At 38.5% G+C, this 57,671-nt stretch carries 60 protein-coding genes, 1 other RNA gene and 1 pseudogene (1 of these 62 running past the window's edge); 22 read left to right on the plus strand and 40 right to left on the minus strand.

Annotated features, from left to right (window positions below):
• Positions 1–106 precede the first annotated feature (106 nt).
• From CDG56_RS04935 to CDG56_RS05015, 17 genes and pseudogenes are all read right to left on the minus strand, one after another.
• Positions 107–1,024 (minus strand): hypothetical protein, encoded by a 918-nt coding sequence (locus CDG56_RS04935; RefSeq protein ID WP_087547119.1) that lies wholly within the window; start codon positions 1,022–1,024, stop codon positions 107–109.
• A 27-nt stretch (positions 1,025–1,051) separates the two neighbouring features.
• Positions 1,052–2,176 (minus strand): toxic anion resistance protein, encoded by a 1,125-nt coding sequence (locus CDG56_RS04940; protein WP_087547120.1) that lies wholly within the window; start codon positions 2,174–2,176, stop codon positions 1,052–1,054.
• 12 nt (positions 2,177–2,188) lie between these two features.
• Positions 2,189–2,965 carry a tellurium resistance protein gene (locus CDG56_RS04945; RefSeq protein WP_087547121.1) on the minus strand — a complete coding sequence of 259 codons (777 nt, stop codon included), beginning with the start codon at positions 2,963–2,965 and terminating at the stop codon, positions 2,189–2,191.
• Positions 2,966–3,138: 173 nt separating this feature from the next.
• Positions 3,139–3,660 (minus strand): annotated as a pseudogene (locus tag CDG56_RS04950) (putative solute-binding protein); the annotation flags it as partial.
• A gap of 66 nt (positions 3,661–3,726) precedes the next feature.
• Complete coding sequence (locus tag CDG56_RS04955) at positions 3,727–4,149, minus strand: PaaI family thioesterase (protein WP_087547122.1); 423 nt, start codon at positions 4,147–4,149, stop codon at positions 3,727–3,729.
• 62 nt (positions 4,150–4,211) lie between these two features.
• A complete protein-coding gene (locus tag CDG56_RS04960) occupies positions 4,212–5,195 on the minus strand; it encodes a fatty acid desaturase family protein (RefSeq protein WP_087547123.1) in 984 nt (327 codons plus the stop codon).
• Between the two features lie 107 nt (positions 5,196–5,302).
• Entirely contained in the window at positions 5,303–6,100 is a 798-nt protein-coding gene (locus CDG56_RS04965) for a PaaX family transcriptional regulator C-terminal domain-containing protein (RefSeq protein ID WP_087547124.1), read from the minus strand.
• Between the two features lie 105 nt (positions 6,101–6,205).
• A complete protein-coding gene (locus CDG56_RS04970) occupies positions 6,206–7,006 on the minus strand; it encodes an undecaprenyl-diphosphate phosphatase (protein ID WP_087547125.1) in 801 nt (266 codons plus the stop codon).
• 129 nt (positions 7,007–7,135) lie between these two features.
• Positions 7,136–9,025 carry a M48 family metalloprotease gene (locus tag CDG56_RS04975; protein WP_171295104.1) on the minus strand — a complete coding sequence of 630 codons (1,890 nt, stop codon included), beginning with the start codon at positions 9,023–9,025 and terminating at the stop codon, positions 7,136–7,138.
• Between the two features lie 103 nt (positions 9,026–9,128).
• A complete protein-coding gene (gene purF / locus CDG56_RS04980) occupies positions 9,129–10,667 on the minus strand; it encodes an amidophosphoribosyltransferase (protein WP_087536879.1) in 1,539 nt (512 codons plus the stop codon).
• A gap of 40 nt (positions 10,668–10,707) precedes the next feature.
• Positions 10,708–11,301 carry a CvpA family protein gene (locus CDG56_RS04985; RefSeq protein WP_087547127.1) on the minus strand — a complete coding sequence of 198 codons (594 nt, stop codon included), beginning with the start codon at positions 11,299–11,301 and terminating at the stop codon, positions 10,708–10,710.
• 1 nt (position 11,302) lies between these two features.
• Complete coding sequence (locus CDG56_RS04990; RefSeq protein ID WP_087547192.1) at positions 11,303–12,310, minus strand: quinone-dependent dihydroorotate dehydrogenase; 1,008 nt, start codon at positions 12,308–12,310, stop codon at positions 11,303–11,305.
• Between the two features lie 397 nt (positions 12,311–12,707).
• Positions 12,708–13,187 carry a type II secretion system protein GspM gene (gene gspM, locus CDG56_RS04995; protein ID WP_087547128.1) on the minus strand — a complete coding sequence of 160 codons (480 nt, stop codon included), beginning with the start codon at positions 13,185–13,187 and terminating at the stop codon, positions 12,708–12,710.
• Positions 13,187–14,326: a type II secretion system protein GspL gene (gene gspL, locus CDG56_RS05000; RefSeq protein ID WP_087544382.1), complete on the minus strand. Its 1,140-nt coding sequence runs from the start codon at positions 14,324–14,326 to the stop codon at positions 13,187–13,189. Before gspL ends, gspM begins: the two co-directional genes overlap by 1 nt.
• A gap of 38 nt (positions 14,327–14,364) precedes the next feature.
• Positions 14,365–14,820, minus strand: coding sequence for a phosphohistidine phosphatase SixA (gene sixA / locus CDG56_RS05005; RefSeq protein ID WP_087547129.1), 456 nt, complete (start codon positions 14,818–14,820; stop codon positions 14,365–14,367).
• A 57-nt stretch (positions 14,821–14,877) separates the two neighbouring features.
• Positions 14,878–15,951 carry an NAD(P)H-dependent glycerol-3-phosphate dehydrogenase gene (locus tag CDG56_RS05010; protein ID WP_087547130.1) on the minus strand — a complete coding sequence of 358 codons (1,074 nt, stop codon included), beginning with the start codon at positions 15,949–15,951 and terminating at the stop codon, positions 14,878–14,880.
• A 47-nt stretch (positions 15,952–15,998) separates the two neighbouring features.
• Positions 15,999–16,577: a nitroreductase gene (locus CDG56_RS05015; RefSeq protein ID WP_087547131.1), complete on the minus strand. Its 579-nt coding sequence runs from the start codon at positions 16,575–16,577 to the stop codon at positions 15,999–16,001.
• 195 nt (positions 16,578–16,772) lie between these two features.
• On the opposite strand from CDG56_RS05015, the gene CDG56_RS05020 reads away from it, so the two are divergent.
• Positions 16,773–17,156 carry a hypothetical protein gene (locus CDG56_RS05020; protein WP_087547132.1) on the plus strand — a complete coding sequence of 128 codons (384 nt, stop codon included), beginning with the start codon at positions 16,773–16,775 and terminating at the stop codon, positions 17,154–17,156.
• A gap of 47 nt (positions 17,157–17,203) precedes the next feature.
• Here the strand turns inward: CDG56_RS05020 and CDG56_RS05025 are convergent, their stop codons facing one another.
• Together CDG56_RS05025 and CDG56_RS05030 are read right to left on the minus strand one after the other, a co-directional pair.
• The gene (locus CDG56_RS05025) at positions 17,204–17,446 is read right to left on the minus strand and encodes a hypothetical protein (protein ID WP_018678030.1); all 243 of its coding nucleotides are present in this window, start codon (positions 17,444–17,446) and stop codon (positions 17,204–17,206) included.
• Between the two features lie 139 nt (positions 17,447–17,585).
• Positions 17,586–18,773, minus strand: a complete 1,188-nt coding sequence (locus tag CDG56_RS05030; RefSeq protein ID WP_087547133.1) for a phosphoglycerate kinase — start codon at positions 18,771–18,773, stop codon at positions 17,586–17,588.
• Between the two features lie 139 nt (positions 18,774–18,912).
• On the opposite strand from CDG56_RS05030, the gene CDG56_RS05035 reads away from it, so the two are divergent.
• Both CDG56_RS05035 and CDG56_RS05040 read left to right on the plus strand, forming a co-directional pair.
• Positions 18,913–19,296, plus strand: a complete 384-nt coding sequence (locus CDG56_RS05035; RefSeq protein ID WP_004680899.1) for a DUF2237 family protein — start codon at positions 18,913–18,915, stop codon at positions 19,294–19,296.
• Positions 19,296–19,889 (plus strand): Maf family protein, encoded by a 594-nt coding sequence (locus CDG56_RS05040; protein WP_005160740.1) that lies wholly within the window; start codon positions 19,296–19,298, stop codon positions 19,887–19,889. Before CDG56_RS05035 ends, CDG56_RS05040 begins: the two co-directional genes overlap by 1 nt.
• 92 nt (positions 19,890–19,981) lie before the next feature.
• Here the strand turns inward: CDG56_RS05040 and CDG56_RS05045 are convergent, their stop codons facing one another.
• From CDG56_RS05045 to CDG56_RS05055, 3 genes are all read right to left on the minus strand, one after another.
• Positions 19,982–21,235 (minus strand): serine hydrolase domain-containing protein, encoded by a 1,254-nt coding sequence (locus CDG56_RS05045; RefSeq protein WP_087547134.1) that lies wholly within the window; start codon positions 21,233–21,235, stop codon positions 19,982–19,984.
• A gap of 82 nt (positions 21,236–21,317) precedes the next feature.
• Positions 21,318–22,172 (minus strand): MaoC family dehydratase, encoded by an 855-nt coding sequence (locus tag CDG56_RS05050; RefSeq protein ID WP_087547135.1) that lies wholly within the window; start codon positions 22,170–22,172, stop codon positions 21,318–21,320.
• Between the two features lie 67 nt (positions 22,173–22,239).
• Positions 22,240–23,631 carry a 3-oxoacyl-ACP reductase gene (locus tag CDG56_RS05055; RefSeq protein ID WP_087547136.1) on the minus strand — a complete coding sequence of 464 codons (1,392 nt, stop codon included), beginning with the start codon at positions 23,629–23,631 and terminating at the stop codon, positions 22,240–22,242.
• A gap of 223 nt (positions 23,632–23,854) precedes the next feature.
• Between CDG56_RS05055 and CDG56_RS05060 the strand changes: the two genes are divergently transcribed.
• Positions 23,855–25,381 (plus strand): acetyl-CoA C-acetyltransferase, encoded by a 1,527-nt coding sequence (locus CDG56_RS05060; protein WP_087547137.1) that lies wholly within the window; start codon positions 23,855–23,857, stop codon positions 25,379–25,381.
• Positions 25,382–25,463: 82 nt separating this feature from the next.
• Here CDG56_RS05060 and CDG56_RS05065 read toward each other — a convergent pair whose 3' ends face one another.
• The 4 genes from CDG56_RS05065 to CDG56_RS05080 form a co-directional block, all read right to left on the minus strand.
• Entirely contained in the window at positions 25,464–25,814 is a 351-nt protein-coding gene (locus CDG56_RS05065) for a hypothetical protein (RefSeq protein WP_075696634.1), read from the minus strand.
• 124 nt (positions 25,815–25,938) lie between these two features.
• Entirely contained in the window at positions 25,939–26,724 is a 786-nt protein-coding gene (locus tag CDG56_RS05070; protein ID WP_087547138.1) for a glutathione S-transferase N-terminal domain-containing protein, read from the minus strand.
• 11 nt (positions 26,725–26,735) lie between these two features.
• Positions 26,736–27,248 (minus strand): ribonuclease E activity regulator RraA, encoded by a 513-nt coding sequence (rraA, locus tag CDG56_RS05075; protein WP_087544360.1) that lies wholly within the window; start codon positions 27,246–27,248, stop codon positions 26,736–26,738.
• A gap of 12 nt (positions 27,249–27,260) precedes the next feature.
• Positions 27,261–27,926 carry an NAD(P)H-binding protein gene (locus tag CDG56_RS05080; protein WP_087547139.1) on the minus strand — a complete coding sequence of 222 codons (666 nt, stop codon included), beginning with the start codon at positions 27,924–27,926 and terminating at the stop codon, positions 27,261–27,263.
• Between the two features lie 212 nt (positions 27,927–28,138).
• Between CDG56_RS05080 and rpsT the strand changes: the two genes are divergently transcribed.
• A complete protein-coding gene (gene rpsT, locus CDG56_RS05085; RefSeq protein ID WP_004639414.1) occupies positions 28,139–28,405 on the plus strand; it encodes a 30S ribosomal protein S20 in 267 nt (88 codons plus the stop codon).
• Positions 28,406–28,523: 118 nt separating this feature from the next.
• On the opposite strand, the gene CDG56_RS05090 is transcribed toward rpsT, so the two are convergent.
• Complete coding sequence (locus tag CDG56_RS05090; RefSeq protein ID WP_087536862.1) at positions 28,524–29,255, minus strand: histidine phosphatase family protein; 732 nt, start codon at positions 29,253–29,255, stop codon at positions 28,524–28,526.
• 56 nt (positions 29,256–29,311) lie between these two features.
• Positions 29,312–30,169, minus strand: coding sequence for a 3'(2'),5'-bisphosphate nucleotidase CysQ (locus tag CDG56_RS05095; RefSeq protein WP_087536861.1), 858 nt, complete (start codon positions 30,167–30,169; stop codon positions 29,312–29,314).
• A gap of 11 nt (positions 30,170–30,180) precedes the next feature.
• On the opposite strand from CDG56_RS05095, the gene CDG56_RS05100 reads away from it, so the two are divergent.
• The 4 genes from CDG56_RS05100 (at position 30,181) to CDG56_RS05115 (ending at position 33,032) form a co-directional block, all read left to right on the plus strand.
• On the plus strand, positions 30,181–30,885 hold the full coding sequence (locus CDG56_RS05100; protein WP_087547140.1) for an HAD-IA family hydrolase: 705 nt from the start codon (positions 30,181–30,183) through the stop codon (positions 30,883–30,885).
• Positions 30,869–31,297 carry an RNA-binding S4 domain-containing protein gene (locus tag CDG56_RS05105; RefSeq protein ID WP_005215468.1) on the plus strand — a complete coding sequence of 143 codons (429 nt, stop codon included), beginning with the start codon at positions 30,869–30,871 and terminating at the stop codon, positions 31,295–31,297. Before CDG56_RS05100 ends, CDG56_RS05105 begins: the two co-directional genes overlap by 17 nt.
• 159 nt (positions 31,298–31,456) lie before the next feature.
• Positions 31,457–32,503, plus strand: coding sequence for a recombinase RecA (gene recA, locus CDG56_RS05110; protein WP_004661473.1), 1,047 nt, complete (start codon positions 31,457–31,459; stop codon positions 32,501–32,503).
• 46 nt (positions 32,504–32,549) lie between these two features.
• The gene (locus CDG56_RS05115; RefSeq protein ID WP_087547141.1) at positions 32,550–33,032 is read left to right on the plus strand and encodes a regulatory protein RecX; all 483 of its coding nucleotides are present in this window, start codon (positions 32,550–32,552) and stop codon (positions 33,030–33,032) included.
• 10 nt (positions 33,033–33,042) lie between these two features.
• Here the strand turns inward: CDG56_RS05115 and ffs are convergent.
• Positions 33,043–33,139, minus strand: an RNA gene (gene ffs, locus CDG56_RS05120) — signal recognition particle sRNA small type.
• A gap of 319 nt (positions 33,140–33,458) precedes the next feature.
• On the opposite strand from ffs, the gene CDG56_RS05125 reads away from it, so the two are divergent.
• The gene (locus tag CDG56_RS05125) at positions 33,459–34,310 is read left to right on the plus strand and encodes a YbgF trimerization domain-containing protein (protein ID WP_087547142.1); all 852 of its coding nucleotides are present in this window, start codon (positions 33,459–33,461) and stop codon (positions 34,308–34,310) included.
• A 68-nt stretch (positions 34,311–34,378) separates the two neighbouring features.
• Here CDG56_RS05125 and CDG56_RS05130 read toward each other — a convergent pair whose 3' ends face one another.
• The 3 genes from CDG56_RS05130 to CDG56_RS05140 all read right to left on the minus strand — a co-directional run bounded on the left by CDG56_RS05130 (position 34,379) and on the right by CDG56_RS05140 (position 37,272).
• Positions 34,379–36,250 (minus strand): SurA N-terminal domain-containing protein, encoded by a 1,872-nt coding sequence (locus CDG56_RS05130; RefSeq protein WP_087547143.1) that lies wholly within the window; start codon positions 36,248–36,250, stop codon positions 34,379–34,381.
• 128 nt (positions 36,251–36,378) lie between these two features.
• Positions 36,379–36,651, minus strand: a complete 273-nt coding sequence (locus tag CDG56_RS05135; RefSeq protein WP_004661469.1) for an HU family DNA-binding protein — start codon at positions 36,649–36,651, stop codon at positions 36,379–36,381.
• Between the two features lie 165 nt (positions 36,652–36,816).
• Positions 36,817–37,272 (minus strand): phasin family protein, encoded by a 456-nt coding sequence (locus CDG56_RS05140; RefSeq protein WP_087547144.1) that lies wholly within the window; start codon positions 37,270–37,272, stop codon positions 36,817–36,819.
• Positions 37,273–37,482: 210 nt separating this feature from the next.
• On the opposite strand from CDG56_RS05140, the gene CDG56_RS05145 reads away from it, so the two are divergent.
• The 8 genes from CDG56_RS05145 (at position 37,483) to fdx (ending at position 43,614) form a co-directional block, all read left to right on the plus strand.
• Positions 37,483–38,130: a hypothetical protein gene (locus tag CDG56_RS05145; protein ID WP_087547145.1), complete on the plus strand. Its 648-nt coding sequence runs from the start codon at positions 37,483–37,485 to the stop codon at positions 38,128–38,130.
• 107 nt (positions 38,131–38,237) lie between these two features.
• Positions 38,238–38,711 carry an Rrf2 family transcriptional regulator gene (locus CDG56_RS05150; RefSeq protein ID WP_087547146.1) on the plus strand — a complete coding sequence of 158 codons (474 nt, stop codon included), beginning with the start codon at positions 38,238–38,240 and terminating at the stop codon, positions 38,709–38,711.
• A gap of 1 nt (position 38,712) precedes the next feature.
• Complete coding sequence (locus tag CDG56_RS05155; protein WP_087544342.1) at positions 38,713–39,930, plus strand: IscS subfamily cysteine desulfurase; 1,218 nt, start codon at positions 38,713–38,715, stop codon at positions 39,928–39,930.
• A 91-nt stretch (positions 39,931–40,021) separates the two neighbouring features.
• The gene (gene iscU / locus CDG56_RS05160) at positions 40,022–40,408 is read left to right on the plus strand and encodes a Fe-S cluster assembly scaffold IscU (protein WP_004639432.1); all 387 of its coding nucleotides are present in this window, start codon (positions 40,022–40,024) and stop codon (positions 40,406–40,408) included.
• Between the two features lie 29 nt (positions 40,409–40,437).
• On the plus strand, positions 40,438–40,758 hold the full coding sequence (gene iscA, locus CDG56_RS05165) for an iron-sulfur cluster assembly protein IscA (RefSeq protein ID WP_004661460.1): 321 nt from the start codon (positions 40,438–40,440) through the stop codon (positions 40,756–40,758).
• Between the two features lie 83 nt (positions 40,759–40,841).
• Entirely contained in the window at positions 40,842–41,360 is a 519-nt protein-coding gene (hscB, locus tag CDG56_RS05170; RefSeq protein WP_004758242.1) for a Fe-S protein assembly co-chaperone HscB, read from the plus strand.
• A gap of 38 nt (positions 41,361–41,398) precedes the next feature.
• Positions 41,399–43,258 carry a Fe-S protein assembly chaperone HscA gene (gene hscA, locus CDG56_RS05175; protein ID WP_087536859.1) on the plus strand — a complete coding sequence of 620 codons (1,860 nt, stop codon included), beginning with the start codon at positions 41,399–41,401 and terminating at the stop codon, positions 43,256–43,258.
• 17 nt (positions 43,259–43,275) lie between these two features.
• The gene (gene fdx / locus CDG56_RS05180; RefSeq protein ID WP_087536858.1) at positions 43,276–43,614 is read left to right on the plus strand and encodes an ISC system 2Fe-2S type ferredoxin; all 339 of its coding nucleotides are present in this window, start codon (positions 43,276–43,278) and stop codon (positions 43,612–43,614) included.
• A gap of 51 nt (positions 43,615–43,665) precedes the next feature.
• Here fdx and CDG56_RS05185 read toward each other — a convergent pair whose 3' ends face one another.
• The 5 genes from CDG56_RS05185 to aceI all read right to left on the minus strand — a co-directional run bounded on the left by CDG56_RS05185 (position 43,666) and on the right by aceI (position 50,778).
• On the minus strand, positions 43,666–44,436 hold the full coding sequence (locus CDG56_RS05185; protein ID WP_087536857.1) for a hypothetical protein: 771 nt from the start codon (positions 44,434–44,436) through the stop codon (positions 43,666–43,668).
• A gap of 32 nt (positions 44,437–44,468) precedes the next feature.
• Positions 44,469–45,905 carry an adenylate/guanylate cyclase domain-containing protein gene (locus tag CDG56_RS05190; RefSeq protein WP_087536856.1) on the minus strand — a complete coding sequence of 479 codons (1,437 nt, stop codon included), beginning with the start codon at positions 45,903–45,905 and terminating at the stop codon, positions 44,469–44,471.
• Between the two features lie 51 nt (positions 45,906–45,956).
• A complete protein-coding gene (locus tag CDG56_RS05195) occupies positions 45,957–46,391 on the minus strand; it encodes an HIT domain-containing protein (RefSeq protein ID WP_005160827.1) in 435 nt (144 codons plus the stop codon).
• A gap of 197 nt (positions 46,392–46,588) precedes the next feature.
• Positions 46,589–50,050 carry a transcription-repair coupling factor gene (gene mfd, locus CDG56_RS05200; RefSeq protein WP_087547147.1) on the minus strand — a complete coding sequence of 1,154 codons (3,462 nt, stop codon included), beginning with the start codon at positions 50,048–50,050 and terminating at the stop codon, positions 46,589–46,591.
• Positions 50,051–50,349: 299 nt separating this feature from the next.
• Positions 50,350–50,778 (minus strand): chlorhexidine efflux PACE transporter AceI, encoded by a 429-nt coding sequence (gene aceI / locus CDG56_RS05205; RefSeq protein ID WP_005160833.1) that lies wholly within the window; start codon positions 50,776–50,778, stop codon positions 50,350–50,352.
• Between the two features lie 101 nt (positions 50,779–50,879).
• Between aceI and CDG56_RS05210 the strand changes: the two genes are divergently transcribed.
• From CDG56_RS05210 to CDG56_RS05225, 4 genes are all read left to right on the plus strand, one after another.
• Positions 50,880–51,773 (plus strand): LysR family transcriptional regulator, encoded by an 894-nt coding sequence (locus tag CDG56_RS05210; RefSeq protein ID WP_087547148.1) that lies wholly within the window; start codon positions 50,880–50,882, stop codon positions 51,771–51,773.
• 107 nt (positions 51,774–51,880) lie between these two features.
• Complete coding sequence (gene tal / locus CDG56_RS05215; protein ID WP_087547149.1) at positions 51,881–52,870, plus strand: transaldolase; 990 nt, start codon at positions 51,881–51,883, stop codon at positions 52,868–52,870.
• A 72-nt stretch (positions 52,871–52,942) separates the two neighbouring features.
• Complete coding sequence (gene leuE, locus CDG56_RS05220) at positions 52,943–53,593, plus strand: leucine efflux protein LeuE (protein WP_087547150.1); 651 nt, start codon at positions 52,943–52,945, stop codon at positions 53,591–53,593.
• Positions 53,594–53,700: 107 nt separating this feature from the next.
• Positions 53,701–54,879, plus strand: coding sequence for a benzoate/H(+) symporter BenE family transporter (locus tag CDG56_RS05225; RefSeq protein ID WP_087547151.1), 1,179 nt, complete (start codon positions 53,701–53,703; stop codon positions 54,877–54,879).
• 48 nt (positions 54,880–54,927) lie between these two features.
• Here CDG56_RS05225 and CDG56_RS05230 read toward each other — a convergent pair whose 3' ends face one another.
• The 3 genes from CDG56_RS05230 to CDG56_RS05240 all read right to left on the minus strand — a co-directional run.
• Positions 54,928–56,760 (minus strand): monovalent cation:proton antiporter-2 (CPA2) family protein, encoded by a 1,833-nt coding sequence (locus tag CDG56_RS05230; protein WP_087547152.1) that lies wholly within the window; start codon positions 56,758–56,760, stop codon positions 54,928–54,930.
• 165 nt (positions 56,761–56,925) lie between these two features.
• Entirely contained in the window at positions 56,926–57,342 is a 417-nt protein-coding gene (locus tag CDG56_RS05235; protein ID WP_087544321.1) for an RDD family protein, read from the minus strand.
• Between the two features lie 66 nt (positions 57,343–57,408).
• On the minus strand, positions 57,409–57,671 hold the 3' portion of the coding sequence (locus tag CDG56_RS05240) for a dienelactone hydrolase family protein (protein ID WP_087544318.1). The gene runs 424 nt beyond the window's last position; only the last 263 of its 687 coding nucleotides appear in the window; its start codon lies off the right edge, out of view — the gene reads right to left on this strand; its stop codon occupies positions 57,409–57,411.

Here is a 57,671-nt window from a genome sequence, read left to right on the forward strand (position 1 = left end):
AGTTCAAATCAGCTAAATTCATTCGATGAAGCTATAGTACGCAAAACTAATAAATAGGTAAAACAGTATGTTTTTATAAATTTAATCGGATAAACCGAATTAAGATTTAAGAGACATCAAGCTTTTGATTAATGCGCATATGGCGATTTTTCAATTGCTTAGCGAGTACATACAAAATGGTGCTTAAAGCAACAACCAACACAATCAAGCCCAATAAAATTACATTCACAATCTGAGAAATACGTTCGGCTTGTTGTGCACGCAGATCTAAGGGCTGAGTAATTGAGGTGATACTCTTACCGTAGAGCTGCTGCTGCATAACCCATAACTGTTCAAGCTTAAAATCATATTGTTTAAACTGAATCGGGTTATTCTTCTCAGCAACAATCAATTGATTCACGTAGACATTGGCAGTTTTACGATCGATAGGCTGATGCAATAAAGCTACTTGCGCCAACACATAGGCTTTTTCAGTCGATGAAATGTTGGCCTGCTGTAAATCTTGAGCAATTTGACTTTCAACAATATTATTTTGATAGCTCATCCATTGTTGATACGCCTGTTTGGTTTCATCTTTCCAATCGTATTGAATGTAGCTCAGACTGGACCAAAGTAAAATAAAGGCAATAATCCAAGCCAGAATACGCTGTGTCCATGCTTGGAAACGTTGTTGAAAAAACTTAAATTTCTTCATCCAACTGAGCAGTAAAAATGCCCCAATAAACGAAACCAAAATTTTTAGAAACAACCAACCAAACCATGATAATAAATTAAAAAAATAATCGACTGGTTGTTTAAATGGCACCAATTCTTGAACATGATAAGGCAAATCTAATGCCTGAACATGCGTGGAAAGATCAAAGAACCGATAGATAAATTCTTTTTGCAAAAATAACGATGCAACTGTAATAACGACCAATGTACAGGCTAAAACGAACCAGAACATTAAATGACGTTGACGTTTATTTAATGCATCTAAACGTTGGTCAATCGGTTGTACACTAAAATCGTTTATGGGTGACAATGATTTTTCCTTCAAAAATTAACAATATCAAGATTTAGGTGGCTGGCTATGCTCAAGCACTAAATGATTTAAGTTCTCTTGCAAAGCACGTAAACGTGTTGTCGCTTCCGCACGCTTTTGCATCCCTTCTTTCTGGATCTGAATCACATCATTTACTGTTTTAATGAGGGTGTTTTGTACATGTTCAAGTGTTTCTACATCAATCACTGAACGTTGATTCGCTTTCGCAGTATCGACTGAGTTTTGATGCAATAATTCAGCATTACGGCGTAATAATTCATTCGTTGTGTCATCAATCGCTTTTGCTAACTGGACACTATTCTTTTGCTCTTGTAATGAAATCGCCAAACTAATCTGATTTTTCCATGCAGGTAGCGTAATGTTCTTAATGGCATAAAACTTATCTATCAACATTAAATTATTCGACTGGATGATCCGAATCATCGGCAAAGTCTGCATTGCAGATTGTTGTAAAACCTGCAAATCACTGACTCTTTTCTCAAGATTATTCGCCAAATGATTAAGATCATAAATCTGTTGCGTCGTTTGTTGATCCTGCTCTTTTAATGTGAGCATTGAGATCTGTTGCTGAATATCCTGCTGTTTTAATTGTCCTGCAGCAATATAAACTCCAAGCTGTTTATATTCATCCTGTACCGCATCAAACATTTTATCTAAGGTTCCAACCCGAGCTTTCAACCCCGATTGAGAACTTTCAATTTCTTTAACCAATACATCAATCTGCTCTTTAGTGGTATTAAAATGCTGATCAAAATTTAGTTTAGCATTTTTAAACTTACTCAGTAAACCGCCAAAAAACCCAGAGCTTTTTGATTTATTCAAAATACTTGAAGTATTCAATTGCTGTGCGACTTGCACGACCTCATTAAGTTTTTGTCCAGTCGTATCCAAATCTTTATTCTGAACCAGATTTAACAATTCATCGGTATAAGTTGAAGTTTTACTGGCAATATTTTTGCCATATTCAGCTACCACTGTGGTACTGATATCTGCCAATTCTTTATGTGCATCCATTACTTCTGCAAGATCATGTGGTTGCAATCCTAAATCTTTTAAATTCAACTGTTCAAAACGTTGCTCAGGCTTTACTTCAAGCTCATGAGATAATTTGCTAAGTTCTGAATCTGACATCTTTTTTCCCTCTTATTTCTGTAATGATTTTTTCAAATTTTTAATTAAATCTTCTCGACTTTTATCAAGCTGATCAAGTGTATTTGTTGAAGTCGATGCTGTACTTTGTTTAACGTGATATTGCCATGCAGGAATCAAAACCTGTTGTGCTTCTTTAAATCGATCTAGCAAGCCAAAAGATAACTCTTGTGATAACTGCATTTGTTTCATCGCAATATCATTACTCGTTTGTAAGGTGTGTAAGGTGTTTATTTTTTTTGAGAGCCGTTCAACAAAATGGTCAAGTTTTTGCTGTTGAGTAAATTGAGGATATTCTATTAAAAATTCATCAGCGGCGCGGATATAAGCGGCCATCTGTTCTCTCAAACCTAAAGCTTGCTGTAGTCGTGATTGCGATTTTTGGATTTCGATCTGTAAGCGCTGACTTAAATGATTTGCTTCATTGATTAAACGCTCAAGATCTTTGACAAACTTTACTTGACCAGCATCGTATTCAACATCTATACCTAACCATTTTTGTAACGCGTTAAAACGACGACCACCTAAATGTTTTTTGGAAATTGAAAGTTGCTGAATAATCTGGGTAATCACTTCACTCAATTGCTGATTCAATCTAGGGTCAACACCATTCAGTAATACACTTTGAGCTTGAACTAAATGATCTGCATAATGATTCAAACGATGTGGATCATTGAGTAGAGGAAGTAAATCATTACGTTTAATCGCTAAAATATGTTCTTGATTTGATTCAATTTGCGATAAAGGTATGAAGTCGAACGATTGCGTCATATTAGCCGAGTATAGTAAGAACAAATAAATTTGAACATAGTTAGTTTTAGCATGTTCTTACTCTTTCGCATACTTAAATGTTGTTATGTTTTTTAAAATTTAACATTTTGGAATGAATAAAAAACCTCTTAATTACAATGAATAAAAAGGTTTTCAGAATTGTAAACGATGCTTTATTCATCATTCAGGGTGTATTCAAAACTATTTGGATTTTGCTTACAACGCACTTTTTTTCAGAAAGTTCATCATTTTTGGATCATAAATACCTGCTTTGGTTAAAGAAATACGAGCTTCGCGCATCATTTTCATCTAATTAAGCTGTTCTTCGGGGGGAATGTTCATCCAATATTTTTCAGGAGTTTCTTTTTCATATTTTGCGATGATATTCAAAGTACCATCAAGTTGACCCGCTACCCATTCACGAGACTTTTGCCCAAATCCTTCAGGAAACTTATCCTTTCGAATAATAAAATTTGCTGAAATTTGTGTTAATGGAAATTTTACGATTCCACCTTTATCCCCCAAACCTTTATAGAGTTCAAAGGGTTTATAAGCAAAAATCATTGATAGGCAAGTATTGCTGTTTTTAAGTCTGTTCATGCACCAATTGCATCCAATGATGCTACATATTTATTGAATTGGCGACCACGTAAACCACTAATAATCACACCATCACATTGTCCAAGTTTCAAATCTTAGGAATTTCCAGTCAATTACTCTCTAAACAAGATCGTTTTAAACAATTCTAATTAGTCAAATAATTACTGAGCTTTTCGTGGTGGAAGCGCATATGTTCCAATCACATGCGCAACTGGTTCTTCATCATCCAAAGAATATAACCACACTTCACCTGTAACCAATGTTTTACCAACTTTGATTAATTTACACTCAGCTTTAATATCTTGATTTCCATTCGGTTTACGAAAAAAATTAATGGTCATGTTGGTTGTAACAGCCATAGCAATTAGACCTAAATGTCCCATAATCGCAACATATAGCGCGAAATCAGCCACCAACATCAAGGTTGGACCTGATACAGTTTGACCTGGACGTAAATCGTTCTGATCGATTTTATAAAGTAACTGTGCCCCTTTAGGACTAATCTCTTCAATATTAGTTTTTTCGAGTGCTTGAGGAAATTCCTGTGCCAAAAAACGAGTAATTTCATGCTTACTAAGTGCCATAACAATACATCCCACATGACTTAGATTATTTTTAAATTATGACTAAAACTATAAACAAACATTTAATCAGCTTGATCTGAAAGTTCATTTAAGACTTGCCAGTAATTAGGAGGTTCAGGAACATGTCCACGCTCTAATAACATCTGGTGCATTTTAGGTAACTTAAAATATGGAACTGTTGCCATTAAGTGATGTTCTTTATGGAAATTGACATGGATAGGTGCAACTAAAGCACGAGCAATATAACCTGCTTTTGTAGACCGTGTATTGGTTAATGCGCTATTACTGGTTGGCATACCTGCATGTTCTGCCATCGAACGAACACGTAAAAATAATGGAAATGGTGTTAAATATGCCAATATCCAAAGCGCATACAATTTAGGATGACCGGCTGCCCATAATATTGAAAACAAAGCAGCATTTGTTGCTATTGCACCACCACTATTTTTTAGAAATGCTTTTGGATAGTCGACCCAATGGCGTCCCTCTTGAGAAATCCAACGACGGTCGTTAGAAACCGTCCACTCCATTTTCTCAACATCCATAAGCACTCGTCCAAGTGCGAATTTTAATCCTGTTATTCCAGAAACATCACGGAAAAACTTACGCATTAACGATTTCTTCGAAGTTGGAAAACCCTCTACCAAAGACAGATCAGGATCCTCTACGGTAGAAGTTTTACTGTGATGGCGTGAATGATGGGCACGATATTTCTTTAAATCATTCCAGATTGGGCGAGCACAAAGCCAATCAGTGGCAATATCATTCAGCCATTTGGTTTTAAATAAGCTTTGGTGTGAAGCATCGTGCATAATGATTGCAAGCGCAAGTTGACGACCCGCTAATATTACCAATGCAGCTATACACATCAGTAATTTGCCCCAGACAGGTAAATACTCCCATGTACTGGCAACTGCAGCGAAGGTTCCACCAATGACTGCCCAAGTTGATAAAACAGCCCAACTACCGTGTAAATCTGACTTTGTTGTCAATTCTGTGATTTCTTCTCTTGTGAACAAATCACTTATTGATGTCCGTGTATTCATATCCCTACCCTACAATTTTTCTATTTCTATAGATACATAAATATAATTTTTATTTTAGATTAAGTAATATTTCTGTCAATACATTAAAATTAATTTTTTAGTAATATTTATACTAAACTGATTTCATAGAATCGTTGCCACAATTCCAGTCCAGTCTGATCCAATTGCTGAACACTTAACGCAAATTGATCACGTAAATGAACATCAACAAAATCCTCAGGCAATAATGGATCATTCATCAGCAAAGAAATGGTCTGCCGACCAAGCAATAGCGATTCTTTAGCAGCAATATCTAAACTTAATTGCTCAACTGTCTCCAACCACTTTTGAATCATTTGACTATATTTTTTATAGTTTTGGTTAAGTGTTTGAGTGGGCCAAAGCTTCTGAATTTTATTTAATGTTGTGGTGTCGAAATGATTAATTTGGCAAATTTTGGCGCTTTTTTCTAAGCCAGAAGCTTGTAATGCCAAAAATACCTCTTTAAAAGAAATGGCTAAATTATCAGGGCGAATATAAATACCTTGTTCTAATTCTTTAAAACCGAAGTGCTTTAATGCGCGTTCTCGGCGCTTTAAAGCTGTACGATCAACCCGCCCTAATTCCCCCGTAAAGACAGCTAAGTATTGGTGATCCCATTGTTTTGTTTGTTTAATTCCATTTTTACGGTTCAACATTACATCGGCCCATTCGTGTGATTTAGCCGTAAATTGATATATACCCCGCTCAATCGCTTCAATCACCCCATCACTAGATAATCGGGTTACTGCGACACGAATACTATTTTCACTAATCTCAAAAAGCTTCGCTGCGATAATAATTTGTTTAATCGAGATCTCACGACCTTGTAGCCCTAAAAGTAAATCAATGATTAAATCTCGGGCATTCATTTTAGCTATTGTCATCTTACAATCGAACCAGTTCTAAACATGAAAAAAGAAATAAAGAATAAGAATTTTAACTTAGAATCTCTCCCTTTTAGTAATTTTTCTAAAAGGGAGATTTTATTTTTATAGAAAAACAAATAATAAAATTATACCCAGTACAATCCGATACCAAGCAAATACGCGTAAAGTGTGGCGTTCAACAAATTTAACTAATGCGCTCACCACCAATAATGCCGAAATAAAAGCAGCAACAAAACCAACCCCGATATTCAACATATTATCTTGTGTCAATACATCCGCATTACGAATAAGATCAAAAGTTGCAGCCCCCAACATCGTTGGCATCGCGAGAAAGAAAGAAAATTCTGTTGCCGCTTTACGAGACAAACCTGAGAACATTCCTCCCACAATGGTAGCACCAGAACGAGAAGTCCCTGGAATCATCGCAACACATTGTGCACAACCGACTAAAAAAGCTTGCTTGTAAGTAATTTTTGTCGCTTCAGTTGTTTTATGATCAAAATTCTTGGATTCAACCCAGAAAATAATCAGACCACCAACAATCAGTGCGATTGCGACCACAAGTGGACTAAATAGAACACTTTTAATAAAATCGACTGCAAAAATACCAATCATGACAGCAGGAAAAAAAGCAATTAAAACGCTAAAAGCAAAATGACGCGCTTCTGAATCGCCACTAAAAAAACCTTTAACCAAATCAAAAATCTTTTGTCGGTATAACCAACAAACAGCCAAAATTGCACCAAGCTGAATGACAACTTCAAATACACGCCCATCGTCAGAATGGAAGTCGATCATGTGACCAAATAAAATTAAATGACCCGTACTTGAAATCGGTAAAAACTCGGTCAAACCCTCAATAAACCCTAAAAATAAAGCCTTTAAAATTTCAATATATTGCATAACTTACTCAAAAAATGCGTAATTCAAGATTAAAATAAAAGGCAAGCTTACCTTGAAATTAAATCATTTTATGTGATTGTCACGTAACGTTTTAAGCTTGATCTTTCTAGCTCTAATACGAGTTTATTATTAAATAATCATCAAACTATTTTTCTTTTGCATTTGTTCAACAACTTCACGTGTATCGAATCCTAAACGCCAATAAAGCAACTCTAAAACATCTAATTCATCTTGCGTGATGATACGATCGCTCCATAAACATCGCTCTGCAATTGCTAAAATATTGAGGCGATCACGTAATAATAAGCCTGAAACATCATTTAAAATTTCTGCTAAATCAAGTGGTTCATCAGAAATATCTGCATAAATCTGCATTTCTTCGGGTGCTAAAATCTGCTGAAGAATTCGCTCACGCACCTCAAGCTGATTTGGACTATTAATTTGTTGTACATGCAATAAAGCATCAATTAAATGCACAATTTGTGCTTTCACATCTTCAAATGATGTTGGTAAATGTGCAGGCATAAGATTAAGTTCACGCTTTACTCTCTCCAACAATAAAGCATCAAGCAGACCTACCTCACCATCCTCTTGAATAATACAAGCCAGTTTAGTCAAAAATTGACGAGCAATACTTGTCGGCATATGCCCAATATTCTTACAGGCATCATGGAAGATTTGAACATGAATACGACCATCTAAATTCAATAAAGAATCTACAATTGCATGACTTACCGCGGCTTCTTGAGGAATGAATTCACGATATTGACGAATCATTAGAATCGCAACCATCACTTCCCTTGAACCTGTCGCCGTTTGCATCGCTCTTTGTAGCAATTCTGGGCGTTTTTTATTCTTCCGCATTTCAGAGTTTAAAGGCTTAATTGCATCATTTAAGGCAAAACTGATCGGTGATAAACGTAATAAAGGTAAAGGCTGTGGAGAACTCCAAGGTAATGTCATATCTGTCATTTCTTCTTCCAAAGAACGAAACAGACTAAATAAAGGACGATTGCGTAGCTTTTTTAAATTTTCTAATTGCAAATCCTGTAGCAAAGTAGGATTTAGTTCATAAATTCGATCTTTGATACTTGGATGAATATTCATCCAACTTTGCGGACTAAGAGAATTTGCGAAACACATATGTGAAATCGATTCTGAATACGCACTATGAATTTGCGACCCTGAATGGTGGACATAGATACGTAACAAGGTTTGAATATTGGCATTATTATTCATCAAACGCATAGTTTTCAGGTCATTACGAAAAGTTCGCCCACTTAAGGTCAAATATTTAATTAAACGCGTAATTAAAATTCCTAAACTCCCAATTAGCCAAATCACTCCACCAATCGCAACAAAAATAGTTTCGAATTTGTTTCGATAAGACGTTGCATAAGGATTGTAGCCTGCTTGAGCTAATTTACTCCCCCATTGACTAAAGGTGGTTAAACCACTGTATAAGATTTTTAATTTAGTATTTTCAACCGCTTCACCTGATAAAATCTGGTTGAACTCATAGCTTAATAAGCCATATAGCTCTAGTTCATCTAAATTTTGTAGAGCACCCCAAGTTAAAATAATTACGATGTCTTGAGATCTGAAACCTGCGGTTAACGCATTCACACCAACTTCATCTGGGAGCACATAAACAGCGGGGGTATCGATCGCAAAACTTTGAGCAACTTGCTCTACGACTTTTAATGCTGTGCTTTCTTCGGGCGTACTCTCATCAAAAACAAGGCGTCTAGCTTTAAGTTGTTTTGCAAGTGAATGGCCGCCTTCACGTAAGACATACAGTTCAGCACCAACCGACCAAACCATAACAAAAAATAAAAGAAAGATGAAATAGGGACTAAGAACATGCCACCAAATGGCTTGAGTGTAGTCAAAGAAATGAACGACCAACCCCAAAATCAAATTGAGAATAAAAACTGTCGACAACATAGCGAGCAAGCAAAAACTTACCGACCATGCAATATTTTTATTTTCAATTAAATAATGGCTCATTTCTTTCAATGTAAATTTTCCCGATTACATTGTTGATCTTAGAGGCTTCGAAACCTTAAATATCATAAAATAAAAAAGCGGGAATTTCCCGCTTTTCTATAGATTTAAATGATTACTCTTCTTTAATACCTGTTAAATCAACAGAAGAAGCATCGATATTTACATCAATATAACCATCTGCTTTCTTTTTTGCTGAATCATTACGTTTCTGCTCGAGATTAATCAGATAGTCATTATCAATCCCACCAGCCACATAGATCCCGTCAAATACTGAACATTCGAATTCTCTTAAATTAGGTACTTTGCTAGTCCGCACTGCGTTCTTTAAATCTTCCAAATCTTGGAAAACTAAACGATCTGCACCAATAATCTCACGAATTTCTTCAACTGTACGATCTGAAGCAATTAATTCAGATTTTGCTGGCATATCGATACCATACACGTTTGGATATTTCACCATAGGTGCAGCCGAAGCAAAGAATACTTTCTTCGCGCCAGAATCACGTGCCATTTGAATAATCTCATTACACGTTGTACCACGTACAATCGAGTCATCCACTAACAGTACATTTTTATCTTTAAATTCAAGCTCAACTGGGTTTAGCTTTTGACGAACTGATTTTTTGCGCTGCTGTTGACCTGGCATAATGAAGGTACGTCCGATGTAACGGTTTTTCATAAAACCTTCACGGAATTTCACGCCCAAAATATTAGCCAATTCTAATGCTGAAGTACGGCTAGTATCTGGAATTGGAATGACCACATCAATATCGTGCTCTTTACCCCATTCCTTCAAAATTTTATAAGCCAGCTTTTCACCCATTTTTAAACGAGCTTTATAAACTGAGATGCCATCAATTGTTGCATCTGGGCGAGCAAAGTACACATATTCAAAAATACATGGACGATATTCAGGATTTACTGCACATTGTTTGGTAAACAATTCACCATTTGAATTAATGAAAATTGCCTCACCTGGTGCAATATCACGCTCAACTTTAAAACCTAGCGCTGTAATCGCAACGGATTCAGAGGCAATGATATATTCAGTGCCTTGCTCAGTTTCACGAGAACCGTAAACCAAAGGACGAATCCCGTTTGGATCACGGAAACCAACAAGCCCATGACCTGTGATCATCGCAACAACCCCATAAGCACCTTTACAACGCTCATGAACACGAGATACGGTGTGGAAGATATTTTCTGGCGTTGGGTTGAGTGTACCGATCTTCTGTAACTCATGTGCAAACACGTTGAGTAAAACTTCAGAATCAGAATCAGTATTCATGTGACGTAAATCTGTTTTAAACAGATCATCATGAATTTCTGCGGCGTTGGTCAAGTTACCATTGTGTGCAAGGGTAATACCATATGGAGAGTTTACATAAAACGGCTGTGCTTCAGCACTACTTGATGAACCTGCTGTTGGATAACGAACATGTCCTATCCCATAGTTACCAAGCAAAGCACGCATGTGACGGGTATGGAATACATCACGCACCATACCATTATCTTTGCGGAGGAATAAACGCCCTTGATGGCAAGTTACAATCCCTGCTGCATCTTGTCCTCGATGTTGTAACATCGTCAAGGCATCAAATAACATTTGGTTTACTGGCGATTTACCGGCAATCCCAACAACTCCACACATAGCAACCTCTCGACAAGCTAGGAACGGGGTTTAACCCCAATTAATAAAAAGGATTTTTCGTTGAATGATCAGAACGTTGATCTACTGAAGCGCGTTCTGACTCCTCCATTTCAGTCGAAGGGCGATGTAATAACGCACCTTCAGATGTCATTTGATGTATCGCTTCATTTGCAGCATCTTTTGATATTTCAGTCGCTAATGGCGCGTATGGCAATAAGATCTGTACAAATTTGGACTGTTTCCAGTGTGGCGAGCTTTCCACCCACGGACCAACGCCCTGCATGGTGACCAAAACAATCAGTAAACCTTTCAGGGAACCAAATGCGCCACCTGCTAAACGATTTAATGGACCCAGTTTCAAACTTTTCAAGAGGCCATTCAACAGTGCCGAAACAATCCAGGTACACACCACAATGATCAGTACGATAAAAGCGAAAGCTGCAATTTTTTGCACGACAGGGTCTTGGCTGAGACTGCTCATCGCAGGTGCCCAAATGACTGCATATTTAGCCCCAATGACCAATGCGAATATCCACCCGATCAAGTTCGCAAAGGCTTTAATAAATCCTTGACGCAAACCGTTCAGCCCTCCAATGAGCAAGATGATCAGGATGATGATATCAAGTGTGTTCATGTCACACAGTCATCGCGTTAACACAATCTTTTACTAGTGTTGGGCCTGTATAAATAAGGCCACTGTATACTTGAACGAGACTCGCGCCCGCCTCTTGTTTTGCTACGGCCTGCTCACCTGAAACAATTCCCCCGACACCAATTAAAGGAATTTTTCCATCTAAAACATCGGCGAACTGACGTAAACATTCGGTGCTTTTTTCAAAAACGGGTGCGCCCGACAAACCACCTGCCTCATTACCATTTGGCAGATTTTCAACACCGTCTCGCCCTAATGTTGTATTGGTAACAATTAAGCCATCAATCTTAAATTTCAATAATTGTTTAGCGATAAATGTAATATCTTCAGGCGTTAAATCTGGCGCTACTTTGAGTACTAAAGGAACATAATGATTATTTTCTTTAGCAAGTTCTAGTTGACGTTGTTTCAAAGTTTGTAATAGCTCTGTAAGTGCATCACCACTTTGTAAACTACGTAAATTCTTTGTATTCGGTGAGGAAATATTAACTGTAATATATGATGCGTAATTATAAACTTTTTCTAAACAAATCAAATAATCAGAAACCGCATCTTCAACGGCAGTATCTGCATTTTTACCAATGTTAATTCCTAAAACGCCTTGAAACTTAGCAGCTTTAACATTTTCAATCAGTTGATCAACACCGTCATTATTGAATCCCATGCGATTGATGATTGCTTTCGCTTCTGGAATACGAAATAAACGTGGTTGAGGATTACCTGCTTGTGGACGTGGTGTAATGGTACCTATTTCAATAAAACCGAAACCTAAAGCAGCTAGAGCATCAATGTGCGCACCATTTTTATCTAAACCAGCGGCAAGACCAACAGGGTTTGGAAACTCGATACCCATACAGCTCACTGGTTTATGTGCAGTTTTCTGATGCATCAATCCAAATTTATGCGCTGTATCGAGCATAGAAAGTGTGAGTTCATGTGCACGCTCTGGTGCCAAAGTAAACAACAAAGGGCGAGCCAATGAATATAACATACCAATCACAGTCTACTGATTTTTCAAGTAGCCGTATTATAGGCATAGGCTCAACAAAACACCATGCTTGACATAGGCTTATTTTGTAGAGTCTTTGCTTTAGTGCTTCTTGATTAAACAATTTTCTGGTTTTATTCAGATTTTTAATCTTAGTCTCTGTTTGGGATTTTGCAGAACTTTGGCATTCACAACCTAGTGCATTGGAATGTTTGACATTATTGCAGATTACAGAAGAAGCACTTACCAACGTCATCAAACATAGCTACCCCAAAAAAGTCATTGTTCGTTTGTATTTTTCTGATCTTAAAAAATTATTTTAGAGTTAGAGTCATTCAGAGTTAATCATACTCATCATGATGAGTCTATAACTATAAAGGAGCTTCAAGCTCCTTTATAGTTATTGCACGGTCGCAGTTAACTTGATTTGATTGTTATTTGAGACCAAGTCCATTTTCTGGATACTTAAGCCCATTTGAGAGAGTTGCATTAAGAAGTTTGCAAGAACAGCATAATTTTGATGTTCAGCGACAATTTGAATTTGCTCACCATTCTGCTGTGAAGAAACTGATAAGCCTTGTTGTTGTGCCGTACGTTGAATTTTATCTGCTGCTGATAGCTCTAGATCATTTGCAGGTTTCATTGTTGCTGCATTACTTTGCATCCAAACTATTAAATCTTTTAATTCATTTAAACGTTTTTGCTGTTGCTCAGCCAAAGCATGCATTTTCCATAATGCAAAACCAATAATCACAACAACTAAAAAAACTGTTGTGAAAATTACCATCACGCGTTCACGTACAGATAAGCTCTGTAAATATTGATTTAAGGTTTCAATTTTTTGATCGAAACTATTTTGTAGACTTGTTAATGCTTTCATTATTTTACTTTTACCACCCCAATCGCACCAATCGAATCTGCTTGAACATTACCCAATTCAGCTTGGAAACCTTGTTGGTTTAATTGTTGAGTTAATCCTTGTAAGTCATCTGCAGATTTAGCTTTTAATGACATTGCTAAAGTCGAAGCATCATAATTAACTTGCTGAGCAATGATCTGTTTCTGCATTAAAATCGGTCCTACTCGACTCAACAACGAAAGTGCTTGTGTATCACCCAGCTGACTCATTCGTAATTGACTTTCGAACTGACTTTTAATGTTTTGCTCAGTAACGCGACTATTTTCACCAAACCACAATTTATATTGATCTATCGCCTGAGCCGATGTCTGATCAGCCACTTTTTTTAGTTTAGACCAACGTAAAGCGTCATAACCCAATTGAACAAAAATGACGGCAACCAAAACCAATGCTGAAGCTTTCCAATAACCTGACCACTGAACTTCTGCATTCTTGGATTTTGGCAAAACATTAAATGGATGCTGTTTTGCCTTTGCCAAGGGCTGAAATTGGTAACTAAATTCAGTGTATTGATCTTGGGTTGAAGCAGCCATAACTGTTGCTAATTCAGTTGAACTAAGATTTGCCAGCTTATAATTCGTTTCAGGTGTTTGAAACTCAAGGAATAATCCCAAGTCATCCACTGAATTACCAGACCATTCCGATTCTCTTACCAATAAGTGATCATAGAGGTTTGCAATCACCACTTGGTTTTCTTCTGGCGTTGGCAAAATTAAAAAATCAGGTAAGAACGCTGCAATTTGAATTGGCAAAAGACTAAGCGCATGTTGCCATGTCTCAACTGTGGAATGAGCCACGCCCATCACACTAAGCTGATCATTTTGAAAATGATGAACCACCTTCATTTGATCGATTGGCAAAGTCACATATTCTTCTAATAAGTATTTAAGCCCTTCTTGCCCTAACTGCTTGTAGTGCATTTTTGTCATAGGCTGTTGCAAGATTTGCGCATTACGGCTTGGAAAATAGACCACTGCCTCTTTTCCATTATGCACTTGTAAGTCCTGAATCAACTGCTCAAGACTATTTGTCTGCAACCAATTTTCCCCTGCCGACCAATACCATGTTCCATTGGTTTCGGGCATCCATATATACAGCATCGGTGTTCAGTACCCTTATCCTATCGCGGATATATAAATTATAATGTTGGTGTAAAACGATTCTTTTGTGTCGATAAGCCATTGGCAATCACAGCTTGATCATAAATACGTACTTCTGCTAATGCAAATGGATTAAAACGCTCATGAGTCAATTGTTCTGCAATGTGTGCTACAACATTCATATGACATACCACAGCAATAGATTCATAGGGTAGTTTTGATAACCACTCAATTGCATCTTTGGCATCATCATCAGGCTTAATTTTATCGCAAATTAAAACAGGAATACCGTGAAAATGAGCCTTAATATGTGCCAAAGTTTCTTGGGCACGTAATAGCGGACTAACAATAAAAATTTCAGGCTGAATAACATCTTTTAAAAAATGTCCTGTTTGCTCAGCTTGTTGATGTCCACGAACTGTTAATGGGCGTTGAGTGTCATTACCATTGATTGCTGGAGATGCTTCACCGTGACGTACTAAAGTTAACTGCATATAACGACCTTATTATTTATACCTATATATTAACAATGATTGATGACAGTTTTCTGATTAAACTTCATGATGTGGTAAAACAAATTCTACATCACTACGATGACCATTTTTCATCAATGACAAAGCGATCGTCATTGGTGGCGCATTTTCAAAAATAACTTCATATAAGGCATTGGTAATCGGCATATAAACATCAAGTTCTTGTGCTTTGGCACGCACTTGAACAATGGTATTAATCCCTTCAGCTGTTTGACCTAATTCTTTGGTTGCTTGATCAAGTGTTTTACCTGAACCGAGTGCAAAACCAATTTGATAGTTACGACTTAATGGGCTATTACAGGTTGCAAATAAATCACCTACCCCAGAAAGCCCTAAGAAAGTTAAAGGATTCGCACCCTGCTTTACGGCGAAACGACTCATTTCAGCCAAAGCACGGGTTAAAATCATACTCTTGGTATTTTCACCAATGTTATAAGCTGCCCCCATTCCCATGGCAACCGCATAGATATTTTTTAATGCACCGCCAAGTTCTACACCGTGTACATCATCACTACCAAAAACACGGAACAATGCGCTATGTAATGCATGTTGTACCGCGTAGCGAACCAATTCCGATTCACTTGCAATGACTGTTCCTGATGGCATGCCTGCCATAATTTCTTTTGCTAAATTAGGCCCTGATAAAACACCATAAGGGACTTCTGGCAGTTCATCTCGAATAATTTCACTCATAAAACTAAACGTTTTTGCTTCAATGCCTTTGGTCAATGAAACTACCGCTTGAGCCGTAATAAACGGCGCAATTTGTTTTAAAACATCACGAAATGAATGACTAGGAATTGCGACCAAAATAATATCTCGATCTCTTACTGCTAATTCTAAATCAGCAACAGCGCGCAAAGCTGGCTCTAATGGATAATCAGGTAAATAACGTTTATTAATATGTGTTTGATTAATTTCTTCTGCTACAGCCGCATCACGAATCCAAATCATGGTATCGCAGCCATTACGCACGGCTAAATTCGCCATTGCTGTACCAAAACTACCACCGCCCAATACCGTAATTCTTAATGCTGTTTTTTGATCTACTGCCACAGGCTCAACTAAATCACTAAATTTTAACTCTGTCATTTTTTTTCCTGAAACCAATTTCTTTCTTTAATCATTCATCAATAAGATTAAACTTGTTGCCATACTTTTAAAAAATCTTGACTCTCTATTTCTGCACGAGGTGCAATCGTTTTAGCGGCTGTCCCAATATAAATAATACCAGAAATCAAATCTTGCTCTTTTAAGCCAAATTGTTGCTTAAGCCAATTGGATTCTACAACTGCACCAGAACGCCACATACTCGCAAAACCTTGTGCTTGTAATGAGAGTAAGAAGTTTTGAACAGCAGCACCCGTACTTAAAATTTGTTCGAAGTGCGGAACCTTTGGGTGATCTTGGATCGTGGTTAAGGCTAAAACAAGTAAAGGCGCGCGAAATGGATGATGCTTCACTCTTTCTAATTGTGCAGGGTCATTTTCGCCCATATCAGCTAAAGCATTTGCTAAAAATTCACCAAAAGCCGCTCGTTGCTCAGCTGTTACAACCACAAAACGTGTTGGTTTTAAGCGATGATGATCAGGTGCTGTTAATGCAGCTTGTACCGCTTTTTCGAGTTGTTGTGTATTCGGTGCTGGCTCAATTAATTGCCCAATAGATTGACGTTGATGGATATTTTGATGAATTGTCTCTATATTTGAGTCCGTCATTGACATGAATCTAACTAACACAAGGATTTGTTTAGATTAGCATAATCTAACTGATTTCTACCACGTTTAATCCCTGCTTAATTAGTAATTTGAGAAATTTAACAGAGTCTCACTATAAACTGTACATAAGCTGCAAAGGCTATCAAAAATTATATGTTCAAATAATACAATTAGATCACGACTTGAGAACAAGCAATGAAAAAAACGTTCATCATGAGTTTATTAGGTGGCTTGGCACTTGGACTGACTGCATGTGCATCAACACCAACCAATACCCTCGCCATTCAAAAAGAAAACAATCAATATGAAGTGACAGGAGTTGGTAAAACCAATCTGATTGCAAAAAACAATGCGATTAGTGCGGCGCAAAAAACCTGCACACGGAATACATCCCCAATTGTTGTTGATGAAAAAACGGCATATCAAGGGGTTTTAAAAGGTGTAGTCGATGAACAAACTGGAAAGTTGGTTGAGGCTGCTGCTGGTGTCATTGGAACAATTACGGGTAAAAATGCATCTCTAGCCAAAGATGATGATTATCAAACAACCTTGACTTTTTATTGTAAAGCCAACTCATAAATACAAAAAAGCCGATATTCAATATCGGCTTTTTTAGTTATTGCAGCTTAGTGAGCTTCGCTCGCAGCTACTTCTGAAGCAGGACTGACCACTTCAGCAGTTTTCGTCTCTTGTAATTCTGGTTTATCAATTGCAGCAATCGCAGCTTGTTGCTCTGGAGTAGTCGGTGCTGATACATCTGAAGCTACTTGTTCTTGCTGTTCAACATTTTTTGCTTCTTCTTTCTTTCCACATGCTGTTAGCATCATCGGAGCAATAATTAAAGCGGCAAGGGTTAATTTCAATTTCATCACGGCTTTCCACAGTTACTTGCTTAAGTTAATGACAATTATATTGCAAATATATGACACTTTAATGACACAATAAAAAGAGCCGATTGATATCGACTCTTTTTTAATCACTTGTTATATAACAGAGGCTAAACCTGACTTAAGCACGCTCAAGCAACACAGCCACCGCAGGTAATGTTTTGCCTTCTACAAATTCTAAGAATGCACCACCACCCGTTGAAATATAACCGATTTGATCAGCTACTTCATATTTATCAATAGCTGCTAATGTATCACCACCACCTGCAATTGAAAAACCAGTAGATTCAGCAATTGCCAATGAAAGTGTCTTAGTCCCTTCACCAAATTGATCAACTTCAAATACGCCTACTGGACCATTCCAAAGAATCGTTTTTGATGTTTTTAAGATTTCTGCAAAAGCTTGTGCAGTTTCAGGACCAACATCTAAAATCATGTCAGTATCTGCAACATCTTCTACTTTCTTAACGACTGCTTGAGCGTTTGCCAAAGAACCTAAGAAGTCACTGAAGTCGATTTGAGTTGCATCAGCAACAACGACATCAGTTGGTAATGGAACACTTACTTTTGCAGCAATTTGTTTTGCAGTGTCAATTAAATCAGCTTCATAGAGAGATTTACCAACATTGAAACCAGCAGCAGCAAGGAATGTATTAGCAATACCACCACCCACAATCAATTGATCACAAATGCTAGAAAGTGAATTTAATACATCAAGTTTTGTTGATACTTTAGAACCCGCAACAATTGCCACCATTGGTTTTTCAGGTGTTTGCATTGCTCGACCTAGCGCATCTAATTCAGCGGCTAATAACGGACCAGCAGCAGCAACTTTAGCAAAACGTGCTACGCCTTCTGTTGACGCTTCTGCACGGTGAGCAGTACCAAATGCATCCATAACGAATACATCACAAAGTGCTGCATATTTTTGTGCAAGCTCTTCTTTATTTTTCTTTTCACCATGATTGAAACGTACATTTTCAAGTAATACCACTTGACCCGCTTCAACCTCAACGCCATCTAAATAATCAGTAAATAATTTAACATCCTGACCCAAAGCAGTGCTTAAATAAGCTGCAACTGGTGCAAGTGATTGCTCTGGCTTTGGCTCACCCTCTACAGGACGACCAAGATGAGAAAATACCATTACCGCAGCGCCTTTATCTAACGCAGCTTTGATTGTTGGTAATGCAGCACGTAAACGTGCATCGCTGGTAATTTCCCCATTTTTTACAGGAACGTTTAAGTCTTCACGAATAAGAACACGTTTACCTGCTAAATCAAGGTCAGTCATGCGCTGAAAATTCATGGATGGCTCTCTAGTTGATTTTAAAAACGGCACAATTTTAAATGATTCTCTAAAATAAAGGTGAGTTTTTTTGCAGAAAAGCTGTCTAAAATTTCACTTTTGATTATCATAATCATCGTCATTAAATCTTTGTATTCTTATGTCTATTCATCCTGATCCAAAAATTAATCGTTTAAATGTTCTTGGCGAACCTTTATCTAGTTGTTGCTTTGACCCAATCACGGGCTATTTCCGTAATGGTTTTTGCCATACAGCGGTCACGGACTTAGGTCAGCACACCATGTGTGCGCAAATGACGTCAGATTTTTTAAATTTTTCACAAAAAGTTGGGAATGATTTAATTACACCTTTACCAGAAGTGGGTTTCCCTGGATTAAAACCTGGTGATTTTTGGTGTATATGTGTGACTCGTTGGGTTGAAGCATACGAAGCAGGTCATGCTCCACCGATTAAGTTGAATGCCTGCCATAACGCGGTTTTGCATTATGTGCCACTGAATATTCTCGTGGAATATGCGGTCTAATGAATCAATTTGAATTGATTTTGGCATCGAGCAGCCAAACTCGTAAAGACTTGATGGATCGTTTACGATTGGACTATCGTTGTATTTCACCTGATATTGATGAATCTGCAATGGGTGAATTACATGCCGATGATTTGGCTAAACGTCTGGCTTTTCAGAAAGCACGGGTTATTGCTGAACATAATCCCAATGCGATTGTCATTGGTTCTGATCAAGTCGCTTGGCGTGAACACGCACCATATGACTTCATTGGTAAGCCTTTAAGTGTTGAAAATGCTATTCAACAATTACAAGAAAACTCAGGGAAAATCGTGTTTTTTAGCACCGCTCTCAGTGTTCAGCACTTGCAATCTGGCTTTGAAACCACACTGGTTGAGCATTACCAAGTGAAATTTCGTCAATTGACACTAACTGAGATTGAACGTTATATCGAAATTGATCAACCGTTACATTGCGCAGGCAGTTTTAAGTGTGAAAGCTTAGGGATTAGCTTATTTGAGAAAATGGTTGGTGACGATCAAACTACGTTGATGGGTCTACCCATGATTCAGTTATGCAAGATCTTACGTGCTTTCGAACTTAAGATTCCTTAGAAAACCTTATCTAAGCTTATTGAGATAAGGTATTTTTTCAGGTCATTGGAGGCTATTATTTACTATATGCAGCCTCATTACACCAGATCAAATTAAAACCAGCCTTTTCGCCCATTTAAGATTGCATCGGCACAGCGGAGCGTCTCTTGGCTCAAGCCCCATAAACGATAATCGCCTGTTGCAGAAGTGGTACTAAAATTATGCGTATAAGCGAAACTGAGTTCACGGTCAGGATCACACCATGCACCTGAACCATTAAAACCAACATGACCAAAACCATGTGGCGCACGTTTGCCCATTGTTAAAATACGGTGAAAGCCTAAACGCCAATGCATTGGAATTGGCATCACTCGATCACGTGCTTTAGATTGTACGGTGCTTAACTGCTTAAATACTTCTGGACGAATCAATTGTTGACCTTTCCACTGCCCTTGATTAGCAAGCATTGCATAAACTTTGGCAAGACTATCTGCTGTAAACACCCCGTTCGCGGCGGGAATCACGGCTTGTAGGCCTGCATCACTATAGAAGCTAAAATTACGCATGCCTTTTGGAATCATCGCATCTTGGAAATCTTGAGGGCTTTGTCCTGAAAGTTCTAAGAACTTTTCTGATAATGAGGCTTTGCGTGGTGAATCAGTTTTTTTAACTTGTGGCTTTGGTGCAGATGGTTTTTTAGGTTTTTCAAGTAAGCGTGCAACTCGCTGTAATTCAGAGTTTGGTGTACCAAAATATGCGCCATCCAACTCAAGTGGTTGCACCAAATAAAGCTGCATTAACCAACTTAAAGGCTGTTTCACTGCTTTTTCAATGACTCCACCCACGAGCCAACCATAAGTCAGCGGTTGATAAGCAAAACTTTGTCCTGCTTCAAAACGTGGTGTAGCAGCAGCCATTAGCTCTAACATATGCGACCAATCCAACATTTCTGTTGCTGTCTCAATCAAATTGCGAATATCAAACAAACCACTTTGATGGGACAAGACATGACGCAATGTTATATTGGCTTTGCCATTTTGAGCAAACTCAGGCCAGTAGTGTGCAATTGGCGTATCGTAATCAAGTAAACGTTCACTCACCAAGATATGTGCAAGTGTTGCCAATATGCCCTTACCTGTCGAATAGCACATCGACAAAGTATCTGCTTGCCAATCTTGATCTTGAGATTTTTTACCAGTAAAAATATCAACAACTTTCTGACCTTGAAAATATACCACCAACGCAGCGCCACCTTGATGGCTTCTCGCATCCTGAAAACGACTGAATTGGGTTGCTAGGTCAATAAAACGATGATCAACCTTGCCATGATAATTATGCGTATCGGCAAATAAAATCTCTTTAATCAATGCACATGTCCTTATGATATTTATATTTTTTAGAATAACCCTCTTGCGAACAAAAGGGCTGACTCAACCATACGATTCAGTATTAAAGTGCTTTCACTGTTCCCGCAACATGCGGCTTTTTAGATTTAACGTTACGAATCAAGAAGTCAGTTTGTTTTGATTCAGCGGCTGTTAAAAACTCAACAGTTGATGGTAAGTACATCGGCAACTTGAACCAAACATCTGCTTCATAAGCAACTGGTAATTCAATACTCGCCAAAGCTTTTGCCTTACTCCACATGCCATGTGCAATCGCTTGTTTAAAACCAAATGCTTTAGCTGTGACTGCATGAATATGAATCAAGTTAAAATCACCTGAAATCAATGCGTAGCGGCGACCCGTATTCTCAGAAATATTCCATTCTGCTTTTGGCTGATATGCAGGCTCTTTAGATTCTTTCGATTTTTCAGAAGCTTTTTTCTCAGTTTTTTGACGTGATAAATAAGTCGTTAAACTTTCCATCACCACTTCACCGCCCACTTTGGCAGTTGTAATGAAATCGAATTGTAAGCCTTTATCATGTGGCTGAAGTTCGCCAAATTTACATGACAACGTAATTTGCTCATTCACACCGATTTTACGAATTTGTTTGATTTGGTTACGAATATGTACCAATCCTAAAATCGCAAATGGAAACGCTTCACTGGTCATCATATGCATTTGCAGACTTTGCGACAGTACTGCTAGATAAATTGCTGGTACAAAACCATCATTTTTAAAACCACAAATTTCGTTATAGCTTTCTAAATGTTTTACATCAATGTTAAGCGTATCTACCACATATTCAATTTGTGGTAATACTTTTTCGCCTTTTGGCTTTTTAAAAATTAAACCTTGAATAACTTTTGGATAAGCTAAGTAAGGCTTTGGCAATTGACTAAAATGGCGTGTATTCATAATGAACCTTTCTATATTTTTATAAAAAAGGGATGCACAAGCACCCCCTCTTCAAAACTTTTAACGCTTAAGCGCCCAACAAGCTTTGACCGCATACGCGAACAACGTTGCCTGTCACACCTGTTGAACCAGTAGAAGCATACCAAGCAATTGCTTCAGCAACATCTACAGGTAAACCACCTTGGTTCATTGAGTTCATACGGCGACCTGCTTCACGAATCGCAAATGGAATCGCAGCAGTCATTTGAGTTTCAATGAAGCCTGGTGCAACCGCGTTGATCGTAATACCATTCTTCAGTGTTGGTGCAGTAAATTTAACCAAACCAATTACGCCTGCTTTAGACACTGCATAGTTGGTTTGACCCAAGTTACCCGCGATACCACTGATTGATGATACACAAACGATACGACCATTTGCATTTAAACCATCATTAGAAAGTAAGTAATCATTAACACGTTCAATTGCAGACAAGTTAATGTTGATGACTAGATCCCAAAGCTCTGGCTTCATGTTTGCCAAAGTTTTGTCACGAGTAATACCTGCATTGTGAACGATGACATCCAAACCGCCTTGTTTAGCCGCAGCAGTTTTGATTTTCTCGCCAGCGTCAGCAGCAGTAATATCGATTGCCAATACTGAACCGCCAATTGAACCCGCAACACGCTCAAGATCAGCTTGTTGTTGAGGAACATCTAAGCAAATCACATGTGCGCCATCACGTGCCAATACTTGTGCAATTGCTTCACCGATACCACGGCTTGCACCTGTTACGAGTGCGGTTTTACCCGCAAGTGGCTTAGCCCAATCTAATTTCACTGTTTCTGCTTTAGAAATACGGATCACTTGACCAGATACATAAGCAGAACGTGGTGAAATTAAGAAACGTAAAGTAGACTCTAAGTTTGCTTCAGCACCTTGATCTACATAAACCACTTGAGCAGTGATACCCTTTTTGAATTCTTTACCAACAGACTTCACAAAACCTTCAAGCGCACGTTGAGCGATCGCTTGTTTTACTGTTTTAGCTGTTTCAGGTGTTGTAGCAATTACAATTACACGGCCAGAACTTGAGATTTGACGTGCGATTGGATTAAAGAAGTTATACAACGCTTTTAACTGTTCAGAATCTTGGATACCAGAAGCATCAAATACAACTGCTTTAAATTTAGACTCTTTATCATCGGCATTTAAAGGACGAAGGTTTAAACCTACTTTTGCAGCAGTTTGTTGTAATTCAACATTATTGCCTACATAGCTATCTGCATGGATATTGCTAAGAACTTGAGCAATAGCAGCAGAAATTGTGCTTGAAGGTGCTGCGCCAAGCAATACGGCACCATTTACAACAGGTTGGGCACTTTCAAAACGATCTAAGCTAACTGGTGATGGTAAACCTAAATTTTTTACAACAAATTTACCCAAAGGTGATTGTGTAAATGCTTGGTATTGATCGGTCATGATTATTATCTCTCATACAAATGAATTTTTACAAACATCTAAACCATGTCAGCAAAATAACATGAAACCAATGTTTGATTGACTCACAATAAATCATACTTGACTTCATGTCTGGATGTCTTGACCTGAATGTGGTCTAAAGCGTCATTCTAGTCAATACAGCAGTACTGGAAATATGCTATGGTTATAGTAAGAATATCGCAATTATGCTTGGAAAAGCCTTATGAGCAAAACAACTCAAGAAAATCCAGCAGTCGAGAATTCTGCTCAAGAGACTGTGTCAAATACATCAAAAGCAACTTCTACTCCAAGTAAAAGTGCTGACGCAACTCCTAAAGCAGCAAGTACGACAACTAAAACGACTCGTCCTCGTTCTACCAGTCGTAGTACAAAAAGCACTGCTTCTTCTACATCTACAAAAGTAGCAACAGCTAAAACAACCAAACCTTCTGTTCAACAGGATAAAAGCATGAGCCAAAACACTGTTCGCCGTGTTGCCATTATTGGCGGTAACCGTATTCCATTCGCTCGTTCAAACGGCGCATATTTCACTGCCTCAAACATGGATATGTTCACCGCGACATTAAACGGCTTAGTTGAGCGTTTTAACCTACAAGGTCAACGTTTAGGTGAAGTGGTTGCAGGTGCAGTATTAAAACACAGCCGTGATTTCAACATGACGCGTGAATGTGTTTTAAACACACAACTTGCACCAGAAACTCCAGCTTATGACATTCAACAGGCATGTGGTACAGGTTTACAAGCCGCTTTCCTTGTTGCAAACAAAATTGCTTTGGGTCAAATCGAAGTGGGTATTGCAGGTGGTGTTGATACCACATCTGATGCACCGATTGCATTGGGTGACGGTTTACGTAAAGCTTTGCTTGAGCTGAACATCGCTAAAACAGGTAAAGACCGCCTTAAAGCATTGAAAAAAATCAATGTTAAAGATTTGATGGATGCACCGAAAAATGGTGAGCCACGTACAGGTCTTTCAATGGGTGACCATCAGGCAATTACTGCTCTTGAGTGGGGCATTAGCCGTGAAGATCAAGATGCTTTAGCTGCTTCTTCTCACCAAAAAATGGCGAAAGCATACGAAGAAGGTTTCTTCGATGACTTAATCACACCGTTCTTAGGTTTAAGCCGTGACAACAACTTACGTGCTGACTCTACTGCTGAGAAATTAGCAAAACTAAAACCAGTATTTGGCAAGGGCGAAGCTGCAACCATGACAGCGGGTAACTCTACTCCACTGACTGACGGTGCTTCATGCGTACTTTTAGCTTCTGAAGAGTGGGCTAAAGCAAATGGTCATGAAGTTCTTGCTTACCTAACTTTCACTGAAACTGCTGCGGTTGATTTCGTTGGCAAGAAAGAAGGCTTATTAATGGCTCCTGCTTATGCAGTTCCACGTATGCTTGAGCGTGCTGGTCTTAAACTTCAAGACTTCGACTACTATGAAATCCACGAAGCGTTTGCATCACAAGTACTTTCTACTTTGAAAGCTTGGGAAGATGAGAAATTCTGTAAAGAGCGTTTAGGTTTAGATGCACCTTTAGGTTCAATTGATCGTAGCAAATTAAACGTTAAAGGTTCTTCTTTAGCTGCGGGTCACCCATTCGCTGCAACTGGTGGTCGTATCATCGCCACTGCTGCGAAAATCTTAAACCAAAAAGGTTCAGGTCGTATCTTAGTTTCGATCTGTGCTGCTGGCGGTCAAGGTGTAACAGCAATTATTGAAAAATAATCGTTAGCTTGCATAATAAAAAGCTGAATCAAATGATTCAGCTTTTTTATTTAGATATTAAAACTCATAAAAATATTTATACTTATCTTGGTCTTTGAAACTTCACATAATAATCATTTAAAACTTTAATGATTTGCTTTAACTCTTTAAGGTTTTCTTCTGTATTTCCTAAGCGCTCAACAAATCGCTGTGAGTGCAATTCCAAATCAATCTTTTCATTAATTTGCGGTGCAATCCTAAACAGCTTCTCTAGATCATCAAATCGATCTAATTTTCGGTTTGAGAAATATTCCAGACGAAATCCTAACTCATTCAAAACGATGCCCCTATAAATTGCACCGCGACTATCAAAAACCAAGTCATTTTCTTTGAGGAATAACTGTTCAGGTGTTTCCTTTGAACTTTTGAATAGGTTCGTTAGTTGGCTTAACATTTTGGAATTGATCATATGGCTATTTCGAGCCTATTAAACCGCTAAACCAATCATTGAAGCAACTGCTAGACTCCATATATAAAAAAAGCATCTTCTAAAAGATGCTTTTTTACAATTTATTCTATTATCCGTACTGCTTCTTTAGGTACTCAATAATTTTAGCTGACTCAAACATTTTCATGCCTGTGTTCGGATCAACCAAATACGGCACTTGAATATCTCGTCCCATCACTTCAACAACCTTTTCACGCTTCCCATTCGGTAATGGAATATATTGACCAGGTTTTAAACGTAAAACCGCAGGTCCCATATCTTGCCAACGTTCTTTCGCAACATTATGCAAAATATACGGAATTTCCAATTCAGTCAGAACTTCACGAACCAATCGTGTATAGGGACTTCCTTCAAAACTCCACAATTCAAGTAATTGTTCTGGTGCTGCTCGATTAACAATTTTCTTGTTAATCCATACACCACGTGCTGCATTTGCAAGTGAGGCTAAAGCAGAAACATAAGGAAGCTTTGGATAGTGGCTGAATTTTTTCGGCGTTTTCCCAGTTTTACCATAGTATTTGAATAGATGATGAATGATCTCTTGTGACTCATAGAGTTGATCACCCGTGTTTTCATCAATCAAAAAAGGAAACTGTTTTTTACCGCCTTTTTCTTTAACGATTTGGCGATATTTTTGACCACCTTTCGGACATGGATAAATTTCCACATCCAGATTCAGCATGGTAATCACTTCACGAACACGGCGACAAAAGGGTGAACCTTCAAACTCATAAAGTTTTAACGGTTTCGAAGGCTGATTCGGTTGGGGTGTTCCCATCACACCTCTTCCGCCTTCAATTAAAGTTGCAACAACAGATTGTAAAACCTTAAATTGATGATTCACCATTTTGAGCATATTGCTATCCTTTAGCAGTCAATTAGTTTTTCTTTCGCGATTACAATGCCATTATTATCAGCATAGATATAATCGCCAGAATTGATCGTCACACCACCAAAATACAATGTAATATCAACTTCACCTATGCCCTTACGATTACTTTTTTGTGGAATTGCAGCCAATGCATGCACACCTAAATCAAGTTCGGCAATTGCATCCACATCACGTACACAGCCATAAATCACCACGCCATTCCATTGGTTCTTCACCGCCGATTCTGCAATCAAGTCACCCATCAGGGCGCAACGCATAGAAGCGCCACCATCTACAACCAGCACCTTACCTGCACCATCAGTTGCCAATAGCTCTTTTACACGTGAGTTATCTTCAAAACACTTGACTGTTACAATCTGCCCACCAAAGGTTTTACGCGCACCATAACTTTTAAAAAACTTACCGTCTAATGATGGTGTTACGACCTGTAAATCTTTCTCAGGATTATCATCTAACAAGTCGCAAGTTACAAAAGGAATCGTAGTCACTGAAAATCTCCATTATTGGGTTTGTTGTATCATCAAATTATCGTACAGCTTGAATGCTGCTGTCTGAGTTTGAGCTGCATTTAGCATAGTATGCGCCAATTGTTCTGCGGTTACAGGCTTATATTTAAACGGCTTGGTCCAAGTCTTTTCAACCAATTTGAATAGCGTTTGTGCCACATCTTCTAAAACTCGTACTTCACTACGCTTACCAATTAAGAGTGACGGTTGAAAAATTGAGAGCTTATACATCGACAAGCTTTTTAAGTAGTTTTCCAACTCACCTTTAACTTTATTATAGAAAACTGGTGAATTAGCATTCGCCCCTAAAGCACTGACCACCAATAAATGAATATTTTTATCTTGGATTAAATCAGCAAAATGAGCGTTAATTTCATAGTCAATTGCGTAAAATGCTTGTTTCGATCCAGCTTGTTTAATCGTGCTACCTAAGCAACTAAATGCATGGGTATAAGTGCTTACATCTTCATCATTCAAAAGCAAAAAATCTTCTAGAATAAGCTGATTTACTTTACTATAAGATTTTAATTTATCTGAATTTTTCCTCACCACAACAGTCACAGAACTAAAATCATTTGACTGTTCCAATTCAGCCACTAGCGCTTCACCCACTAGCCCTGTAGCACCAATCACAATTGCCTTTTTATCACCTATTCTCATTTTTATTTATTCCGACTCATAACTAAGCCTAATGTAACGTTTTCTTGCAAGATTATCACCTGTTAAATGTACTTAAAAGTATCACAAGGCTTGACTTCGGGGCTTAGTTTCCTCAAAATATGGCACTTGTTTACGGGCTGGTGAATGTTGCCAATATTTTTTGGTTTTAACTTCAGCCCGCCCAGACCAACTTATTTTCAAGGAGTGCACGAGTGGCAAACTCTGCTCAAGCTAAAAAACGTGCTCGTCAAAACGTTAAAGCACGTAAACACAACGCAAGCTTGCGTTCTATGGTTCGTACTTACATCAAACGTACTGTAAATGCGATCGCTGCTGGTGACTATGCTGTTGCTTCAGAAGCTTATAAAACAGCTGTACCTGTAATCGACCGCATGGCTGATAAAGGCATCATCCACAAAAATAAAGCTGCTCGTCACAAGAGCCGCTTAAACGCTCAAATTAAAGCATTAGCTAACTAATTTGATGCATGTAAAAAAGCCCGATTTTCGGGCTTTTTTATTGTTTTCAACTTAGTAATGCAACGTTAGTAGTTTTTTAATTTTAAATTGCACAATTAAATCATACTTTTCAAAAATCTTATTTATTCTGAAAATCTTTAATAACCAATTCATGCTTTTGACCACGCCAGATCCATTTTAGCTTACTACTGCTAAAATCCTCACCTTCAAACCACACAAATAAGCCCTCCATCATCTCAGGCCAATCCGACTTATCAATTTGTGTTTGACCTGAAATCACTGCAACGATCGCAGCGATAATGGTGTCGTGGCTAACAGCCAAGCTTAAACCCTGATGTTGCGTTGGATGGGTATGATATAACAGCTCCAGAACATCAAAAACGCCTGTAATTGGATGTTTCATACCAGGCAAAGCATTATTCACAAAGCTATTAATAAACCCTAATGCACCTTGTTTACGAAAGTAAGGGGCTGCTTGCTGAATATCCAATACAAAGCTTCCGGGTTCTACTAACAATCGCTGCTCAACAATTTCGATCGTATGCGTATTTATTGCCTCATGAATCCCATCTGCACCTTGAATCATTAATGCAGCCGTATCAACACAACGCTGAATCGGACTAGAGATACAATGTTGAATTGCTCGATCCGTATTTTTAATAAGATATTGACCCCATGCATAAGCCAAATCTCGACCTTGTTCCGTTAATTGCAAGTCATAACCAGCCAAACCCTGCCCATTCACCAATTCACGCAACGAATGGCGAGTAAACAGTGTTACAGGAATTGAGGCATCAGGAAGCAGATCAACTGCTTCAAACATGCTTTTTGGCAATAAATGCAGAGCCATATCACAATTTACAAAAGATGAGAATTTAGCTCACTATACCATGCAGACGACAAGACTCAATCTAAAATGCCTGAATGCGCCAAGGCCTCATAAGCAATTTTTTTGCAATATTGATCTCTAAAAGCAATAAAACCACCATTCAATACCGTTTCACGCTGATTATATTGAAATGGTTTTCCACCCAGAGTCATCAATCCACCACCGATACTTTCAAGCAAAGCTTGTCCTGAACTGGTATCCCACTCTGAGGTTGGATGAAATCTTGGGTAAATATCAATTTCACCTTCTAACATCATGCAAAATTTATAAGCACTCCCTGCCTCACGTCTTTCTACAGCACGATCTCGCAAAATTGGTTCGATAAAATTTTTATACTTTGGATTTTTACTGTTATGACTCAAACCAATTTGAAGTGGTGTTGTCAAATCATGTTCTTCGACCTGATATTGAAACCATTCTTGACGGCTAAAACTATACTTATAAGGTAAGTGTGACTGATAACCAATATACATGACCTGTTCACAGGGTACGGCAATAATCGCAAAAGTCGTTTCATTACCCTCGATCAAGCTTAAATTAATCGTAAATTCATCACGCTCATGAATAAACTCTTTCGTACCATCTAAAGGATCGAGCATCCAGCAACGTGACCAAGCAGATCGAGCAGAATAATCACTCTCCTCTGACAACACTGGTAACTCTGGCGTAAATTCCGCTAACTGCTTTAATAAAAAACGATTTACTTTTAAATCTGCCTGAGTCACAGGCGAATCATCACTTTTTTCCTGAATATTAAACTCACCACCCGCACAATAATTTTGATATTCTTCCAATAATATTTGACTTGCCTGCGCCATGATTGGCACAAGTTTCAGAATAAATTGATCTTGTGGGGCAAGCGTTTTAATAAACATAGATCAGCCTTATGTCATATTCAGATTTACAGCAGCAGCCTATCGCCATGTTCGACATGGATGGCACATTACTCGATTTAGCCTTCGATGATTTTATTTGGAATCATTGTTTACCTGAACGTCATGCCCAAACACACCAATGCAGTTTAGAGCAAAGTAAACAAACACTATTCCAATTTTACCAACAGCATAAGCATACACTATCTTGGTATTCTTCGGCGTATTGGACTGCTAAAGTTGGCGTAGATGTTTTACAACTACAATATGAACACCGTGAAAAAATTTGCGCACGTAAAGGTTGTCATGAATTATTAGAACAACTCAAAGCTCAAGGCTATCGCTGTTGGTTACTGACCAATGCTGATCGAGCTGGCTTACAACTGAAGCTTGAAAATGTCCAACTTAGCCCTTACTTTGACGTCATGATCAGTAGTGAAGAGCTTGGGCATGCCAAAGAAGAAGTCGCTTTTTGGCAAAAGTTACAGCAAATACATCCATTTGATCCAGCTCAAGCAATATTTATTGATGATACGGTTGCGGTACTCCAAGGTGCTGAACGTTTTGGTATTAACCAATTGTTTAGCATTTTACAACCGTCTAGTGCTAAACCAGCTCGACTCGCCACGGAAATAGCGTACCCATCACTTGATCATTTAACCAATCTCTTTGATTATCTTGACACCAACTTACAGGTAACAGATGCCAAAACAGCATGAATCAGACAGCATGGATGCCATGCGCATTGATAAATGGCTTTGGGCTGCACGTTTTTTTAAAACACGCTCTATTGCCAAAGCCGCGATTGAAGGTGGTAAAGTCCATCACAACAACGACCGCGTTAAAGTTTCTAGAGACGTGCGTATTGGAATGGAACTCACCATCCAACAAGGCTTTGAGAAAAAGACCGTTGTTGTGAAAGCGCTATCGGCTGTTCGAGGTGGTGCCCCCATGGCTCAACTTCTTTATGAAGAAACACCCGAAAGTATTGAGCGTAGAGAGTTGCATGCATCACAGCGAAAATTGCATAATCTAGCCCGACCTGATCACCGACCAAGTAAAAAAGATCGTCGTGATATCAATCGTTTTAAACAAGAAAATGTACAATCATGGTCATATCATGATGAATAAAATTTTCTAATTTGGATGCGTCATCTTGTGTCGTACTGACACAGATCAGATGTGGAATATACAACTAGAATCTGCCACTATACTCAAGTCCCAACAAGTTGAGATTCAGTACATCCACTTGGGTTAGTCGTTAAGAAGATAAAGTTTTGAGGTTTTGAGATGGATGATAATAAAAGCAAGGCGTTACAAGCAGCCTTAAGCCAAATTGAAAAGCAGTTTGGTAAAAATACCGTGATGCGCTTAGGTGATAATACTGTACAAGCAGTTGAAGCGGTTTCTACAGGTTCTTTAACTCTCGATATCGCATTAGGGATCGGTGGATTACCTAAAGGTCGTATCATTGAGATTTATGGTCCTGAATCTTCAGGTAAAACAACCATGACATTACAAGCGATTGCGCAATGTCAAAAAAATGGTGGTACCTGTGCCTTTATCGATGCAGAACATGCATTAGACCCAGAATACGCACGTAAGTTGGGTGTAGATATTGACAATCTATTGGTTTCGCAACCTGACCACGGTGAACAAGCACTCGAAATCGCCGACATGTTGGTTCGCTCAGGTGCAATCGATTTAATCGTTGTCGACTCTGTAGCAGCATTAACCCCTAAAGCTGAAATTGAAGGCGAAATGGGTGACTCACACATGGGCTTACAAGCACGCTTAATGAGTCAGGCTCTGCGTAAAATTACAGGTAATGCAAAACGCTCGAACTGTATGGTGATCTTCATTAACCAAATCCGTATGAAGATTGGTGTGATGTTTGGTAGCCCAGAAACCACTACAGGTGGTAATGCACTTAAATTCTACGCTTCTGTACGATTAGACATCCGTCGTATTGGTCAAGTGAAAGAAGGTGACGAGATCACAGGTAACGAAACGCGTGTTAAAGTTGTGAAAAACAAAATGGCACCTCCGTTCAAAGAAGCTGTGTTCCAAATCATGTATGGCAAAGGTACCAATCAGTTAGGCGAATTGGTTGATCTTGCTGTTCAACAAGACATCGTACAAAAAGCGGGTGCTTGGTATTCTTATCAAGGCAATAAAATTGGTCAAGGTAAAAATAACGTGATTCGACATTTTGAGGAAAATCCAGCAATGGCTCAAGAAATCGAAAAGGTCATTCGTGAACAACTGCTTACTAAAAACAACAAAGAAGCAGCTCAAACTGAAGATGAAGAAGAACCAGATTTTTTAGAAAGCTAAGCTGAAACGCCCTTCGGGGCGTTTTTCTTTCAAGAGGATATAAAACTTGTTTAATTCTGAAAAAATAGAGAAACCAAAAACACTAACAGGTGCAAGATTACGCTCTTATGCATTTGCCCTTCTTACACGTCGGGATTATTCCAAAGCAGATCTCGAAGCAAAATTAAATCAATATGCGATCAATCCAGAAGAAGTCGCAAATCTAGTTGATGAGTTAGCACAACAAAATTACCAAAGCGACCAACGTGTTGCAGAACTCACATTGGCCAGTCAACTTAGAAAAGGTAAAGGATTACAAAGAATTAAACAGGCTTTAAAAGCAAAACAACTCGATACAGAACTTATTACTGAAGAACTTTCAGAGGTCGATTGGCTAGATCAAGCTTATCAACTCAAAATAAAGAAATTCGGGATGGAAGTAGAGACGGATCCAAAACTAAAAGCAAGACAAATTAGATTCTTACAGTACCGAGGATTTGATATGGAAATAATTATTAAAGCAATTGCTCGAACGAGCGATGAAGAATAAATGGTGGCAACCCTACTAGCATGACCTCGGCACATCATAGATCTATTACCGTTGCTACCTTCCGGTCCTGGCGGGGTTCATAGAGTACAATTGCGAAGCTACCAGCAGGGCTACCATTGCCTGACAAAGTATAGAGGTTTTTGCCTGAGTTGCAAGACTTGTATCTGTTTTTAAGTGACTTTTTGATTCAATTGCTTATTTCATCAGCAAGATATATCTCTATATTATCCGTTTAACTTAAATATGTATAAACATTAAACAACAGATAATTTCTTTATTCGAAAAATGCTTGAAGATTGTAAATGCTTATTGCATTTAAATGAGTTGCTGCTTTAATGACTAAATCAAAAACATAGATCTAGTGTGCCACAAGTAAACATGAGGACTTGTTCGCTCACGGCTTTTTAACTTTATGGATGAATTTTTATGCTAAAAAAGTATTCCGTACTTTTTACTGCCTTACTCGCTAGCGCACATTTATATGCAAATGTTCCCATTGAATCTCGTGCACTGAGCCAGACGATTGCAGATAATACAAATATCTCTAATCCTGGCTCAAACCTAAATTGGGATCTCATTCAAAAGAACCAAAAACTAGAAGAAGAAGTTCGAAAATTACGAGGACAATTAGAAGAGCATGACAATTCAATTGAACAACTGAAAAAAGAGTTGGCAAATCGCTATACAGATTTAGATCAACGCTTAGAATTACTCTCTCAAAAAATTGACCCACCAGAAGAAAATACAGAACCAAAAAATAGTACGACAACTGATATAGTAAAAACAGAAACAAACTCAGCTCCAACATCAACAGCTCCTAGTCCTGTAAAACAAGACACAGTCCCTCAGACACCTGTCGTACAACCGAAGTCAAATACCGCTACCACAAGCAATACCAACAACCAAATTGAGCTAGAAAAAGCAGCATATACGGTTGCTCTAGATGCCTACAAACAAGGTGGTGCAAAAAAAGCCATCCAACCAATGCAAAATTTCATTAAGAACCACCCAAATGGAATTTATGTTGGAAACGCTTACTTTTGGCTAGCTGAGTTTTATTTAGCGGTTGAACCTGTTGACTATAAAGCAGCCAAGCAAAACTATAATATCGTAGTAACACGCTATCCCAATTCAGCAAAAGCTTCTCGAGCGGTTTATCAACTTTATAGCATTGCAAAAGAAGTCGATAAAAACACTGCTCTTGCCAATAAGTATAAAACAAAGTTGCTTAACCAATATCCACAATCCGAAGAAGCTAAATTTATTCAGAAAAAATAATGTTTATCATGCACAAAAAAGCCAGTTCATAAGAACTGGCTTTTTAAATTTCAAAGCTTAGATCAAACTTATTTGATTTTCGCCTGTGATTTTAAATAATCAGTATAGTCTTCTAGTAACTGCTGACCACGGAACTGCTGATACAACTTAGTTAACTCAGCAATTTGCTCTGGCGGTAACTCATTTGCAGCATTAGTATTCACGTTTGAAACCGCAACGATAACCAACTCATTAGGTAATTTTGCTGTCGTAGCAGACCACATACCTTCTTTAGTTGGCGCTGGAATACTGAAAGCAGCACGTTCAATTGCACGCTTTAAACCTTGAGAACGTGCAAATGTACCTGCATCTTCAAAAGTGACTTGTGATTTTGCAACAACTTGTGCAGCAGGTAACGCTTTAAAATCAGCTAAAATCTTTGAAATTTTTGCTTGAGCAGCTTTATATGCCTTTGCATCAATGACTTTTGCTTTTACTTCAGCCGTCGCTTGATCTAATGGTTTAACGCCCGCTGCATGGTAATTACGGACTTTAATCCAAATCGTATCACCATTCGCTAACTGAATATTAGAAGATGCATTACGGTCACCGTTTTTCACATCATCATTAAACAGTTTTGCTTTAACATTTAAATCGCTCAAATAAGGGTTTTGAGTAGTTAAGGTCACCCCATTTAAAGATTCAACACGAGCACCCTTCACTTCTTGAGCAACCGCTTCTAAAGAGTCATTGCCCACAACCATTTCATTTAAGCTATTTACAGTATCGCTAAATAAATTTGCAGTTTTTGCCTTCTGCACTTCAGCTGTTAAGCGAGCTTTCTCGCTCTCAAATGAAGGAATATTTGCAACTGGTGCATTTGCTTCAATAATATGGTAGCCATATTGTGTTTTAACAGGTTTAGAAACTTCACCATTCTTTAAAGCATTAACCGCATTATCAAAGTCGGCTGAGAAAATACCTGGCGCATAAGCATCAACCAAACCACCCTGTGCTTTTGAAGTCGGGTCTTCAGAAAATTGTGCAGCCGCTTGAGCAAATGACATTCCACCTTGAATCTTGGCATAAACATCATTCGCAATTTTTTGAGCTGCTGCCGCATCGCGCGCATCAGTTGTAATTAAAATATGCTTCACTTCACGTTTTGCATCTTTCTGCTGCTTTTCAACAAAAGCCTTATAAGCTTGTTGTAAATCAGCCTCAGTGATATTTAAATTAGTTTGAGGCAATAATGCTGGGCTTAAAACCACATAATCAACATCAACACTCGCAACTTGCTTAAATTCATTTTTATGCTTGTTGTAGTACTCTGTTATTTCTTGAGTCGACGCAGTCAAACCTTTTTTATAATCATCCAACTTAATACTTGCTAAATGCAAAGTACGCTGTTCTGTTTGCAAACTCGCAAGCTGATGTAAATCAGATTGACTTACCAACGCATAATCTAACAAAGTCGATGAAATCATTTTTAGGGCATGATCTTGACGCAAGCTTGCGATTAAAGCTTGGTTAGTCATTCCAACTGAACGTAAATAATTTTCATACAACTTTTGAGAAAACTTTCCATTTTCTTGGAAACTTGGTTGTTGTGCTAACATTTGCTCTAGCTGAGTATCGCTTAAAGAAATACCTAATTTTTCTGCCTGTTGTTGCAATAAAGAGCGTGCAATCAGCGCATCTAAAGCTTTTTGCTGAATAACAGGCTGATTTAAAAGAGACTCATCACCCTTTACCATTGATAAATATTGATCTTTATAATTTTTAGTCGCACTTTCCAAGTCTTTATTAGAAATATCTTGTCCGTTAACAGATTTCACAACGTCTGCTTTATTACTGCCGCTAAAATATCCTTCAATACCTACAAGCGCTAAAGGGGTCAAAAACAAAACTAATAGGACTTTGCCAAGCCAACCCTTAATGACTGTACGAAATGATTCCATAAGTATTCCAATATTTTATTTCGGGGCAATTTTAACTGAAAAACCAAAGCGAATGAATGCTGAATAAAGTATTTCATTCAATAAATAAAAAACGCACCCAAAATGGTGCGTTTTCTGATTTAAAAAGATTACGCAACTGAATCTTTTAAACCCTTACCTGGTTTAAAACTAGGTACTTTGCTTGCTTTAATTTGAAGCTCTTCACCTGTTTTAGGATTACGACCAGTACGTGCAGCACGTTCTTTAACGCTAAATGTACCAAAACCAACTAAAGTAACCGTATCACCGCTTTTAAGTGCTTCAGTGATTGACGCAATCGTTGCATCGAGTGCCTTACCAGCATCCGATTTAGATACTCCCCCTTTTTCAGCAATCGCATCAATTAATTCTGATTTATTCATGATAAAAAATATCCTCTTAATATCGTTTGTTAAGATCCAAGGCTATAGTTTAAAAGGCCATGCCGCCTTTATAGCAATGCTTTAGGGGAGAACGCAATACTAGAAAGGCTTTTTAGCAAAAATAAATACTCAAAAACCACATAAACAGACGAGTGCCTATATTTTTTACTTTTTATTCAATTTACTCTTTAATAGATTATTTTCTTCAATCAATGCATCTACTTTAATATGTAGCTGAACTAAAAGTTGCTCGATATGCTGGAGATCTTTTGGAGTGACTAGACCAATACGATTCAACGAATGATTCACACCTGTGTCTAAAATTTTTTCAACTTTATCTTTAGTATCCGTCACTGATTCTTTGGCTTTCTCAGTTACTTTTCCAACAGTGTTATCAGCAAAATCTACGGTCTTGGATTCTAGCTCTTCACCCACCTTGACTAAAGAGTCAAATAATTTATTTCCCTCTTCTTCGGCGCGTGAAAAAGCACCTAATCCAGCCAGCCAAATCTGTTGCGTATACTTTTTGAAATCAAGAGCAGATTTTTTAGAACTCTTTGATTTTAGCTTAGTTTTTACCTCTGCCTCATCAGTTGGGTGTTCTACATTTGAGTTGTCCATTAACCATTACTCCCAAGCACTTTACAAACAGTATGTCGTATTTAACCATAAAAATGTTTTTATAATATCAAAGTTAAGACTTGATCGTTTTAAAAAACTGTTCTACAAAGCAATAAAGTCATGTAAATTATTTTTAACAATTGAGTATGGATACTCAGATTTACGTGCTTTATGAAATTTATAGTGTGATTGGCAAGGACAAAGAGACCTATGAGTGATACGCAACAAAGACATAAACACCCCCATTTGTTGCTAAACATTGTCATCATTGTTTTAGAAACTTTTTTTTCATTCATTCTCACGCATGATGCAACTTTACGCTTGCAAGCGAAAAAGCTTATCGATGAAAAAGTTACCATTCGAATCAACAGCTATATTCCTTTTTTTGACTTTTATGTCCAATTTACCGAAAAAGGAATTTTATTTGATATGAAAGCACTAGATCGAAAAGTTGATCTAGAAATAAATAGCACACTCATCGATTTGATTAAAATTTTCGTATTTAATAATCAGCGCAGTATTTACAATATGCGTATTTTAGGTGATGCAAGACTTCAAGAAGATGTGATGGATTTAATCCCTCACCTCACACTCACGAGTATATTCGCAAATTGGAAACAATGGTTCAATGCATTTGATAATGATGCAGAAGCTATTGCGTCTCAGCAACGAATCGCGCCATTGCTTGATAAAATTGATCAGCAACGCTCTGAGATCAACTCATTATTGGTTGAAGTTAAACAATATAAAAACCGTATTCACCGAATGCAAAAACGCCAGCGCCTGATCAATATTGGCTTTGCTGTATTGAGCTTTATTTTTATTGCCTTTTTTGTTTATACTATGTGGATACAATAATTCAAATATATTTCACTTTTCACACTGATAATGACAATTTAAAACTTGACTATTTTAGTCGGAATTAATAAAATTTAGACATCTAGTCTAACCATGTGTATCGAATCATGCGCCTTACAACTCGCGGTCGTTACGCAGTGACTGCTCTACTTGATTTAGCTTTGCAGCCAACTGAACAAACGATCACGCTTGCGGAAATAGCAGCACGCCAATCCATCTCAGTCGCTTATTTAGAACAGTTATTCGCGAAACTTAAGCGTCATGAGTTAGTTTCAAGCGTTCGTGGTGCTAACGGTGGATATCATCTTGCACGCAATGCCGCTGAAATCACTGTGCTAGAAATTATCGAAGCTGTAAATGAAACTGTCGATGCGACACGTTGTGACCATAAAGGTAACTGCCAAAATGGTGCAATGTGCTTAACGCATGACTTATGGCAAGAACTCTCCCACCATATTGCCGATTATCTCGCAAAAATTTCTCTTGCAGACTTAATTACACGTGACAACGTTCAAACTGTTTCACTACGTCAAAACTCAGCAAGTTTAGATTCAGCCCTCCTATCGGTTACAGGTATTTGACATGAAACGTCCAATTTATCTTGATTATGCAGCAACAACACCAGTACTTCCTGAAGTTGCACAACGTATGATGGAATGTTTAACCTTCGAAGGGACTTTTGGTAATCCTGCATCACGCTCGCATGCCTATGGTTGGCAAGCTGAAGAAAAAGCTGAATATGCACGTGAACAAGTTGCAAACCTAGTTAAAGCAGATCCACGTGAGATCGTTTGGACTTCTGGTGCAACTGAATCTGACAACTTAGCATTAAAAGGTATTGCTCAGTTTTACGGTTCAAAAGGCAAGCACATCATTACTAGTAAAATCGAACACAAAGCAGTGTTAGATACTTGCCGTGAGCTAGAAGAACAAGGTTTTGAAATTACTTATTTAGAACCTGAACCACGTACAGGTTTAATTACGCCTGAAATGGTGAAAGCAGCTTTACGTCCAGATACCATTCTTGTTTCGCTGATGATGGTGAACAATGAAATCGGTACGATTACTGACGTAGCGGCTATTGGCGAGCTAACACGTGCGAATAAAACATTCTTACACGTTGATGCTGCACAAGCCGCTGGTAAAGTCGAAATCGATCTTTCAACCATGAAAATTGATTTAATGAGCTTCTCTGGTCATAAAATTTATGGCCCTAAAGGAATCGGTGCATTATATGTTCGTCGTAATCCACGGGTTCGCTTAAAAGCGCAAATGCATGGTGGTGGTCATGAGCGTGGTATGCGTTCTGGTACTTTAGCAACTCATCAAATTGTAGGTATGGGTGAAGCTTTTGAAATTGCTGGGAAAACCATGCAAGCAGAACAAGAGCGTCTTCGCCACCTACGTGACAAACTATGGAATGGCTTCCAAGACCTTGAGCAAGTGTTCTTGAATGGTCATCCGACTGAGAACGTTGCAAACTATCTAAATGTCAGCTTCAACTTCGTTGAAGGCGAGTCACTGATGATGGCATTAAAAGATGCTGCCGTTTCAAGTGGTTCAGCATGTACATCTGCAACTTTAGAACCATCATACGTATTGCGTGCCTTAGGTTTATCTGACGAGTTGGCACACAGCTCAATCCGTTTCAGTTTTGGTAAATACACCACTGAGGCAGATATTGATCATGTGTTAACAATTACCAAAGCTGCTGTTGAGAAATTACGTGAACTTTCTCCGCTTTGGGATATGTACAAAGAAGGGATTGACCTTTCAACAGTTGAATGGGCTGAACACTAATTTATAAGGTGCTCTATTGAGCACTTCATTGAAAAGTATGTTTTAACCCTCATATTAATATTAGGCTGACCCCGAGGTTTGGAGAAGCGACATGGCTTATAGCGAAAAGGTAATTGATCATTACGAAAACCCTCGTAATGTTGGTGTATTAGACAAAAATGCAGAAAACGTAGGTACAGGTATGGTCGGCGCACCTGCATGTGGCGACGTGATGCGTTTACAAATTCAAGTCGATGACAATGGCGTAATTGAAGAAGCTCGCTTCAAAACTTACGGCTGTGGTTCTGCAATCGCATCAAGCTCTCTTGTAACTGAATGGTTAAAAGGTAAAACACTTGATGAAGCTCAAGCAATTAAAAATATTGATATTGCGACAGAGCTTGCGCTTCCACCAGTAAAAGTACACTGCTCTGTATTGGCTGAAGATGCAATCAAAGCTGCGATTGAAGACTATCGTGGTAAGAAAGCGAAAGCTTAATTGATGACCGAAATAATATTGGAGTTTTCATGATCCATTTAACTGAAAATGCTGCGACTCACATCAGCAATTACCTGCAAAACCGCGGTAAGGGTGAAGGCATTCGTATTGGTGTGAAAACTTCGGGTTGTTCTGGGTTGGCTTATGTACTTGAGTTTGTCGATGATATCGATACACATGATCAAGTGTTTGAACAACTCGGTGTTAAAGTTTTTGTTGATCCTAAAAGCCTTGTTTATCTCAATGGTTTAGAGATGGATTATGTGAAAAATGGTTTGAATGAAGGCTTTGAATTTAACAACCCTAACCAAAAAGGTGAATGTGGTTGCGGTGAATCATTTACCGTCTAACTAGCAACACCCTCTTTCTTTTCGTCAAAACAGTGTGTTCCGCACTGTTTTAACGTATTTATTAATAGCGGAATTCATCTCCCATGAATCATTTTGAGTTGTTCCAATTACCAGAAGCACTCGATATAGATTTAGCAGCTTTAAAAAAACAATTTTTAAGTTTGCAACAGCAATATCATCCCGATAAAGCCACTGACAAAGATCAAGCATTGATCAAGTCGAGTGAAATCAATCAAGCGTATAAAGTGCTCTCACAAGTTGATAGTCGTGCGGCGTATTTACTTGGCTTAAAAAAACAAGATCATCACTTGGATCAGTCCATTAGCGATTTTGAATTTTTACAATCTGCACTCGAAATGCGTGAACAGCTTGATGAGGCCACCTCTACCGAGCAACTTCGCACCTTAAAAGTTGAAGTTCAGCAATGGATTGACGGTTTAGTTCGTGAATTTAAAATTGATTTTGCTGAAGAAGATTGGGCTGAGGCTCGTGATACCGTTCGTAAACTACGTTTTTTTCAACGTGTAATGAATGATATTGATAAAGCTGAAGATCGTATGTTGGACGAAGAAGATAGCTTCGATCTCGATGATGATTTTTAATCCGCTGTTACCAAATATTTTCAAGGGATACCTCACGCATGGCACTTTTGCAAATTGCTGAACCAGGTCAATCTACTGCTCCGCATCAACATCGTATTGCGATCGGCATTGACTTAGGGACAACCCACTCTTTAGTGGCGACAGTGCTATCGGGAAAACCGAAAGTTCTGCAAGATGACAAAGATCGTGTATTACTGCCGTCGATTGTTCATTACGCAAAAGATTCAACGACGTTTGGTTATGAAGCCAAGCCGTTTATGATGACTGACCCCAAAAATACTGTTGTTTCAGTAAAACGTTTTATGGGTCGCTCACAAGCAGATATCAAATTCCAGCATCCGTATACACTTGTTGGTGCAGAAAATGAGATGCCAGCATTTGAAACTACTGCTGGTCGTAAAACGCCTGTCGAAATTTCTGCAGACATTTTAAAACAGTTAAAAGATCGTGCCGAAGCAAGTTTAAAGAACCCTATCAACGGTGCAGTGATCACTGTTCCAGCATATTTTGATGAAGCACAACGCCAAGCGACACGTGATGCTGCTCAACTTGCAGGTTTAAATGTTTTACGTTTGTTGAATGAACCTACTGCGGCAGCTGTTGCCTATGGATTAGACCAAGATACTAACTTGAGCACCGATCGTAACTACGTGATTTACGACCTTGGTGGTGGTACATTTGACGTTTCTATTTTACGTTTCTCACAAGGTGTTTTTGAAGTTCTTGCGACTGGTGGACATACCGCGCTTGGTGGTGATGACCTTGACCGCTTAATCGTAAAATGGGCAAAAAAACAGCTTAATATCGAAACTTTAAGCGATGAAGAATATGCTGTTTTTGTTGTTGCAGCGCGTCAAGCCAAAGAATATTTAACAGATCATGAATCTGCTGAATTAAAATTACTGGATGATCGCCTCACTTTAGATCGCCCAACTTTTGAATCGATTATTCAAGTTGCACTCGATAAAACCATGAGTGTATGTAAACGTGTACTGCGTGATGCTAAACTTGAACTCGATGAAATCGAACATGTGGTTTTAGTAGGTGGTTCAACACGTTCATATGCCGTACAAAAAGCTGTACGCGAATTATTTGAACGTGAACCACTCTGTACGATCAATCCTGATGAAGTCGTTGCAATTGGCGCATCTATTACCGCCAACCAGCTCATTGGCAACAGTCAAGATGGTTCATTATTACTTGATGTCACGCCACTTTCTCTTGGTCTAGAAACCATGGGGGGATTGGTTGAACGTTTGATTTCACGAAATACCGCAATTCCTGTAGCTCGCCGTCAAGAATTCACCACTTATCAAGATGGACAAACAGCGATGTTGATTCATGTGGTACAAGGTGAACGTGATTTAGTCGAGCATTGTCGTTCATTGGGTCGCTTTGTTTTACATGGCATCCCACCAATGACTGCTGGTCAAGCACGCATTGAAGTAACCTTCCAAGTTGATGCGGATGGCTTACTGACAGTATCGGCAAAAGAAACCACTTCTGGTGTTCAAGCGCAAATTGATATCAAACCATCTTATGGTCTATCTGCAGCAGATACTGAACGCCTATTGGTTGAAGGTTTCCAACATGCGGAAGAAGACAAACAATTGCGCCATCTGCAAGAAACAAAAGTGGAAGCACAACGTGAGTTGGAAGCTTTAGAACAAGCGTTAAAAGCAGATACCGATTTACTCTCTCAACAACAAGCACGAGATCTAATTCTTGCTGCTGAAGCGTTAAAAACTCGTCTTAAAACCGATGAGCTTGCAGCGATTGAACATGCTGTTCAACAACTTAAAATTCACAGCGATGCCTTTGCAGCACTTCGTATGAATCGACATATTGACCATGCCTTAAAAGGTACAAAACTTGAAGATTGGTCAAACTCAAACTAAAGGTATAGGTGATCAATATGCCACGTATTAAAGTTCTTCCTCATTCACTCATTTGCCCTGAAGGTGCAGAATTTGAAGTCGAACAAAACGCCAATTTATGCCAAAGCTTATTGAAACAAGGCATTAAAATTGAACATGCTTGCGACATGTCTGCGGCATGTACAACTTGCCACGTGATTGTTCGTAAAGGTTTTGACAGCCTTGAAGAAATGAACGATGTTGAAGCAGATCTACTTGATCGTGCATGGGGTTTAGAGCCTGACTCTCGCCTGTCATGTCAAGTTGAGATCGTTGATGAAGATTTAGAAATTGAAATTCCGAAATATACGATTAATCATGCTTCGGAAAATCACTAAGCTTCATTCATAAAAAACTCCTCTTTATTAGAGGAGTTTTTTAATCCAAGTTTATTGATCAACATCACAATCCTCAAAATATTGCCAAATAGACTCCACATGATCTCTATAAGCACCTTTATCTATAGGTAGATCATATAATATTTGCAAATCTGGATTATATTTGAGTAATTGTGCCATATTGGTCAATTGAATATTCTGCTCAAAATCCAAACTATTTTCAGAAAAATCATGTGCATCCACATGACAATACATTTGCCAGTCTCCGCCTGCGTGAGATACCCAACGTATTGGCAATTTTCCATCAATAACACAAGAACAGGCAATAACCCCTAAATATTGTGGGAATGCTTTGTATGCTTGCGGATTAAAATCTCTGGTGAAAGGCGTCGCATCCATCACTTCCTGATAGCCTGTAAATGCAATTCCTCGTTTCGCAAAGAAATTTTCAATATCACCATCTTGACGTTTTGCATTATTCAACCAGATTACTTGCCACTCAGTTAGACGTTCTCCACGATCAGCAGTAAATACGCCTGTTTGAGGTTCATTAATCCAACAGCTTTGACGTATCAAAACCAAAGGATGTTCCGCTCCAGCTGTTTGTTCGGAAAACTGTTGAGCATCTTCATAACTAGAAAATGCACAATAATAATCTTGCCCCTCATATTCATCTAGCGCACCACGTTCTGGGTGACACCAAACTCGATATTCAAGAACATCATCATAAAAATAACCTGCACCAGACTTTACCAAAGCAGGATACTCACCCACCATGTTCTCATCAATAGCCAATGGATACTTTGAAACGAATGCAGACATATTTCAACTCTATAATTAATTATTGAATATTTTTATCTTACTTCATCATCCAAAGTCAGTTTTGGAATACCCTGAGCATTGGTAATTTTTTGTTGTGTTTTAATGCGCTGAACCATATTCTCCAAAATTTCAACCAATTCTGGATATTCATAATTCTGCACTTCCTCTAAGTTCAAAACCAGATGGAAGCCTTTATAATCGAAATCAAACCATTTTTGTGTATCGGATTTCTTACCTGTGAATTTTTCCATTACCTGCCACGTTTTAACAGGTCCTTGAATCCCTTTTAAATAAATTGGCACTTTCGGTACACATAAAAATTCATTTTTAATTAGCTGATGGGTATCATCCGCAATCAGGATTTCATCTACTTCCGCAGCAGACTGTAAACGCGCCGCCAAGTTTACATCACGTCCCACAATGGTATAGGCCATACGGTGTGAAGCCCCATAGTTCCCAACGTGACAGTAACCCGTACTAACACCCATTCGAATGTGCAACGCTGGATAGCCCATTTTCTTCCAACGCTCACGCAACAATTTCATTTGCTGACGCATTGCGATCGCCATTTGTACACATGACTTCGCATCTTGTTCAACACCCTGAGAATTTGGATCACCGAAGAAGATGAGAATCGCATCGCCCATAAACTTATCAACGGTTGCTTCATACTGTTTTGCTATTTCAGTCATATGACTTAAATAATCATTAAGTAAAAAAGCTAAATCATCAGGAATAAGGCTTTCTGAAAGCTCAGTAAACCCTTGAATATCAGAGAAGAAAACCGTTAATTTTTTACGTTTATATTCAATTTTTGCCTCAGCCTCACCCCGCATAATCGATTGCCATAACTGAAGTGGAGCATAACGACTGAGCTGGTTGGCAAACGCAATATAGCGCGTCATTTGATTATGATAATGCCGGCGTTGCTGTTCCAGAATATTGAGACGGCGGTGCTGATAGTAATTACCAATCACAATAAACATCATCAAACCAAATAAACTAACGACAGTCAGTTCTGGATTTGTAGGCTCGAAATATTCTTCAGCAGCAAAAATTGTAAAAGTACAAAAGTAAAAAGTAAGAACACCGATCAGTCCGATTAAACACGCAACAGGGAGTGTAATTTTATTATTTAAACCAACATAAAGAAGCCCAAATAAAATCGTAAAAGTAGGAACTAAACTTAGGTGTAACCCTGCAAGTACAATTGCAACGATGACCGCTTCAAAAGCAAAGAGTACATTTTTTTGAGTATTTTTATCATATTTATACTGAAGCCATTTTTCTAATTTGGGACAAATAAGAAAATGGATCAATAAAAAAGGAAGGATGTAAAGCTGATAGTTAGCACTGGGAGAGGTAAATGCATAGATGACTAAAATCAGTGACAAGATCGAATATCCCATCAAACGATGAAAATAAGCGAACTGTCTAGGTTCTTTATCTATTAACCTATCTAGTGACACCCTACCCTCCTTCCTTGTTATAGAAGACTGTTTTTTATTCTATTTTCTAAATCAGTCCATACGCCAGTCAAATGGCATATCGCCTTGACCACGCAATGCAAGCATTAATGTTTGACGCATATGTGCGAGTACATCATTGCTATAAGGTACGGCTGGCGTTCCCCAAACTGGTTTAGGCCATGCAACATCATTTTGATAACGTACAACATGATGAAAATGCAGTTGTGGCACGACGTTACCGAGTGCTGCAACATTCATTTTGTCTGCACGGAATACGCGTGCCAATTGGCTCGATAACCAGCTTGATTCACGTAAGAATTGCTCTTGATCAGCTTGGCTTAATTCATATAACTCGCTAATTCCCGGTACACGTGGTACAAGAATCAACCATGGAAATTGCATATCATTCATTAAACGACATGTTGAAAGCGGAAAGTCGCCTACAAAAAATGTATCTTGAGCAAGTTGTGGATGCAAACTAAACATATCTTTATAAATGATGCATAATAATGATGATCAATACTATCACATCAGTTTTGATGTGAATATTATTAGTCGCCTGTTTGATTACAAATAACAATGATTTTCCTTATTTATTACATCGACATCAGACAAAAAGCAAATTCTTTGCTTAAAGGGGAATCCAAGCTGTTCAATTCGTCAGCAAAAAATATACTTTTCAACTAACTATGTAGCTCATTTAGCAATTTATTTAACAAATCAACAATAAACTGAATCCGCTTATCATACTCAACCAATTGCACTGTGACCTTCAAACGCTGTCCTCCTTCCATACGATAATAGGTTGGATTGTTTTGCATTAACTGAATAATGCTGATCGCTTGCACTGGTGTGTCTGGTGAAAACTCGATATAGCCACCGTTATTATTCACATCAATTTTGGTAATCCCGAGTTGCTCTGCCTTCAAACGTAATTGATGTACGCTAAACAATTGTTTGACCGACTGTGGTGGAATGCCAAAGCGATCAATCAACTCCATACGGATGTTATCGAGTTTTTCCTGCGTATCGGTGTTACTGATACGTTTATAGAACAATAAGCGTTGATGTACATCACCCAGATAATCATCTGGAATCAGGGCTGGTATGTGCAGGTTAATTTCAGCAGTTAATGATAAAGGCGCATCAAAGTTTGGCGTTTTACCTTTTTGGATGGCTTTGGTCGCTTTCTCTAGCATTTCCATATACAAGCTATAACCAATTGCCTGCATCGAACCACTTTGCTGCTCACCGAGTAATTCACCTGCACCACGGATTTCCAAGTCTTCCGTTGCAAGCATGAATCCTGCGCCCAATGTTGAAGCACGTTGAATGGCATCAAGACGTTTTTCCGCATCACCTTTGAGATGTTTAAGTGATGGAACGAGTAAATAAGCATACGCTTGGTGATGTGAACGTCCAACACGACCACGCAATTGATGCAACTGCGCTAAACCCAGTTTGTCTGCACGTTCAATAATAATGGTATTGGCATTCGGTACATCAATACCCGTTTCGATAATGGTTGAACATACAAGAACATTATATTCTTTGTGATAGAACTGCTGCATGATCTGCTCAAGTTCACGTTCGCGCATTTGTCCATGTGCAACTGCAACACGTGCTTCTGGGACTAAATTACGAATCGTTTCTGCTGCTCTTTCAATGGTTTCAACTTCATTATGTAACAAATAAACCTGACCACCACGTAACAACTCACGCAAAATCGCTTCTTTAATTGAGTCATCCGTATGTTCTTGAACAAAAGTTTTGACGGCTAAACGGCGGGCGGGCGGCGTTGCAATAATCGAAAGATCTCGCATCCCAGAGAATGCCATATTCAGAGTTCGTGGAATCGGCGTCGCCGTTAGCGTCAGCATATCCACATCGGCACGTAAGGCTTTAATCCGTTCTTTATCACGAACACCAAAACGATGTTCCTCATCAACAATCATTAATCCAAGATTCTTGAATTGAATGTTTTCTTGCAGGATTTTATGTGTTCCCACCACAATATCAACTTTGCCTTCAGCTAAGTCTTCAATCGTTTTCAGATGCGTTTTATTACTACCAAAACGAGACAGCACTTCAATACGCACCGCAGTATCAGCAAAACGATCTTTAAAGGACTCATAATGCTGCTGCGCCAAAAGTGTGGTTGGCACCAGTACGGCAACCTGTTTGCCATTTTGCACAGCGACAAAGGCGGCACGCATCGCCACTTCGGTTTTACCAAAACCGACATCACCGCAGACCAAACGATCCATTGGTTTGGCAAGCTGCATATCATGGAGGGTTGCTTCAATCGCGTTGGATTGGTCTAAAGTCTCTTCATAGGCAAAACCACTAGAGAATTGCATATATCCCGTATGGTCCAATTCAAAGGCAAAACCTGGTTTCGATTGACGGCGTGCCTGAATATGTAACAACTCAGCCGCAACATCATGGATTTGTTCTAAAGCTTTCCGCTTGGCTTTACTCCATGTATCTGTACCTAATTTATGTAAAGGTGCTAAGTCAGGATCGCCACCACTATAACGGCTGATCAGGTGTAAATTGGTGACAGGCACATAAACTTTTGCACCATCTGCATAATCGAGCTGTAAAAACTCATGATCCTGTTGATCAATTTCTAAGGTAATTAAGCCTGCATAACGCCCAACACCATGATCGATATGTACTACAGGTGCACCAATACTCAGTTCGGTTAAGCTTCGAACAAGAAATTCTTCAGAAACTTCTTGCTGACGCTTACGACGTCGTTGTACTACCCGATGTTCATAGAGTTGATTTTCAGAAATGACTGAGAGTTGATTGCTGAGCACGAGTCCACGATCTAATGGCGCGCTTGTGATTGCAACTTGTAGCTTGTCTTTCTGAAATTGGACAAAACTCTCTACATTTTGAATTTCACCTAGAACTGAACGTAATGCATCTTTTAAGGTTTCACGCCGACCTGCACTTTCTGCTACCAATAAAACAGGATGTTTAACTTGGTCGATATAATGTTTAACTGCTTCAAAGGGCTGTTCTTTTTTAGGATCAACTGCAAGCTTTGGTGGTTGTTCTGCTGCAAGATTTAAAACACCTACTTTTTCGTCAAATGCTTCTGCTGAAGCTAAGATTCGTGGAAATTGATTTAATGCCTGTAACACATGATTTGGCATTAAAAAAAGCTCTTCAGGCGGAAGAATTGGTTGGTCGATGTTATGACGGCGATCTTCATAACGACGAACCACTTCTTTCCAAAAATTGATGAGCTCATCTTCAACTTCGTTATTTGTAATGACAACGCAATTCTTTGGTAAGTATGTCATAAGCATACTTTGCGCTTCCATCACCTTTTTCTCAAAGAATAAAGGTAAATAAAACTCTAATCCCGGTGTTGCAATTCCTTCAAGTACATCTTGATAAATTGGGTTTTTCTTAGGATTCGCAGTTGGAAAACTTTCTGCGTAACGATCTCTAAAGGTAGAACGTCCCTCTTTTAAAGGAAATTCTTTTGCTGGTAAAACAGTGAAGTTTTTTAAAGACTCAGTGGTTCTCTGCGTTTCTGGATCAAAGAATTTTAAGCTTTCAATTTCATCATCAAATAAATCAATTCGAATCGGTTGATCTTGTCCAGATGCATAAATGTCCATGATACTGCCACGAACTGCAAATTCTCCATGATCATAAACAGTATCAACCAAACGATAACCCGCCTGCACCAGTTGCTTTTTCTGTGCTTCCAAATTAAGTCGTTGTCCAACTTTAATATCAAAGTGTTCACCAACCACCCATGAGTACGGTGCAACACGTTGCGCTAAGGTACTGGCAGAAACCAGTAGAATACCCTTTTGTGGCATATTCGCTAAAATCGCCAAACGTTCAGAAACAATATCTTGATGCGGAGATAAACGGTCATAAGGCAAAATTTCCCAATCAGGAAAAATCGTTGGTTTTATTCCGTAAAATTCAAGTTCACTTTCGAGCTGAGCAAGATGCTGATTATTTCTCGCAACAATCACATATAGATTTGAACTTTGCGTGGCAATTTCTTTAAATAATAATGCGGCGGATGATCCACGTAAGGAACCAATCCAGCGCTTTTCACCTGCTTTGAATTGTTGTAGGTTTAATTGAGAGATTTCTTGTTGAAACATAGAGAAAATCATGTAATCGAAAAGACAATGCGCTTAGTTTAGCATGGAGTTTTTTTTAGGGATGTGAATTTTCTATTCTGTTTGAGATCTAGTTAGGCTATTTAGCTTCTAAGACAATTGATCAGCTACCATATAGATCAATATATAAAAGAAATAACGAAACCATGAATTATCACAAAAGTTTTCCAGAAATGATCCGTATCCATAATAAGTATCAAAAATCCTCTTTATTTTAATCAATTATGTGCTTTTAAGGCATTGTTTAAAAGAGTCTACTAAACAATGCCTTTATTTATATATCAAGATGCAAATTTCACATCAGGAAAGAAACGCTCTTCTACCATGTCATAACACCATTGGAAGATAAAGGTATAAACCAAAATACACATCGTTAGACCAAAATCTAAAATTAATGCATCAATAAAGCTCATCTTCATCATATAAGCAATAATTGGAATGGTCGCAAGCATCAAACCACCCTCAAAACCAACCGCATGCAAGATACGCACAAGAATCGTTCGTTTCCACTGATATTTATGTTCAACTTTCTCAAAATAATGGTTAAAAATCATATTCCAAATCACTGAAATGATGGCCATGATTACACCTAGAATACCAGTCACCTCTAAAGGCATACTAAAAATAAAACTTAACGCAATTGCGATGATGACCAATAAGATCACTTCATAGCTAATTGCATGAATGAGTCTTCTTCTGGAAATCAACATTTTCTAACACTCTTTTATTTGGATACGCGCCATTTTATTTTTATAATTTTGATTAATCCAATCAGGTTCTTTCACTTTTTTTGATAGATTGGTTTTGACAGATGAATATTAATCAAGAACAACTTCTCATGTTTCAGACCGTAATCGAAACAGGTTCATTTTCGGCTGCTGCGCGGAAACTCGGCAAAGTTCCTTCGGCAGTGAGTATGTCAATTGCCAATTTAGAAATTGATCTGAATCTCAATTTATTCGAGCGAATTGGACGTGAACCTACACCAACACCTGCGGCAATGGTTTTATATGAGAAAACTCAAAAACTTTTGATTGAAATCAATCAATGGAAACAACATGCTCATGCACTCAGCGCTGGACTAGAGTCAACTTTAAACATTGTCGTGGTTTCTGAATTGCTACATACCAATTGGACCGATTACATTACGTTGCTTGAACAACATTTTCCAAATCTGACTATTAATATTTTTTCTGCTCCTCAGGAAGATGCTTTACAGATGTTACTCGATCAGTCTGCGCAACTTGCACTGATGTTTGAACGAGAACAATTAGATAGTCGTGAACAATTTGTTGAATTAAAACGAGAAGCTCTTATTCCAGTGATTGCTCAAGGTCATGCTTTAGCTCAATTTGAGCAAATTTCATTTGAGCAAATGGTGCAGACGCGCCAAATCGTCGTGGCTAGCCGTGACCATAGTATCAAGCCTGAATTGTTATTTTCTAAAGATTATTGGCGTACAGACAACCATCACTCTGCGTGTATGATGATTATTCGGAATTTAGGTTGGGGAGTTTTGCCCTTAGAGATGTTTAATGAGAATCCTGAACTAAAGAAAAAACTAAAAGTTTTGCAACTTTATGATTTCACACCTAAGTTTGAATACTATGTCGATCTAGTCTGGAGTCGAGAAAGCGAGTTAGGTGTTGCTGCTAGATTTTTGATTGAGCATATTCGACAACAACGTCAGCAACCAAGAAAATAGAGTAAATCACTCAGATTTAAATGTATTGAAAGCGATGCTTTGCTTTCCTGTAGATTGTGCTATAAAGAAGTTATCCATAATTCTGTTTAAGTAAGAACGCTATATCAATGACTCAGACTGCATTACACCAATTAAAAAATTTAACAACCGTTGTTGCCGATAGTAGTGATCTAGAAGCGATTGAAAAATTCCGTCCCTTAGATGCAACAACCAATCCATCACTCATCACAGCTGCGGCTGAACAACCTGAAAGTAAACAACTGATTGAAGATGCTTATACACAAGCAAAACAAGAAGGCTATCAAAGTGATGAACTGATTGAACGCACCATTGATATTTTGACAGTAAAGTTTGGCGTTGAAATTTTAAAATTGATTGATGGGCGTGTTTCAACTGAAGTCGATGCTTCTCTTTCTTATGATACTGATGCGACGATTGCCAAAGCGCGTGAACTTTCTAAACTTTACCAAGGCTATGGTATTGAGCAATCTCGTATCTTGATCAAGATCGCGTCAACATGGGAAGGCATTCAAGCAGCTAAAGTTTTAGAGGCTGAAGGGATTCCATGTAACTTAACATTATTGTTTGGTTTACATCAGGCTCAAGCTTGTGCAGATGCAAAAGTCACGCTGATTTCCCCTTTTGTTGGTCGTATTTTAGACTGGTATAAAAAAGCGGAAGGCGTTGAGCAATACCCAATCGAAAACGATCCAGGTGTACTTTCAGTCAAGAAAATTTATAACTATTACAAACAAAACGGCATTGTGACACAGGTCATGGGGGCAAGCTTCCGTAGTACAGCACAAGTCCTCGGTTTAGCAGGTTGTGACTTACTCACCATTGCACCAAATTTATTGGCTCAACTCGAACAAGATCAACAAGTTGTTGAAGCTCAACTCAGCCCAACTTCAGCGCAACAAGCTGAGAAAATTGAACGTACTGCTCAAAGCAAAGAGAGTTTTAAAGCTGAACTTGAGCAAGATTTGATGGCTTTTCAATTACTACAAGGTGGTATTGATGGATTTATCAAAGCACGAAATCAACTCAGTACATTGCTCCGCCAGTCTTTTGGTATTGATGCCGAGATCCAAGCATAATTAGTTTATTTTTCACCTATAAAAACCGATTTTTGTTATATTAATGAGAATCGGTTTTTTAATGAGTAGATTGTGTTCGGCATAACAGATTTAACCACTTTCATTATTGGTACAATCTTAATTGTGTTATTGCCTGGCCCAAACTCTTTATATGTCATGTCGGTCGCTTCACGCTATGGTATTCGTACAGGTTATGCAGCGGCATGTGGTGTATTTACAGGTGATTCGATTTTAATCCTGTGTACGGTATTAGGTGCAGCGTCATTATTAAAAGCCTTTCCGATTTTATTTATCGTTCTCAAGTTAACAGGTGCTTGTTATCTCGCCTATCTAGGCTTCAAACTATTACAAAGTGCCTATCAGACATGGAATAAACCTCCCCATCATTCTGAAATGGCGGATTTACCTCGTTTAGACCAAATTCATCCCTATCGTACTGCGCTCAGTATCAGTTTACTCAATCCTAAAGCGATTCTGTTTTTCCTGTCTTTTTTCGTGCAATTTGTACAACCCAATTATGCCTATCCAGCACTCAGCTTTCTAATCTTAGCCATCATTGTGCAATTGGTGAGTTTCACCTATCTGACTGCTTTGATTTTTTCAGGTGTTAAATTAGCAGACTTTTTCAAACATAATTACAAACTTGCCGCAGGAGGTATTTGTAGCGTGGGGATTTTATTCTTTATGTTTGGATTACGACTAGCAACATCTACCCTTGCATAACGCTGTTTTGATCATATGATCAATTAATTCAATCATTTTAAAACTACGATTTCCGCCAAATTAACGATATACTTTTCAACAAATTTTAATCAAGTATAGATGCATTGATGCAACGTCTAATTCAAGATTTTTCGATTCCTGCTGTTTTTGCTGGTTTTATTACCTTTCTGATTGGAATAAGTGTTTCTGCGGTACTGGTCATTCAAGGGGCGCAATCTCTCGGTGCAAATACAGCACAAATTAGCTCTTGGTTTTGGGCATTAGGTTTAGCGATTGGATTATCAGGACTCATCTTATCTTGGAAATATAAATATCCAGTTGCTACAGCATGGTCAACCCCAGGGATTGCACTGATCATTGCATCGACTGGCCATTATGATTTGTATGAAGCAATTGGTGCTTTCTTAATTTGTGGCGTCGCAATCGCAATCGTTGGATTTTCAGGCATTTTCCAAAAGTTACTGGCGCATATTCCTCAAAGCCTCACATGTGCGATGCTTGCTGGGATTTTATTAAAATTTGGGATTCAAATTTTTAGCAGCTTAGAAAGTCAACTCGGCTTTATCTTAAGCATGTTAGCAATTTATCTTGTGTCAAAACGCTTATTGCCTCGTTATAGCATTGTGCTGACAGTGATTTTAGGAGCGATGATTTGCCCGCTCTTTATTGATTTTCAATTATATTCAATCACTTGGTCTTTTACTCAACCTGTATGGATGCAACCTTCATTTTCATGGTCTGCATTACTGGGCCTAGCCTTACCGTTGTTTGTCATCAATATGACTTCACAAAATTTGCCCGGTATTGCCATGATTAAAAGCTATGGTTATCACCCACACGTCAATCAAATTGTAGGCTGGACAGGCATTACACATACGATTTTCGCCCCTTTTGGTTGTTTCTCGATCAATTTAGCCGCGATTAGTGCAGCAGTCAGCTTAGATGATCAAGTGCATCCTGATCCGAGCAAACGCTATATTGCAGGTATAAGCTGTGGTTTGTTTTATATTTTAATGGGGCTTTTCGCTGCAACCTTAGTCAGCTTACTCATGTCATTTCCGCCTATTTTTATTGTTGCACTTGCAGGTATTGCCTTATTTGCCACGATTAGCCATAACATTGCAGTGGCTTTTGCAAACGTAGAAGAACGAGAAGCAGCATTACTCACCTTTTTATGTAGCGCATCAGGAGTTCAATTTTGGGGAATTGGTTCTGCATTTTGGGGGCTTTTATTGGGTATTTTTGTTTTAGTTTTATTCAAATTTAAATTAAAAAATAAGTCTTAGTTTAGTCTAGCTAAGACTTATTTAAATCCATTTTATTTCAAAATCGATTTACCTATCTTCTACATCCTTTTCAGTTTCTTCACCATTTAAAATTCGTCCTGCTTGTTTAGGTCGAATCAATGGTGCTGTAGGTCGAGGATGAGAATGTGAGTATTGTAAACCCACCCCAGCATAGACATCATCCGCAGCAATTTCAGTTTCAAAACGCTCATTATCACGTTCTCGAATTTCATTTGAGATCATACGAACCTCATGTTCATCGACACCTAATTGCTCTAAAATGACTTCACCGAATTTAACCGCAGATTCAAAGGTTTCACGAATCATATAATCGACTTTTTGTTTGACCAAATGTAGTGAATGCTCTCGATCATAAGAACGAACCAAGACTTTGGCTAATGGAAATTCATGTGTCACCAATTCCACAATTCGATTGGTTGTTTGTTTACTGTCGACACAGATGACGATTGCTTCTGCCGCCGAAGCCCCTGAAGCATGTAAAATATCGAGACGACAGCCATCGCCATAGTAGATTTTAAAACCAAATTTTTCTGCGTTTTGAATCATGTCGATGTCATTATCAATAATTGTCACATCAACCCCTCTTGCCAAGAGTAATTGACTTGTCACCTGACCAAAACGACCAAAACCAATCATTAAAATACTGCCACTTAGGCCTTCAGCTATATCAACGTTATCAAGAGAAACTGAATCTTTGGTTTCGGTAAATCGTTTAAAAAGAATGCCTAAGATTGGGGTTAATACCATAGACAGTACAATAATTGCTGTTAGATTCGACTTAACTGTATTATCAATCACCTGAGCAGTGAGCGCCGCAGAAAACAGAACAAAAGCAAACTCACCGCCTTGCGCCATCAATAAAGCACGATCCAAAGCTTCCGTATGCCGACTTTGGGTTATTCGCGCAACCATATAAATCATGAGTGATTTCGCAAACATCATTGCAATAACGCCACTGACAATCAGTTGCCAGTTTTGCTTCACGACCGATAAATCCAGTGACATTCCAACACCAAGAAAAAAGAGCCCCAATAAAATTCCTCGAAATGGTTCAATATCGGCTTCAATTTGGTGTCTAAAAGTTGATTCTGATAGCAACACGCCTGCAAGAAATGCCCCCATTGCCATAGATAAGCCACTGACTTGCATCAATAAAGCAGCACCCAACACCACTAAAAGTGCTGCAGCCGTCATTACTTCTCGTGCTTTTGCCGCAGCAAGCAATCTAAATAAAGGATTGAGCAACCAATAACCTGCGGCGATTAAACCTGCAATTGCAATTAAACCAATGCCAATATTTTCTAAACGTGCTGAAGTGCTTTCCACCACATGATTCGGTGCCATAAAAGCAACAATTGCCAGTAATGGGACAATTAATAAGTCTTCAAATAATAAAATCGCGACAATCTTTTGACCTTGTGGCTGGGCAATATCCCCACGATCACCCAAGAGTTGCATCACAATTGCAGTAGACGTCAGTACAAAACCAGCAGCTCCAATAAAGGCCACCTGCCAAGTAAAGCCGAATAATAGCCCCACACCTGTCAGTGCTGCCGCACAGGCTACAATCTGTAAAGTGCCTAGACCGAAGATTTCACGTCTGAGTCCCCATAAATGCGAAGGCTGCATTTCCAGCCCAATCACAAACAGGTACATGACGATTCCTAATTCTGCGATGTGTAAAATTGATGCGGAGTCTTGGAAAAATGCAAAGCCAAATGGTCCAATGATCAAGCCTGCAATTAAGTAACCCAGTACCGAACCCAAACCTATTCGTTTAAAAATAGGAACAGCTATTACGGCCGCGGTCAATAAAACGACAGGGGCAATTAAACTGATCGAGTGTGCTTCTGAACTCATACTGTTCTCATTTTTATCAATGCGATTTTATTCTATGTGAAAGCTTAAAAGACTGATATATCATTTATGAGACATCGCCTCTCAATTCATTTATTTTCATGTGGATAGAAACAAAAAAGCCGTCAACCATGACGACTTTTTTGTGTTCATCTTGAAAATCTAAAGTTACAACTCACGTACAACTACACTTTTTGCGATTTTGTCATGCCAGCCTTGTTTTTTACTATCGAATGCAATCCAGATAAAACCGAGAAAGAAAACCAGCGTAGATGGAAAATAACCAATATAACGAAGAATAGCTTGCCCAACCGTGAGGTTTTCGCCTGTTTTTTCATCCAGTACCTTTAAACGTAATAAACGTTTTCCAGGTGTTCCTGCAAATTTTACCCAGCATACAATATAAAAAACTGCACCAATAATCTGGCCAAGCCAATCTGACCATGTCCAGCCTGTAAAACCACTTGCAGCATTTGGTGCGATAATCATCATGATCGGAATCAAAGCGACAATCAGAATAATCGAATCAATAATAGACGCAAGAAAGCGTATCCAAAAACCTGCATATTCGTATTTATGTGACATTTTCCCCTCTCATTTTATTTCTATAAGAATCAATATTTATACGTGATATTTACCTAAGCATATTATTTATACCGTATTTTGTTTTAATTCACGATCAAAAAATTCAACTGTACGTTGCCAAACCACCTTTGCTTCAGGTAAACCACGACTGACACTGCGGAATCCGTGTGGCATGTTATAGGTATAGGCTTCAACCCGATCACCCAGTTGCTGAATCAGTTTGTTGCGCTTGGTTGTTGGACAGAATGGATCAACGTTTGACCAATGCCCCTGCAAAATGCGAATGTCATCCAGAGATTCTTTTTTCGGTACGCCTGCACCTTGAATTC

Origin of the sequence: Acinetobacter sp. WCHA39 (genome assembly GCF_002165385.1) — a bacterium.
GTDB lineage: Bacteria > Pseudomonadota > Gammaproteobacteria > Pseudomonadales > Moraxellaceae > Acinetobacter.

Bases quoted from the DNA above. Each gene is read 5' to 3' on its own strand.
- CDG56_RS05135 (WP_004661469.1), bottom strand. From the start codon at position 36,651: ATGAATAAATCAGAATTAATTGATGCGATTGCTGAAAAAGGGGGAGTA.
- CDG56_RS05010 (WP_087547130.1), bottom strand. From the start codon at position 15,951: ATGACAGAGTTAAAATTTAGTGATTTAGTTGAGCCTGTGGCAGTAGAT.
- CDG56_RS04985 (WP_087547127.1), bottom strand. From the start codon at position 11,301: ATGAACACACTTGATATCATCATCCTGATCATCTTGCTCATTGGAGGG.
- CDG56_RS04970 (WP_087547125.1), bottom strand. From the start codon at position 7,006: ATGCAATATATTGAAATTTTAAAGGCTTTATTTTTAGGGTTTATTGAG.
- iscU (WP_004639432.1), top strand. From the start codon at position 40,022: ATGGCTTATAGCGAAAAGGTAATTGATCATTACGAAAACCCTCGTAAT.
- tal (WP_087547149.1), top strand. From the start codon at position 51,881: ATGACTCAGACTGCATTACACCAATTAAAAAATTTAACAACCGTTGTT.
- gspL (WP_087544382.1), bottom strand. From the start codon at position 14,326: ATGCTGTATATATGGATGCCCGAAACCAATGGAACATGGTATTGGTCG.
- CDG56_RS04965 (WP_087547124.1), bottom strand. From the start codon at position 6,100: ATGACAATAGCTAAAATGAATGCCCGAGATTTAATCATTGATTTACTT.
- purF (WP_087536879.1), bottom strand. From the start codon at position 10,667: ATGTGTGGAGTTGTTGGGATTGCCGGTAAATCGCCAGTAAACCAAATG.
- CDG56_RS04955 (WP_087547122.1), bottom strand. From the start codon at position 4,149: ATGGCACTTAGTAAGCATGAAATTACTCGTTTTTTGGCACAGGAATTT.
- CDG56_RS04945 (WP_087547121.1), bottom strand. From the start codon at position 2,965: ATGACGCAATCGTTCGACTTCATACCTTTATCGCAAATTGAATCAAAT.
- iscA (WP_004661460.1), top strand. From the start codon at position 40,438: ATGATCCATTTAACTGAAAATGCTGCGACTCACATCAGCAATTACCTG.
- aceI (WP_005160833.1), bottom strand. From the start codon at position 50,778: ATGTTGATTTCCAGAAGAAGACTCATTCATGCAATTAGCTATGAAGTG.
- CDG56_RS05130 (WP_087547143.1), bottom strand. From the start codon at position 36,250: ATGGAATCATTTCGTACAGTCATTAAGGGTTGGCTTGGCAAAGTCCTA.
- gspM (WP_087547128.1), bottom strand. From the start codon at position 13,187: ATGAAAGCATTAACAAGTCTACAAAATAGTTTCGATCAAAAAATTGAA.
- CDG56_RS05020 (WP_087547132.1), top strand. From the start codon at position 16,773: ATGAAAAAAACGTTCATCATGAGTTTATTAGGTGGCTTGGCACTTGGA.
- CDG56_RS05155 (WP_087544342.1), top strand. From the start codon at position 38,713: ATGAAACGTCCAATTTATCTTGATTATGCAGCAACAACACCAGTACTT.
- CDG56_RS05100 (WP_087547140.1), top strand. From the start codon at position 30,181: ATGTCATATTCAGATTTACAGCAGCAGCCTATCGCCATGTTCGACATG.
- CDG56_RS05195 (WP_005160827.1), bottom strand. From the start codon at position 46,391: ATGTTTAGTTTGCATCCACAACTTGCTCAAGATACATTTTTTGTAGGC.
- recA (WP_004661473.1), top strand. From the start codon at position 31,457: ATGGATGATAATAAAAGCAAGGCGTTACAAGCAGCCTTAAGCCAAATT.
- CDG56_RS05015 (WP_087547131.1), bottom strand. From the start codon at position 16,577: ATGACGGACTCAAATATAGAGACAATTCATCAAAATATCCATCAACGT.
- sixA (WP_087547129.1), bottom strand. From the start codon at position 14,820: ATGCAGTTAACTTTAGTACGTCACGGTGAAGCATCTCCAGCAATCAAT.
- CDG56_RS05185 (WP_087536857.1), bottom strand. From the start codon at position 44,436: ATGTCTGCATTCGTTTCAAAGTATCCATTGGCTATTGATGAGAACATG.
- CDG56_RS05025 (WP_018678030.1), bottom strand. From the start codon at position 17,446: ATGAAATTGAAATTAACCCTTGCCGCTTTAATTATTGCTCCGATGATG.
- CDG56_RS05210 (WP_087547148.1), top strand. From the start codon at position 50,880: ATGAATATTAATCAAGAACAACTTCTCATGTTTCAGACCGTAATCGAA.
- mfd (WP_087547147.1), bottom strand. From the start codon at position 50,050: ATGTTTCAACAAGAAATCTCTCAATTAAACCTACAACAATTCAAAGCA.
- CDG56_RS05050 (WP_087547135.1), bottom strand. From the start codon at position 22,172: ATGAATACACGCCATTTTAGTCAATTGCCAAAGCCTTACTTAGCTTAT.
- CDG56_RS05090 (WP_087536862.1), bottom strand. From the start codon at position 29,255: ATGGCTCTGCATTTATTGCCAAAAAGCATGTTTGAAGCAGTTGATCTG.
- CDG56_RS05105 (WP_005215468.1), top strand. From the start codon at position 30,869: ATGCCAAAACAGCATGAATCAGACAGCATGGATGCCATGCGCATTGAT.
- CDG56_RS05235 (WP_087544321.1), bottom strand. From the start codon at position 57,342: ATGTCACATAAATACGAATATGCAGGTTTTTGGATACGCTTTCTTGCG.
- CDG56_RS05040 (WP_005160740.1), top strand. From the start codon at position 19,296: ATGAATCAATTTGAATTGATTTTGGCATCGAGCAGCCAAACTCGTAAA.
- CDG56_RS05030 (WP_087547133.1), bottom strand. From the start codon at position 18,773: ATGAATTTTCAGCGCATGACTGACCTTGATTTAGCAGGTAAACGTGTT.
- CDG56_RS05225 (WP_087547151.1), top strand. From the start codon at position 53,701: ATGCAACGTCTAATTCAAGATTTTTCGATTCCTGCTGTTTTTGCTGGT.
- CDG56_RS05230 (WP_087547152.1), bottom strand. From the start codon at position 56,760: ATGAGTTCAGAAGCACACTCGATCAGTTTAATTGCCCCTGTCGTTTTA.
- hscA (WP_087536859.1), top strand. From the start codon at position 41,399: ATGGCACTTTTGCAAATTGCTGAACCAGGTCAATCTACTGCTCCGCAT.
- CDG56_RS05080 (WP_087547139.1), bottom strand. From the start codon at position 27,926: ATGAGAATAGGTGATAAAAAGGCAATTGTGATTGGTGCTACAGGGCTA.
- CDG56_RS05095 (WP_087536861.1), bottom strand. From the start codon at position 30,169: ATGTTTATTAAAACGCTTGCCCCACAAGATCAATTTATTCTGAAACTT.
- CDG56_RS05070 (WP_087547138.1), bottom strand. From the start codon at position 26,724: ATGCTCAAAATGGTGAATCATCAATTTAAGGTTTTACAATCTGTTGTT.
- hscB (WP_004758242.1), top strand. From the start codon at position 40,842: ATGAATCATTTTGAGTTGTTCCAATTACCAGAAGCACTCGATATAGAT.
- CDG56_RS05125 (WP_087547142.1), top strand. From the start codon at position 33,459: ATGCTAAAAAAGTATTCCGTACTTTTTACTGCCTTACTCGCTAGCGCA.
- CDG56_RS05035 (WP_004680899.1), top strand. From the start codon at position 18,913: ATGTCTATTCATCCTGATCCAAAAATTAATCGTTTAAATGTTCTTGGC.
- fdx (WP_087536858.1), top strand. From the start codon at position 43,276: ATGCCACGTATTAAAGTTCTTCCTCATTCACTCATTTGCCCTGAAGGT.
- CDG56_RS05140 (WP_087547144.1), bottom strand. From the start codon at position 37,272: ATGGACAACTCAAATGTAGAACACCCAACTGATGAGGCAGAGGTAAAA.
- CDG56_RS04960 (WP_087547123.1), bottom strand. From the start codon at position 5,195: ATGAATACACGGACATCAATAAGTGATTTGTTCACAAGAGAAGAAATC.
- CDG56_RS04990 (WP_087547192.1), bottom strand. From the start codon at position 12,310: ATGTTATATTCATTGGCTCGCCCTTTGTTGTTTACTTTGGCACCAGAG.
- CDG56_RS05060 (WP_087547137.1), top strand. From the start codon at position 23,855: ATGAGCAAAACAACTCAAGAAAATCCAGCAGTCGAGAATTCTGCTCAA.
- CDG56_RS05065 (WP_075696634.1), bottom strand. From the start codon at position 25,814: ATGTTAAGCCAACTAACGAACCTATTCAAAAGTTCAAAGGAAACACCT.
- CDG56_RS05145 (WP_087547145.1), top strand. From the start codon at position 37,483: ATGAGTGATACGCAACAAAGACATAAACACCCCCATTTGTTGCTAAAC.
- CDG56_RS04940 (WP_087547120.1), bottom strand. From the start codon at position 2,176: ATGTCAGATTCAGAACTTAGCAAATTATCTCATGAGCTTGAAGTAAAG.
- CDG56_RS05150 (WP_087547146.1), top strand. From the start codon at position 38,238: ATGCGCCTTACAACTCGCGGTCGTTACGCAGTGACTGCTCTACTTGAT.
- CDG56_RS05055 (WP_087547136.1), bottom strand. From the start codon at position 23,631: ATGACCGATCAATACCAAGCATTTACACAATCACCTTTGGGTAAATTT.